The organism is Nonomuraea sp. CA-141351 (genome assembly GCF_050944675.1).
In the GTDB taxonomy this organism is placed as follows: Bacteria; Actinomycetota; Actinomycetes; order Streptosporangiales; family Streptosporangiaceae; genus Nonomuraea.
Genome location: NZ_CP191982.1, coordinates 9,041,432 through 9,097,911, shown reverse-complemented (window position 1 = coordinate 9,097,911; position 56,480 = coordinate 9,041,432). Strand labels below are relative to the sequence as shown.

Sequence of the window (56,480 nt, the reverse complement as noted above, 5' to 3'; positions counted from 1 at the left end):
GGAGGCACGACATTCCGAAGAACTACGTCTTTTCAACGTAGGGGTCCATCGTATGGCCCACGGCAGGTTCGGCCAGGCCCGTGCCTACCTCTCCAGCGCACTCGGCAAAAACCCCGGGTTGAGCGTCGCGCGCGGGGCGCTCGAGATCGTCGACAGCCTAAACCCGGGTTAAATCCGATCACAACTCTCCCGATGGATTATGAACGTGCGCCTCGAAAGGACGGCACGCATGCATTTGATGGAGATGCTGCGATTTCGGCCGGTGCCGGGATCGGCGGTTTATCTGGGGCTCACCCGGCGCTGTCCACTGACCTGCCGGCACTGTTCGACGAACTCCCTCATCAGTAGCGAGGAACACGATGCCGGGCTCTTCCTCGGCTTCGTCGACACGTTCACGGCCGAGGATCACCCGGAGATCGTCCTCATGAGTGGTGGAGAGGCCCTGCTCAGGCCGAGGCTGGTACGCGACATCGCCCGCCGGGCGAGTTCCGTCGGGACTCGGTCCTACGTCGCGTCCGGCATGTTCTTCGCCAGAACCGGGAAGATCCCCCGGCTCATCCAGGAGGCGATCGACGAGGTCGATCATTTCGCGGCGAGCCTCGATGTCTTCCACGAGGAGGAGGTGCCGCGGTCGGCGGTGCTCAAGATTCTTCGCCGGCTGGTCGACGCCGGCAAGGATGTGAGCCTTCAACTCGTGGGGATGAGCGACGACGATCCCTACCTGGCCGAGGCCACCGCCGAGGCGCGGGACGTCCTGGAAGATCGGGTCCCGATGCTGGTCGGGCTGGTCGGGGCGTCGGGCAGGGCCGCCGAGTGGATGCCCGATCGGCGTACGCTCACCCACCTGCCGCTGTCGGCCACGGCGGACCCATGCGGTGTGGCGGCCTGGCCGATCGTCACCTTCGACGGCACCGTGATCGCGTGCTGTAACCAGGCCGTCGTCGACCAGGGGCGGAACGCGCCGGCGCACCTGAAGCTCGGCCACAGCGCCACGGACACCTGGCAGACGATCCGGTCGCGTAGCCGTGCATCGGCGACACTGCGAGCCGTACGGACGATCGGTCCCAGAATGATCGCGCAGGACGCGGGGCTGTCGCCTCCCGCTGAACAGTGCGCGGCCTGCTATGCGCTGTCCGCCGAGGATCCGCAGCGGAAAGCGGTCGATCTGGTGGAACGTCCCGGCTTCGCGGCCATGGAGCTCGGCGTCCAGCAGATCCTCTCCAGCGGCGGACCGGTCGGATACGCGCGCCGCTACGGTTCGGCGCGTTACGCGGACATGGTCACCCTCGGCTACCGGCCTCAGGAGCAGCCATGCGCCGTCTGACCTACGCGGAGATCGACGAGGCCCGGCACAGCCGCGGTAAGACGGCGCTGCTCTTCCTCACCGACCGATGCCCTGTCGGATGCGCGCACTGCTCGGTCGACTCGCGCCCGGACAGCCCCAGAATCCGGGACTTCCGGCTCTTCGAGCAAGTGGTGGAGGGGCTCTGCGCCTCCTCGTACGGGCTGATCGGCATTTCGGGCGGTGAGCCGTTCATCGAACGTCGTGGACTGAGCCACGCGACGGAGCGGCTGCGTGATGCGGGAAAGGACGTGTCGATCGTCACGAGCGGCGTGTGGGCAACCTCGGCCGATCCTCCAGAGTGGATCAAAAAGGTGATCCGAAGGTGCGGCTGCCTGATCCTCAGCACCGACGTCTTCCACGCCGCAGCTCTGCCGGACCAGCGCTTCATCCAGGCGGCCAGGGCGATCGCGGGCCAGGACGTGTGGATCGTGACCCAGGTGGTCGACGACGAGAAGGCCGGGGCCCTGGCGACCGGGCTACTGGAACGCGCCCTGGGCAAGGAATGGGCAGACCATGCGGAGATCCTCCGGGTGCCGCTGTTGCCCTATGGCCGCGCGGCGGACCTGTTCCAGCCGATCGCCACGACACCTGGCCGGCGCTTCGGAGCCTGTCATCTCGTTCGCTCGCCGGTCATCCGATATGACGGCAGCACATCCGCTTGCTGCAACGAAGCCGTCATCCTGGGACGTGGGCCATCGGCGTTACGCCGGCAGTGCGACGACGCGGATGAGCTCATCACCGCGTTCGCCGAGTTCGACCGGCACGCATTGCTGCGTGCGGTCGGAGATGTCGGTCCTGGCGTGCTGACGCTGGACCCGCGCCTGCACGACCTGGCCGATCGCCGGTTCAAGTCCATCTGCGATCTGTGCTGGGAAATGGTGGACCGGCTCGGCGACAGGGCCGACGATCCGCTCATTCATTCCGTGGCGAATCTGCGGACGGGAGCCCTCGGATGATCTCCAACAGTGCTCGCCTGCGAGCGAAGATCGAACTGGCGCTGCCGGCGTTCCACGGCGTGACAAGGCGGTTGTGGTCGTCGCCGGACCTGGCCACCCTTTATCCGGAGTACCTCGTCCTGATGCACACCCTGATCAGGGCGACGGTGCCCCTGATGGAGACCGCGGTCCGACAAGCCCGTCAACTGGCCGACGGAGACCCGGTGGCAGCCGGAGTGGGCGCGTATCTCGCCAAACACATCAAAGAGGAGCGGGGGCACGACGAATGGCTGCGCCAGGACCTGGCCGCGCTCGGGTGTGATCCGGACGACCTGCTGAGAGCGATGCCCAGGCCATCGAGCGCGGTCCTGGTCGGCACCCAGTACTACTGGGTCCGCCACCACCATCCGGTGTGCCTGCTGGGGCACATCGCGGTCCTCGAAGGGTATCCGCCACACCCGGGCCTGGTGGACCACATCGTTGAGCGCACCCGCTTCCCGCGCACCGCACTGCGCACCTTGAGCAGACACGCCGCCCTCGATGTCCGGCACCGCGACGAACTCATGGCCACGATCGACGCCCTGCCGCTGACCACGGCCCACACCGTGGCCATGGGAGTGAGCGCGTTGCACACCGTGCAGTGCATGGTCACGGTGTTCGAGGATCTCGTCTCCCGGCCTGTGGCGGCAGGAGCGGTCCATGGCTAGCCCGCGGATCTTCACGCCGCTGCGCCTGCCGCAGTATCGGCGGATCTTCGCCGGCCAGATCGTGTCCGGGCTGGGTGACTGGCTCGACATGATCGCCCTGCTCACACTCGTCGCGTACGTGTGGCGGTCAGGGGCGTTCGCGCTCGCCGGGCTGACGATGGCGATGGCGATACCGGCGATAGCGGTGGCACCGTTCATGGGGGTGTGGGCGGACAGGCTGCCCCCACGTGGTCTGATGATCAAGGCCGATCTGGTGCGTGCGGCTCTTGTGCTGGGCTACCTGGTCGCTCCCAATCTCCCGGTTCTCTTACTGCTGGTCATGTGCAAGAGCGTACTGAGCACGCTTTTCGAGCCGGCAGAGCGGAAGGCGATCAGGCTTTCCAGCCCCCCGGACGAGCTGCACGCGGCGATATCCCTGACGACCCTCGCCGGTCAAGCCACCAAAGTCGTCGGACCCGCGATCGGCGGCCTGCTCGTCGCCGCGGTAGGCCCGTACTGGGCGTTCGCCGCGGACGCGGCGACCTTCGTCCTCTCGGCGATCATCCTGGCCGGCCTCCGCCTTCCGGAGCAGGCCGGTGGTCATCCCGCCCCGGAGCGGCGACAGTTCTGGGCCGAGCTCCGCGAAGGACTGGGTTTCCTCCTGGGCAGTCACCGCCTCCGCGTCGCCCTCGTGGGAATGACCGCGACGATCTTTCTGGTGTTCACCTTCGACACGTTGTCTCCGCTCACCGTGACCGCGCTGGGAGTGGACAGTTCGATGCTCGGTTTCGCGATCGCCGGAATCGGGTTCGGCGCGGTCGCCGGAACGATCATCATCGGCCAGTGGGGTGAGAGGGTTCCCGCGCCGGTACTCATGAGCTCTTCCCAGGTGGTGGCAGGCGCACTGGTCGCGTTCATCGGACTCGTCGCGTTGACGCGGGCGAACGTCGCCGCCCCTGTGCTGCTGCTGACGATGATCGTCACCGGGGTCGCCGCCGCGGGGATCCTCATGTCGTTCAGCCTGACACTGCAGAACGAGACACCGGAGAACCTGCTGGGACGTGTCTCCGGCACCGCCGAGGTCCTGCCCACCGCCATGATGCTGATCGCGCCGCCGATCGGGGCGTCGGTCGCGGCCAGCCTCGGGGTGGGCTGGGTGCTGGCCGTCGCCGGTGGGTCTCTGGCACTGCTCGGAACGGTGACCATGGTGCCGGGCCGCCGGGCCGCTCCTGGTCGTCCGAACCCCATCATCGCGGAGCCAGACCTTGTCGCGCATGCGGCTTCTCCCGCATACCCGCCGCACCTGGATATTCCTCGTCCGGGCCGGACACCCTCTGTTTTCTTCTGAGCCTCACATATGCGCCCTTAACCGGAAGGAACTGAGATGAGCGACCGAGAGCTACCGCTGGATTCGATATTCCTGACGGCTGAAGGGCGTGCCGTACTCGAGTCGCTGTCGGAGGAGGAAATCGCGGTCCTCAAGGCGGTGCAGCGGCGAATCGACGAGGCCGCAGGGGACGTGGAGGCCCATTTGATGGGCGCGTCGTTCTGGTGACTCCGACCGGCACCGCGTCAGCTCTGTCGATGAACACCATTCGGTGACGGCACCGGACCGTCAGCACACCGTTGATATCAGGAGGTGCGGCCCATGGCCGGGATAGGAATGACACGCCTTCAAGATGAAGGGCTGGCGCCCGGTGCGACACCGGCCGAGCTGGAAGCCCTCGCCGGCATGTCGGAGAAGGAGTTCGAAGTACTCAAAGAGATCAAGGCCCGTATGGACGAGGCCATCGGCATCGACGACGTGCACAGCCCCCAGGACGGCGGGCTGTTCTGGTGAGATCGCGACGGCCGCGGCCGCGCTGAACGCAAAGAAGGTACCAGGCGACTCTTCGCCCGCCCGGCCCGACACATGGAAAGGAACAATCATGTCCGAATTCGATCCTGTCCGTAGTCTCAAAGACGCGGGACTGCTCCCGGACACGCCCGAGAGTCATCTCGAAGAGGGACACAAGGGCGGCGTCGCGCTTGACGTGCTGTCCACCCTCACCGAGTCGGAAGTGGCGGTGCTCAGATCCATCCGTGAACGGATGGAAGCCGCTGCGGCCGGCCAAGAGGTCCTGGCCCACTCCAACACCACGGGCGGCGGTTTCTGGTAGGCCGGCGGCGCCGCCAGTGTTCCTCGCTTCCACCTCATAGTCCAACGACCGGGAACAAGGAAAGGAACAATCATGTCCGAATTTGATGCCGTCCAGAGCCTCAGAGACGCGGGACTGCTCCCGGACACGCCCGAGAGTCACCTCGAAGAGGGGCACAAGGGCGGCGTCGCTCTCGAGGTGCTGTCCACCCTCACCGAGTCGGAAGTGGCGGTGCTCAGATCCATCCGTGAACGGATGGACGCCTCCGCGGACAGCCAGGAGGTCATGGCCCACTCCAACGCGACTGGCAACGGGTTCTGGTAGACCGCCCGCAGCGCGCGGGATCCTCGCGGGCCGATCGTGTGGAGATCGGTGACGGGAGGAGGGCGGCCGGTGGCGACATGGCCACCGGCCGTTCACCGGATGACCCGGACAGGTCCTCTCGCGTTCCGTGTGCACCACACGGAAAGCCGCTATCGCCGAGGCGGTTATGAACTGCATTTCTTGTGGCGCCGAGATCGGGCGCTTTCGCTTCTGTCCAGACTGTGGCGCGCCGCAGGACCGTGACCGGCATGAGGTGCGGAAGGTCGTAACGGTTCTGTTCTGCGATCTGAGCGGGTCCACGGCGATGAGCCGGCGGTTCGACCCGGAATCACTGCGGGCGGTTCTCCTGCGATATTTCGAGCTGATGCGATCCTGCCTCATCCACCACGGGGGAACGGTCGAGAAGTACATCGGGGACGCCGTCATGGCCGTGTTCGGCGTCCCCACGGTGCACGAGGACGATGCGATCCGGGCCGTACGCGCGGCATGGGAGATGCGTGCGGCCATCACGAATCTCAACGCGGAGCTCATGCGCGAACTCGGGTGTGGAATCGGGATCAGAATCGGGGTGAACACCGGAGAGGTCGTGGCCGTCGACGCCGCGACCGGCGACCATACCTTCGTCTCCGGGGAGATCGTCAACATCGCGGCGAGACTGGAACAGCATGCGCCGTCCGGCGAGATCCTCCTCGGCGAATCCACTTATCGCATGGTGTCCGGCGCCGTCACCGCTGAAGCCGTGCCGCCACTCGACGTGAAGGGCGTGGCAGAGCCCCTTCCGGCCTGGCAGCTGCGCGAGGTACGCGCCCATGAACCGCCCGTGCGACGGAGATTCGACGTTCCATTGACAGGCCGCGAACGAGAGCTGAAGCAGCTCTCGTTGCTCTTGGAAGGCGTACGACAGGATCGCGCCTGTCATGTGTGCACGATCTTCGGCGATCCCGGCATGGGCAAGTCGCGCCTGGCCCAGGAGTTCATCATGGTCTCCCGGTCCTCGGGTTCGCCGGCGGTCTCCGGCGGATGCTCCCCGTACGGCGGCGGCACGCTCACCCCGTTCGACGGTGTTCTGACCGACCTGCTCAAAGCGGTGGGAACGGGAAACCTGGCCGAGGCGTTCGCCGACACGCCTCAGGTGGCGACGGCGCTTGCCGGTGTTCTGCGCGATGGCGCGTCGGGGCTCGCCGTCGAGGACACGTTCTGGGCGATCCGTGAGGCGTTCTCGACGCTTGCCGGTGATCGCAGTGTCGTGGTGGTGCTCGATGACCTGCAGTGGGCGTCATCCACCACACTGGATCTGATCACCTCCCTGGCGGAGTCCCTGCACGGAGTCGCCGTGTTCTTTCTCTGCCTGGCCAGGTTCGAACTGCTTGACGCACGCCCGCAATGGGGTGGCGGGCAGCTCGGCACCACCTCCATCGTTCTGCGGCCGCTCGGTCACGAGCACGCGCACACGCTCGCCGCCAATCTGAGCGAGGTTTCCGCGCACATGTCCAGCGACGACATGGAGCGACTGGTGGCGACCGCCGAAGGCAATCCCTTCTTTCTCGAACAGCTGATAACCATGCGCACCGAAGAACTGGCGGAGGGGATTCCGGCATCCTTGCAGGCACTTTTGGCGGCACGGCTCGACTTGCTGACGCCGGAGCAGCTGGAATGGTTGCGATGGGCCGCGTTCTTCGACGGCTTCACACCGTCGCACATCGCCGAGTTGTCGGCCGGAGTCCAAGTCACCGACAACGACATGAATCATCTCGTACGACGTCGGTTCATTGAGCCCGACGGGAAGCTCCAGGGCGAGACCCGTTACCGGTTCGGCAGTTCCCAGGTCCGTGATGTGACGTATTCGGCGTTGTCGAAGAAGACTCGCGCGGAGCGGCACATACGAATCGCCCATTGGATGAGGGACCGTTCGCAAGCGGATGCCGACGTCGGCGGGCACCTGGAGAGTGCCCTCGGTTACTGCGCCGAGCTGAGGATGCCGAACACAGCGGGCCTGGCCCAGGAGGCCGGGGCGCATCTTGACAGAGCGGGACGCACAGCCCTGTCACTCGGTGACGTGTGCCGGGCCAGATCGTTCTTCGAGCGGGCATTGGCGGTCGCGCCGGACCGGGTGGACACCATGGTGACCCTCGTGGACGTGCTCGCCGCCTCGGGCGAGACCGGAGCCGCCGACCGGTTGCTGGATGAGCTCGAAAGATCCGCCGGCGCCGGCAGGCCCGAACTCGCTGCGCACGGGCGGCTCCAACGGGCCGTCCTCCATGTGGCCGAGCTGGGAATGGACCATATGGTGGCAGTCGCCGAGGAGGCGTTGCCGATCTTCCGGCAAGCCGATGATCACGCGGGACTCACCCGGTGCTGGTTGCGTCTTGGCCAGGCCAGCCAGACACACCACCACTTCGACGAGGCCAGGCGGCGCTTCGAGCAGGCACTGACCTACGCCCATGACGCCACGACCCGGCTGGAAGTGGCGACGACCCTCGGTGGCCTCGCCTCCTGCCTGTGGCAGGGTCCTGAACCCGCCGGGGCCGCCCTGCGCAGGTGTGACGAACTGGTCGAGCAGTACGCCGGCATGTCGAAGGCCACCCGGATCGCCATCGAGTGTCCTCGTGCGCTGCTGTGCGCCATGCGGGGCAGACCCGATGACGCGCGGAGAACTCTCAACGACGCCGAGCGGACTGTCCAGGAAATGGGACACGTCACGGCTCGGGCGACCATTCCCATCTTCCTCGGCAAAGTGGAGCTGCTCGCCGGCGATCTCGTCGCCGCGGAGCGCGCGTTGCGCACGTCCCGAGCCGCCTTCGAAGACATCGGAGACGGCCTCATGCAGGACACGGCAACCGTCGACCTCGCCCGTGCCGTGTACCGGCAGGGCAGGGCGAGCGAGGCACTCGACTTGCTCGACTCGTGCGGCGACATCACCGAAGACCTGCTTCCTATGGAGACCGCGCTCCGCGCGTCGTTGCGGGCTCGTATCCGTGCGGAGTCCGGCGCCGGCATGTCCGATGAGCTGGAAAAGGCTCTGGCGCTGACCGCCGGGATGCAATCGCCGCAATGCCGCGGCATGGTCCTGCTGGACGCGGCACACGCCTTCCTGCGTTCCGGACACGAGCATGACGGACTCTCCTTCTTACGGCAGGCGCGGGATTCTTTCGCGGCGAAAGAGGACTTGGCCGACCTTGCGCTGACCGAATCCCTCCTCGCGGATATGGGGTGCGAATGACCACTGACACGGCCGGCTCGCCGCCGCGACTGAGCTGGTTCATGCAGGGTCCGCCCGAGCAGGTCAGGCTGAGCACGGGCTGGCCGGCGTTCCCGATCAGGGACTGGGCACTGTCTGGCGCGACGGGGGCCGGTGTACGGGTCTGCGTCGTGGACAGCGGGGTAGAGGCGGGACACGAGCTCGTGGGTCCGCTGTCGGGCGCTTACAGCGTGGAACCAGGACCGTCAGGAAGCTCACGGGTCGTGGCCGACGACAGAGGTGACACCAGCGGTCACGGTACGGCCTGCGCCAGTGTGATCCGTCAGTTCGCGCCTCAGTGCGAACTGACCAGCGTGCGAGTGCTGGGCGGATATTCCGGTAGCGGTGACAACCTGATCACCGCCTTGCGGTGGGTCATCGACAACGACTTCGATGTGGTCAACCTCAGCCTCTCCACGAGCAAGCGCCACTTCGGTATGGCGCTGCGGGAGCTCACCGACGACGCGTACTTCAACCGCACGTTGATCGTGGCCTCCGCGCACAACATGAAGGTCGAAAGTTTTCCGTGGCGATTTTCTTCCGTTATTTCGGTGGGCAGCCACGCGGAATCCGATCCATGGCGGTACTACTACAATCCCAATCCGCCGGTGGAGTTCTATGCGGGCGGGGTCAACGTACCCGTCGCCTGGAAGGGCGGGGCGCGGACGCTGTGCAGCGGGAACAGCTTCGCGACTCCACGGATAGCCGGGATCTGCGCGTTGATCCGCAGCGAACATCCGGACCTGACGCCTTTTCAGGTCAAGACCGTCCTCCACCTGTCCGCGGCCAACGTCAGGGAGCAAACATGAATATCAGCGGTGCATTGCCGGTCCTGGACAAGAGGAACCAGCGTTTGCTTCAGTCGATCGTAGAAGTGGCTCGCGCGATCTTCAACGCCGAGGCGAGCTCCATATTCATCTTCGACAGCGGTTCGGGCGAGCTGGTCTTCGAGGCGGTATCCGGGGCCGGCGAGGAGACCCTCATCGGGCAGCGGTTCCCGGTGGACGAAGGCATCGCGGGCTGGGTGCTCCAGTCGGGCGTGCCGTTGATCGTGGACAACGTGACGTCGAATCCACTCCACGCCCGGAAGTTCGCGGAGTCCACCGGTTACACGCCGACCTCCGTCATGGCGGCGCCGCTCATGGACGAAGGCACGAGCATCGGCGTACTCGAGGTGATGGACCGCCGACCGGATCCCACACGTGCCCTGGGAGATCTGGAGCTGCTCGGCCTGTTCGCCAGTCAGGCGACCGTGGCCCTGCAGGTCGTGATCCAGAGTCAGGAGGCGATGGCCAGGGTGATTCACGACGATACGCTTGCCGGCGTCGCGGTGGCCCTCGGCGGCCTCACCGGCACCCGCAGGGAGGCAGGCCGTCAGCTGCTCAGCAGCATCAGGGATGTCCTTGCGACGGAGGCATAGAGCAGGCTGCGTCACCCCGCGATCGCGGAGATGACGCAGCCGGTGCCCCTGGCGTTCTCACACGAAGCCGTGCCCGAAGGAACGTCCTCTCCCAGCCCAGCTGTCCTCGTCCTCCAGGATGGCCTGATGAATCTCGGGTGTGGCACGTATGACGTCGAGCGCCTCCGCAAGGGGCAGGGCGCGCTTGACGAGGAGCTCGGCGGCGGCCTTACGCTCGTGCCACTCCTCCATGGAGATGGACTGGGGGAGGAGCGATGTCCGCACGTGCTGGCCGAGCAGGATCGTGTCGACACCGGCTATGCCGTAGAACGTGGGCATGGCCTGTTCGGCGAAGTCCCGGACCACCGCATCCCGCTGACGCAATGGCGCGCCCGCGGCGTACAGGTCCAGGAGATGCTGGATCCCCGAGACATCGGTTTCGTGGTTCGCCGTCTTCCAGAAGGGGGTGTCCAATCTCGTGTTGAACCGATAGTGGATCGCGAGGAACCAGCGCAGCGCATCCCACTTGCGCGCAAGCCCGGCATTCACCACTTCCCGTGCCGCGGGTTCGCGCCAGCTGCCGGGAAGCCCGCCGAGCAGTCCCAGGATCCCCAGCGTGATCATATAGATTCCGCTGGATTCGAGTGGCTCCACGAATGCATACGAGTTGCCGATCCCCATCACATTGCCGCGCCACGCCTGCTCGTGCCTGCCTGACCTGAAGCGGACAATGCGCGGTTCGCTGATGCCGGGGAATCGCGTTGCCAGCTCGGCGGCGGCCTCCTCGTCGGACAGCGCCGACGAGGAATACACGTAGCCCAGGTGGTCGCTCTCCGGCGTCGGGATGCTCCAGCACCATCCCGCGGACATCGTCGTCGCGGTCGTGTAAGGCTTGAGGTGACCGTGATGCGGCAGGTTTCCGGTGACGGCCGAGTCGGTGAACAGGCTGTCCGCGTAGCTCAGGAAGGGAGTCTCCAGGGTTTTGCCCAGCAGCAGGGACCGGAACCCGGAGCAATCCACATAGAAGTCGAAGCGAAGCTCGCGGCCGTCCTCGGTGACGATGGAGTCGATCCAGTCGCCACTTCTCCTGATCACCTTTGCGATACGCGCGTCGATGTGACGCACTCCGCGCCGTCGCGCCAGGTCGGACAGGAAGGTGACGAACCTGGCGTTGTCCAGGTGATAGGCGTACCGAAGATGCTTCATGAGGGACTCCGGTCGTCCGCCGTTCGCGAAGATGGGAGTCCGGTCGGCACGCATGAGCAGTGCTTGCAGGGTGAAGTCGTTGATGTTGCCTCGAGATCTCAGGGAGCCGACCACCCCGATGGAGTCCGAGTCCCAGTCGAATGGCGCTACGAATCCTTCCGGATCTGGCCCCCATTCGAACTTGATGCCCAACTTCCAGGTCGGACGCACTTTGTCGTACAGCTCGTCCGGGTCAATTCCAAGATAGTGGTGCAGGAAAACGACGAGAGACGGCACGGTCGCCTCGCCGACCCCGATGATCGGAATACCGGATGACTCCACCAGCGTCACGTCCAGCCAAGGGCGTCTGGCTTTCAGCGCGAGCGCCGTGAGATAGCCGGCGGTACCGCCTCCGATGATGCCGATCCGGCGGATTCCCTCGTGATCGTCGGCGGAAGGCTCGTGAGCGTGATCGATGAACCATTCCCGTGTGTCGTCCCGACGAGCTGCGCTCATGGGTCTGCCTCCTTGGAATTCGCCTCGCGTCCATGCGGGACCGTGCGCCCGGGGAGCTCGAATGATCGGGCGACGGCTCCCTGTTCGAGAACAATCTGTCAGGAACTCATCCGGCCACGCCGGTATGGTGGTTGTAGGTCGTCGGCAGCCATTTCCCGGTGCCGTCCCCAATTCCCGCGCGAATCACCGGATCACGAGGAGACGCCGCCTCTGTCGCGAAGCGACGGGCCGCATCGAGGACCATGCCGCCCAGGCTGACGAGCCGATTCACGACCGCGCGATCCGTCGGCCTTTCATCGCTCCGGAAGACATCGTGTGCGCCGTTGACGGGGACGACGAACGGGACTACCCAGCCGCGCAGAGCACGTACTGCGAACTCCATGCTGTTGATCGCCTGAAGTGCTTGGGCGCCCGCCGCTGTCGCGATGAGACCGACGGGTTTGTCGGTGAGGAAGGGCGGATCGAGGCCGGCGAGTTCCTCGAGCCAATCCAGAGAGTTCTTGAAGGAGCCGCTGACCGTGCCGTGATACATCGGTGCGCTCCATATCATGGCGTCGGCCGAAGCAGCTGCCCGTACGAGCCGGGAAACGCCCGGGTGAAGGCCGGCGGCGTCGGTGCCCGCGGATCCGTACAGCGGCAGATCGAGCGTCCGTAAATCGAGGAGGTCGATATCGACGTCGTCGGCCGACGCGCCTTGCAATGCCATCTGCAATGCAGTAAGGCTCGTGGACGGCACCTGCAAGGATCCGCCTAACCCGACAATACGCACCCTCAATACTCCCTTGGTCTTGCGGGCCGATCATCACGGCGAAGCCCTGCGTGACGTCGGTCCGCAGTGCGGAGACGCCCAGCGGCACTCAGGCTCGGAATTCGAGATCGCCCGGCAGGAGTCGTTCTATTATCTTCCAGGATGTCCTATGAGCATATACCGGAGGTATATTAAGGATTTATCGAGGATTTTCGCACACTCGTCGGTCGGTCGGGAAAGTCCGACCGGGCTGAAAGTAGCCAGGCGCGACGATCTTCCGGAAACCGCCCCGCCCAGATGGTTCCTGGAGGCGGGGACAGATGCACTTAGCGATAACTCGTCGTAACTTCTGCCGGCTTGCCTAGGTCGTGGCAGGCGGCTCGATCAGGTTTCCACCTCAGCAAGCTACGGACTCCGGCCCACGCTCGGGCGATCATTCGGAGCCGAGGACCCGTCGGAGGCATCAGTTCCTTTGTCGCGATGCTCGGTGACGGCGCAGGTGACCCCTCGCTTATAAGGCACGCCAGCAGGGCGCGGATCCTGGGCGATCCCGGATCTCACCTCGGTGAACGTTCCGCCCAGATCCTCGGACGTCCGCACGCGTCCCGGGCCGTTGTCACTCAGGTAGTCACCCAGCGAGGCGGTGGCGGCAGCTTGGAGACGCCGGGTTGAGCACTCCAGCAAAGGATTGCCGGGACGGCTGCTCGACACCGGATCCCCCTTGAGCACACGCGGAGACTTCCCAACGAGGAAACCGCTTACGCGGCAGAGCGCCCACCCCGGTTCCGGCAGAACGCCCACACTCGGCTCATTCGACGGGCTCGTCTGGGGCCGGAGACGTACAGGATCTCAGCTGTCTAGCGTTGCTTGAGGCGGAGTGCTTCTTTGCGGGTCTCGGCCTGGATGGACCGCTCGCGCTCCAGCCACGCTGGATTCTCAGCTTTCAGCGCATCGATCTCAGCGGTGGTGAGCGGCCCGGTGATCCCGCCTCTGGTCAGGCCGGAAATGGAGACCCCGAGCTTCGCGGCGACGACCTGCTTGGGGTGCGGGCCGTTGCGGCGCAGGTCAGCGAGCCAGGCGGGCGGCGTCGACTGCAACTCGTTCAGCTCGTCCCTGGAGACGACACCCGCCTGGAACTCGGCGGGAGTGGCCGAGAGGAGGACACCCAGCTTCTTGGCCGCGGTCTCGGGCTTCATCGTCTGGATGGTCTTCGGTTTGGGCGAGGTCATGGTGCCAAGAGTAGTCAGTCGGAGCGGGTTCCCCTGACATCGGTACTCTGAGGAAGTGACCGATGGAGAGACCGGCAGGACGTTTCGGCTGGCGTACGTGCCCGGGGTGACACCCGCGAAATGGGTCAACGTCTGGACCGAGAGGATGCCCGGCGTGCCGGTTACCCTGGTCACGGCTCCCACCGCGGAGGTGGTCGGACTCCTGCGGGATGGCGGCGCCGACGCCGGATTCGTCCGGCTGCCGGTCGACCGGGACGGTCTCAGCGTGATTCCTCTCTACGTGGAGACCACGGTGGTCGTGGTGCCCAAGGACCACGCGGTGGCCGCCGCCGACGAGGTCTCCACCGCCGACCTGACCGACGACAACGTGTTCCATCCTCTGGACGACACCATCGAGTGGACGGTCCGGCCCGGGCTGCCCGCGTTCACCCGCCCGGCCACAACGGCGGACGCGGTCGAGCTGGTAGCGGCCGGCACTGGGCTTCTCGTGGTTCCGCAGTCGCTGGCACGCCTCCACCACCGCAGGGATCTCACTTACCGGCCGGTGTCGGACGCGCCGCAGTCTCAGGTCGCGCTGGCCTGGCCCACGGACGCGACCACTGACCTGGTGGAAGATTTCATCGGCATCGTCCGCGGCCGGACAGTGAACAGCTCGCGGGGCCGTACCCCCGCCTCCCCTGCGGAGAAACCGGCACAGCGACAGGCACAAAAACCCGCACAGAATGGCTCCCGTCGCCGGGCGGTGCCGGCCGGCCGTAAAAAGAAGGGCTACCGGCCTCGGTGACCTGCGGCCCCGAACCTCCGGTTCGGACCCGCTTTGGGAGTTAGTCGCTCAGGCCCCGTTTCCACGATCGGGAACGGGTCTTTTCGCAGGCGTGGGCGGTACTGGGTTCGAACCAGTGACCGCTCGCTTGTAAGGCGCATCAGGAGAAGATGGGATCTTGGGTGATACAAGGTCTCACCTGGGCAGACGTTCCGCAGAGATCCTCGGTCGTCGTCAATCACAGAGTCACTCAGTGGGAGCGGCCCGGCCGTGCTCCAGACAGACCGTCTCTCCCAGCTCACGGGCGGTGGCGGCGGCCTTGAGACGGCGGGCGAGGCGCTCGATCAGAAGGCCGTCCAGCTCTTCGCGCACCTCTCGGACGCATGCCTCGTACGGGGTCTCCACCGGCTCGACGTACCCGCCGGGGATGTCCATATAGGACTTGTACGTAGGCCGGACGAGCAGCACATGACCGCTGTCATTGAAGAGCAGCGCTCCAGCAGCGGCGCGAGCCTGGGCGAACGGTACGGTCTCCTGATCGTTCCCGGCCTCGACCATACGCGACCGGGGCCGCTCTCACACGATGTGCAATCGTCGGGCAAGCGCAGCGAGCTGGAAACTGGGCTTGCCTTTCTGCCTCCTGATTCACGACATCGTGAGCTGTGCATGCGCCACGGCGTGGCCATGCCGAGCGCGACGCTCGATCGGCAGCCGCTGGTATCGAGTCGTGGCCCCACGTCCACGGCGACCCGAATGTCTCCCAGCTCGATCGCCGTCGCCACCTCATGGATGCGGACGTCCGTCGGCCCGAACGCAGTCCAAACGTAGTTGGCGTCCTTGCCGAGCCGCACCTCGTCTGCTGTTTCACGACCTGCGCCGATCACGTCGAGTAGCGCTCTGACCAGGGAATACGGCCTTCAATTGTCCCCGCCGTGTATGTCTTCCTCTCCCAATGCCCCGCCGACATATGAGGTGTCATTCTGAGCCGGGGCTTCAGTCCAATTCGGAAGACTTCGGCTTCTTCGGAATCGTGATGTCGACGTCGACACCGCACCTCTTGGCGATCCGGGCCGCAGCCTTCGCGATGACGTGCGCGTAATTGCGCGCCTGCGGGGAGCTGAACCTCTCTTCCAGGCGACTGTCCTCCACGGCAATCCGGTAGCCCTCCACCCCGGCCAACGCCTCCTCTAGTGGTGGATGGAGTGTGCCTACGGCAATGTCCTTGACCTCCTGCAGGGTGGGCTGCCAGTCACGGACGGGGGCGTCAGGGTTGAGTGCGGCGGGGCCGGAATGCTTCTCAACCTCGTAAAGGAAGGTTCGCAGGCTCGGGCGGGCACAGATGGAGTTGTCGTCCCCGGCCGCGGTGGGTGGGGCCTCGAAGCCGCTGGAGATCGGTGCCGGGCTGGCGTGCTGCGGCGAGGTGGCGGGCACGGGATAGGAGGGCTCTTCGGCGCCATGGCAGCCGGCCGAGGCAATGAAGATGGTGATGACGAGGAGAAATCGGCGCATGGGTTCTCCTGGGACGGGGGACGGGCCCACAGGGGGACGTTAACCGTCGCCTCCGGGTTGACTACTCACGCTAGATCGCCCTTACGGGCTACCTCGGCGGGCGCGCGCCCACAGCACCATTCGCGCAGGCTGCCCCGACTCACGCCCGAGTAGTCCTTCAACGCCATCGGCGGTCTTCTCGCTTCCTCCGGATCAAGCAAGATCCAGTATCAGCGTGTCCACCAACCGGGGGAGTCCCAGTGGCTGAGCTGCAGCGTGCCATGCGCTCGCGAGCAGGCGAGGCGTGCTCTCACCTCACAGCACCAGCCGTTGTACATGCGGCTGTATGGGCGCCGGGCCGCCTCGTCTGTTCTGCCTGTACAGCCCGCCTGTGCCACGCCTGTAGGGCTCGGACCGGCATGGGAACCTCGTGAGTCGCACCTCTCTGCGGCTGGTGTTCCACAGTGCCGACGACGCATCCGTGGTCGGCTCGGCCGGCACCTGCGGCAGTGAACTCAGTGCCACCGTGGCGCAGCCCGGGGCGTTCTGGGGACGAGTCGTGCGACGTGACGTGCAACTTGATCAGTCCGAAGATGCTACTGCGCCAACCGGTCAGCGATGACGGCGAAGTCTGGGTGCGTGAGGCCACGGCGAAGAGCAACGCGATGGAGAAGGGCTTGTCCGTGATGGTGTGCGGACCCAGGCGCTATCGGCGTCGGCATTTTCATCGTCGACCCAGACGAAGGAGCGCGCAGTCGCCATTTGCTCAGAACATTCCGTGTGGGTGAAGCACCACGTCGGGTACGGATTGAACGACGTCCCAGTGCTCAACGATCATGCCACCGTCGACGCGGAAGAGATCGACGGTGGCGAGATCGCCCTGTGGGGTGGCCACGTGGGTGTGTACGGCGACCAGGTTTCCGTCGGCGAGCAGGTGCTTGGCAGCCACGGTCGCGTCCCGCAGGTGCGAGCTGCCGGGCCCGGTCAGGTAGTCCGCGAACGCCTGGCGGCCGGACTGTGCCGCGGGATCGTGCGCGACGCGCGGGTTGTGCGAAACGAAATCCTCGCCGAGCAACTCGGTGAAGCCGGTGATGTCGCCCGCGCCAAACCGAGAGACAGCCTCGAGGACGAGCGCCCGGTTCCGGTCGGTGAGTGGAGTCGATGTCATGTCACGCCTTTCGGGTCGGTAGTGCCTGTCCATCCGGTACGACGGATGCGGGTCCGTCAGCGTCACGCGTGACGTCGGTGCCCGTGGAACCGTCTTGTTGTCGAGGTCTGTACGGGAGGGTGCGATGGATATGGCCGGCGAACTGTTCGAGAGGCACCGGGCCGCGCTTTCGGCGGCGACGTATCGGGTGCTCGGTGACCGTGCGAACGCTGACGACGTTCTTCAGGAGGCCTGGCTTCGCTGGAGCCGTGTGGATCACAGCTCGGTCGCGGACCCCGGTGCGTACTTGTTCCGACTCGTGACCCGGCAGGCGATCGATGAGCTTCGCAGGATACGAGCGCGTCGGGAAGCGCACGCTGACACTGACTGGTTGGACGGGCTGGCGGTCGGCTCGCCCGTCGAGCCGCGGCCGGTCGAGGCGATGGCGGCGGCCCTCCTGGTCGTCCTGGAAACCCTGACCCCGACGGAGCGCGCGGTGTTCCTGCTGCACGATGTCTTCGGCTTCTCGCACGCGGAGATCGCAGCCATCATCGGACGCACCGAACGGGCGGTTCAGCAGATGGCGTACCGCGCCCGGCGGCACGTACGGGCGCGCCGCCCTCGGTTCCGGCCTACCCCCGGTGAGCACCGAACGGTCACCGAACGCTTCCTGGCCGCCGCGGCTCTCGGCGGCGACCTGGCCGGCTACGGCAAGGCCTGCGCCGCAGCCGTAGTCTGACCGGACGACGGCTTGCGTGAGGAGTCCGGCCCGGATGTCTGATCGATCAGGCCCCGACCCTGAAGCCGAATGGTGGACGACATCCGATGTCGCCGCCTTCCCTGGCGTGCGGGTGGCGGCAACTCGCCTGATGCCGACTCGCCTCAGCAGTTCACCGGAAGTAGGTGCCACCTTGTGAGTGCTCCGCCGAGCCTGTTCCGTAAGGGGATCCTCACCGGACCACCGAGCAGTCGGGACGGACGCTCAGACCAAGGTGTTCCGTATAGCTGTTCCGGTGGGGGCTAGTCGGAACACCAGAGGACGTGAACGCCTCTCGCGTCGGTCGCTCCACCATCCACCGCATCATCCACGGGCCAGAAACCACCAGGTAGAACGCGGGATCAACGCCTACTTTGCGGTCGCCGTAGCTTTGGGAGTGCCGGGCCTACTCGCGCAGGACCAGCCACGCCCAAAGGGCAGCCACCGTAAGCAGGGCCAGGCCGAACACGATGGTGGCACTGCGCCGCCTGGAGACGAGGGCGAGGAGTAGCCCCACCGCGGGCGCGCCGAAACCGACGAGGGCGTTTCCGCAGAGCTGCGAGAGCTGCCTGTTCCTCGGCTCCCCTCCCATGAGGGCAAAGCCATAGCTGAACCACAGCACGCCCAGCAGAGGTGTGCCCAGGATCCATAAGAGGAACAGCAGCCATGGCCAGGCGGCGTCCTTGCGCGGCCGACCCAATTCCATGATCCGAATTGTTCCCCTTCCCGCTACGGCAGGCTTGCCGGCGAAACCAGGAGGCAAGCCTATGGAACGGTTCGTCAAAGCGGGTGTTTTCCGCCGGGAGGCAGCAATGGACGCCAGGTACTCGGGACAACAGGATCTACGGCTGCCGCAGAAAGGTCGCCGGTGTCGGGAGGAATCATGGCGCAGTCACCACGGGACCGCATTCAGAGCGTCCCTCATGAGGTGAACCGCCTGGCCATCGCCGTCGGCAAACCGCTGGACGACTTCCGCGCCCAGTACGAGCAATCCGTTCCGGAGTACGACGCTGAGCGTTTCGAAAGGCTCGTCGCGGACGGAGCCACTTGGGACACCGTTCTGGAGGCGACGAAGGAGAACGCTCCTCACGGGTTCATCATCTACTGGAGCTGCGATTTCTCACCCTTGATGCAGCTGGCCGGCCACCGGTTGCGCTGCGTCGAGTACCTCATGGGCAACCACGCCGTCGCCCAGACGATGTACCGCCACAATCCGGCCATAATGCTGTACGCTCCGCTGCGCACGGCCATCTATGAGGACGTCGAGGGCGAAACGTGGTTTGCCGTCGACCAGCCGCGCACCCGGTTCGCGAGCTTCGGGGATCCGGGCATCACCCAGGGAGGTGTCGAGCTCGACCGCCGGCTCGCCGTGCTGCTCGGCCATCTAGGGCTGCCGGTCCCCGATGTACTGGCCGCCCACAGTGAATAGAGCGGTGAGGCTGTTTTCATCCTGACCAATGGTCTTCGCCGGTGACGCTTGAACAGCCCGCGGATCGTAGCGCCGGCAGCCTGGTAGCCCTGATCTAGCCGTTCATGTTCATGTACCTGAACAACAGGCCGCCGCGGCCCGCGGCCCTGGCACTACGTCGTGCGGGTGCTGAACTTCCTCTTCTTCTTCGCCGACTTCGTGGGCGATCCGCTCGTGACGTTCTGTGCCGTCAGCCCCGGCGGGTGGACCAGGCTCAGGAGGACGCCGATCTGGGCGGGCGACAGCGGCATGCCGCTGAGCAGCTCTTTCATGGGAATCACGGGTCCAGCCTGATGGAGATTGGGACGCGGGGTCCAACACCGGAAAAGCCGGGATTAACGCGGATCTGTTGTTAATGTTGCCGTGTGGATCTGCATCCCCGGCTGCTCAGGGTGTTCGTGACCGTCGCCGAGGAGCTGCACTTCGGCCGCGCCGCCGCCCGCCTGTACGTGGCACAGCAGGCGCTCAGCCGCGATGTGCGGCGGCTGGAGGAGCAGCTCGGGGCGGCGCTGTTCACCAGGTCCACTCGGCGGGTGGAGCTGACCCCGGCGGGAGCGCGGCTGCTACCCGGGGCCAGGCGGCTGCTCGCGCTGCACGACGAGCTCGTCGCGGAGATCTCCGGCGCTCGGGGGCCGCTGCTCGTGGACGTCAACATGCAGGGACACGAGCCGCCGCGGCCGCTGGTCAGGGCCAGGGAGCTGGCACCGGGAGTGGAGATACTCGCCCGCTTCCACGGCGGGCTGGCCTCCGGGGTCGCCGCAATGCGGGAGGGGCGTCTCGACGTGTCGTTCGGCCGGTTCGCCGGGCTGCCCGCTCACGTGCGCAAGGGACTGGCCCAGGTGCCCGTGCGGCTGGATCCGCTCGCCCTGCTGATGCCCGACGATCATCCGCTGGCCGCTCTGGAGGAGGTGCCGCTCGGTGTGCTGGTCGACTTCCCGCTGGACGCCATGGCGGGCAACCCTGCCACCACCGAGTGGACCGACCTGGGGGAGCTCCTGGCAGAAGAGTTCGGGCTCACCTTGGCCACGCCACACGTGCCGCCGGTCGGATCCCATGAGATGGGCCTCTACCTGCAACGGCACCGAGAGCCGGTGCTGGCCACGGCGAAGGTCGGCGGGATCCCCGGCGCCGTGGTGCGGCCCCTGGTCGATCCCGTGCCGCTCGCTCTGGAGAACCTCGTCTTCCCCGAGGGCCTGCGGCATCCGGGTCTGGACGCGCTGCTCCAGGCCGTGACGGAGTTCTGGAGGGTCGGGCGCCGGCTGCGCCGGCCGTCGCACTCCTGGCTGCCCGAGGCCGACGAAGCGCTGCTGAGACGGTCGGGACATGGCCACGGGGATGACCGTCTCCAGGGTGGGCTCTTGCCAGTCAGAGGTAGGAGCGCGCAGCGTTGACCAGCTCCACGCCGGCGTGGGAGGTATCTACCGGGACGGCCGTCTACGGCGTGCACTCCCTGACGTCGCCGTTGCGGACATCGCGAGAGCCACGCCCACCTCGCCATACATCCCCCACACGGCCGCGCCCTCCGGACCGTGCCGTTCTGAGCAGGACCCTACCCGCCTGCCCGCTGATGGTTGACGCCCACCCACCCCACACCATCGGCGCTCCAGCCCGTGGTATGTCATCCCCAAGACATACCGAAGATCATCTAGCCGGAGTGTCGCGCACCTCTAGAGCCGGATCTGTCGCGCAGGTCCTGAGACCTGTCAGGCAGGCGCCACAAAGCTGGAGGTCGGATCAGGGCTTTATCGCTGGGGCATGCCGACGGCGCTTGCAAGATGCATCTCACTCAGTTTGTCACTCACGCCCCGTTTCCAAGATCGGAGACGGGCGTTTTCTCTGGTGGGCGGTACTGGGTTCGAACCAGTGACCCCTCGCTTGTAAGGCGCGCCAGGAGAAGCCGGGATCTTGGGTGATTCAAGGTTTCACCTCGCTCGTCCCTGGCCGTTGTCACTCAGATAGTCACTCGGCAGCACGACTAGAAATGTGCTGAAGATCTTGTGTGCAAGCGCGCGGTTATCGAAGGACGGGCATGGCCGGGCGGATCGTCTGCTGAGTGGGTGGAAGGCGTCCGAGGGCGGTACGCGAAAGGACCGCCTCCGTCGGTGGTCAGGTGCCGGTGATAGCCCAGGTGCCGTGGGTGTGGGTCAAACCTAGGTTGATCAAGGTGCGGAGGTTGAGGGCGGCGGCGCGGGTGTGGAGCCAGGCGTTGTTCTTGATCGTGCCCAGGTAGCGCAGGCGTCGGTTGCCGCGGGCGACCAGCCAGGCGATGGCGCGTTCGACCGGTGGCCGCCAGCGCCGGTAGTCGGCTTGCCAGTCGGGGTCGGTGGCGGCCTGACGACGGGCTGCGGCCAGCAGGGCGTGGTGGGGGTGCACGTTGAGATTGCGGCCGGTCTTGGCGGTGGTGCAGCGCGCTCGCAGCGGGCAGGCGGCGCACCGGTGCTTGAACTGGGCGACTCGGTTGCCGTCGGCCTGCGGTTTTCCCAGGGCGACGGTGTGCCCGGCCGGGCAGGTGACGGCGCCGGCGGCCTCATCGACGGTGAAGTCGTCGATGGTGAAGCCGCCCGCAACGGCCTGACGCAGCGTGGCCGGTTTGATGATCAGAGTATGTCCAGCGGCCTGCAGGGTGTGGCGGGCCTGGCCGGTGCCGTAGGCGGCATCGCCCAGCACGCTGACCGGCTCGCGCTCGGCAGCCAGCAACTCTTCGGCGACCAGGGCCTCGTGATGCTCGGCACCGCTGCCCAGCGTTAAACCCACAGCGGTGAACAAGCCGGTCTCAGGCTCAACAGACACATGCGCCTTGTAGCCGTCCAGGCGCTGGGTGCGGTTCTTGTGGATGTGGCGGGCCTCGGGATCGACGGTGGAGACGATCCGGTCACGAGCTGTTCGCCGGGCAATCCGCCAGCGGCCGTCGCCGCCGTCGCTGCCGGGCGCGGGCTCGACGTCCTGGTAGGCCACCAGCGCCAGCAGCCCGACCGCGGTGGCGGCTTTGTCGTCCAGGGCCTGCTCGGGCAGGTCGGCCAGCAGCCGCAGCGCGTCAGTGACCAGCGCATCCACCAGGTTCTCGCGCGCTTGGGCATCGTCCCACGCGATACGGGGCTTGCCCGGATCGTCGTAGTCATGAGCGGTGCAACAGCCCGCTGCGACCGCTGCCGCGCCGGGCACCTCGCGGATCACCCGCCGGATCGCGGCGATCAGCTGAGTGACCGTGTCCTGCGTGGCCACCGCGTCTTCCAGCACGGTGGAATCCAGCGCCCGCCGCTGCCGGCCCCGCAACGCCCCGGTGATCGCGATCAGCTCCCGCACCCGCACAAACAGCCGATGCGGCTCGGCCGAGCGAGCCAGCCGCCGCCGGAAGTAGGTCAGCAACGACGGGTGGAAGGCGCGATCATAAAGCCCGAGCCCACAGGCGGCCTTCCACCGCAGATCGCACCGCAACTGCTGGACCGCGTCAAAGTCCGACACCCCGAACAACGCCTGTAATACCACCGCCGAGGCCAGCACCTGCGGCGGCATACTCGGCCGCCCATTCGGCGAGGGGTACATGTCGGCGAACATCGCCTCAGGGAACAACGCCTGACGATGCTCGGCCAAGAACGCGAACACGCTGCCAGCGGGGATTAACTCCCGGCAGGTCTGCCACACATCCGGCCCGACCGGTGCCCCGGCCGCTTTGCCCTGCATACCACCGAGTCTGACCCCAAGCCAGCCTAAGTGGAACCAGCACCCAACATCTTCAGCACACTTCTAGATGATTGATTCCAAGGGCTGAGATTCGCTGATCGCCTGCGGACATGCAGCGAGGGTGTCCAAGATCGATTTGTGACGAAAGACCTGAACACCCTCGCTACCGCACTGTACGTGAAGATCGACGATCAGCTGATCACATTCCCGGACCTGGCACCTGAACGTCCCCGGGTAGGCATCCAGCCCACCTTGAGCGACGCCGAACTCGTGACCCTGGCGGTGATGTCGGCGCTGCTCGGCTTCACCTCCGAGCGGCGCTGGCTGCGCTATGCCCGCGCCCACCTGGCCGGCATGTTCCCCTACCTGCCCGGCCAAAGCGGCTACAACAAACGCCTGCGCGCCGCCACCAGCCTGGTGCTGAGCATGATCCGCATCCTTGGCCGGGACACCTCGCTGTGGAGCGATGATGTGTGGGTGGTCGACTCCACCCCGGTCGAGTGCGGCCGCTCCCGTCAAACAGCCCAGCGCAGCGACCTGGCCGGCTGGGCCGAGTACGGCTACTGCCCCTCGCACTCCCGCTTCTTCTGGGGATTACGGTTGCACCTGTTGTGCACGCTGGGTGGGCTACCGATCGCCTTCGCCCTGACCGGAGCCAAGGCCGACGAGCGAACCACTCTGCTCGGCATGTTCCAGGCCGACCCCGACCTGCTGGCCCGTCACCGCGGCCAGGACCTCATCGCGGACATGCAGTACTACGGCCGCGACTTCGAAGACACCCTGGCCGGTGCGGGCGTGCGCCTGCTGCGCAAGGCCCGCAAGGGCGAGCCCCCACGCCCGGGAGCGCACCTGTTCAAACCGCTGCGCCAGACCATCGAATCGATCAACCAGACCTTCAAAGGTCAGCTCGACCTGGAACGCCACGGCGCACGCACCGCCGCCGGGGTGGCCATCCGTGTGATCACCCGTGTCCTGGCTCTGACCGCCGTGATCTGGCACAACGACAAGACTGATCAGCCCATCGCGCGATCCCTCACCGCCTACGACCACTGATCCCATCCGAACGGCTTGGAATCAGTCGTCTAGAAGTGTGCTGAAGATGTTGGGTGCTGGTTCCACTTAGGCTGGCTTGGGGTCAGACTCGGTGGTATGCAGGGCAAAGCGGCCGGGGCACCGGTCGGGCCGGATGTGTGGCAGACCTGCCGGGAGTTAATCCCCGCTGGCAGCGTGTTCGCGTTCTTGGCCGAGCATCGTCAGGCGTTGTTCCCTGAGGCGATGTTCGCCGACATGTACCCCTCGCCGAATGGGCGGCCGAGTATGCCGCCGCAGGTGCTGGCCTCGGCGGTGGTATTACAGGCGTTGTTCGGGGTGTCGGACTTTGACGCGGTCCAGCAGTTGCGGTGCGATCTGCGGTGGAAGGCCGCCTGTGGGCTCGGGCTTTATGATCGCGCCTTCCACCCGTCGTTGCTGACCTACTTCCGGCGGCGGCTGGCTCGCTCGGCCGAGCCGCATCGGCTGTTTGTGCGGGTGCGGGAGCTGATCGCGATCACCGGGGCGTTGCGGGGCCGGCAGCGGCGGGCGCTGGATTCCACCGTGCTGGAAGACGCGGTGGCCACGCAGGACACGGTCACTCAGCTGATCGCCGCGATCCGGCGGGTGATCCGCGAGGTGCCCGGCGCGGCAGCGGTCGCAGCGGGCTGTTGCACCGCTCATGACTACGACGATCCGGGCAAGCCCCGTATCGCGTGGGACGATGCCCAAGCGCGCGAGAACCTGGTGGATGCGCTGGTCACTGACGCGCTGCGGCTGCTGGCCGACCTGCCCGAGCAGGCCCTGGACGACAAAGCCGCCACCGCGGTCGGGCTGCTGGCGCTGGTGGCCTACCAGGACGTCGAGCCCGCGCCCGGCAGCGACGGCGGCGACGGCCGCTGGCGGATTGCCCGGCGAACAGCTCGTGACCGGATCGTCTCCACCGTCGATCCCGAGGCCCGCCACATCCACAAGAACCGCACCCAGCGCCTGGACGGCTACAAGGCGCATGTGTCTGTTGAGCCTGAGACCGGCTTGTTCACCGCTGTGGGTTTAACGCTGGGCAGCGGTGCCGAGCATCACGAGGCCCTGGTCGCCGAAGAGTTGCTGGCTGCCGAGCGCGAGCCGGTCAGCGTGCTGGGCGATGCCGCCTACGGCACCGGCCAGGCCCGCCACACCCTGCAGGCCGCTGGACATACTCTGATCATCAAACCGGCCACGCTGCGTCAGGCCGTTGCGGGCGGCTTCACCATCGACGACTTCACCGTCGATGAGGCCGCCGGCGCCGTCACCTGCCCGGCCGGGCACACCGTCGCCCTGGGAAAACCGCAGGCCGACGGCAACCGAGTCGCCCAGTTCAAGCACCGGTGCGCCGCCTGCCCGCTGCGAGCGCGCTGCACCACCGCCAAGACCGGCCGCAATCTCAACGTGCACCCCCACCACGCCCTGCTGGCCGCAGCCCGTCGTCAGGCCGCCACCGACCCCGACTGGCAAGCCGACTACCGGCGCTGGCGGCCACCGGTCGAACGCGCCATCGCCTGGCTGGTCGCCCGCGGCAACCGACGCCTGCGCTACCTGGGCACGATCAAGAACAACGCCTGGCTCCACACCCGCGCCGCCGCCCTCAACCTCCGCACCTTGATCAACCTAGGTTTGACCCACACCCACGGCACCTGGGCTATCACCGGCACCTGACCACCGACGGAGGCGGTCCTTTCGCGTACCGCCCTCGGACGCCTTCCACCCACTCAGCAGACGATCCGCCCGGCCATGCCCGTCCTTCGATAACCGCGCGCTTGCACACAAGATCTTCAGCACATTTCTAGTGTCCTGAGTCAGTAATTCGTCTATGGTTCTTGGCTATGGGACGTCCGGGACCGAAGGTCGAGCCGCTGCATCTGACCGATGGCGAGCGGGCTGAGCTTGAGCGGTGGGTACGGCGGCGCAAGGGCGCCCAGGACATGGCGTTGCGGGCCCGGCTGATCCTGGCGTGTGATGCGATCGGTGAGGACGGCTTGCCCGTGTCCACCAAAGTGGTGGCGGAGGAGGTCGGGGTATCGCGCGAGACGGTCTCGAAGTGGCGTCGGCGCTTCCTGGCGGAGCGGCTGGCGGGCTTGGCCGACGAGCCGCGTCCGGGGCGGCCGCGGACGGTGAGCGATGAGCAGGTGGCGGAGCTGATCGCGCGCACCTTGGAGACCAAGCCCGCCAACGCCACGCACTGGTCGACGCGGTCCATGGCCAAGCAGGTGGGCCTGTCGCAGTCGACGGTGTCGCGTGTCTGGCGGGCCTTTGGCCTGCAGCCGCATCGGTCGGAGACGTTCAAGCTGTCAGCCGATCCGTTCTTTGTGGAGAAGGTGCATGACGTGGTCGGTCTGTACCTAGATCCGCCGGAGCGGGCGCTGGTCTTATGCGTGGATGAGAAGTCGCAGATCCAGGCGCTGGATCGATCTCAGCCGGTGCTGCCGATGATGCCCGGCGTGCCCGAGCGAGCCACCCATGACTATGTCCGGGCTGGCACCACCACGTTGTTCGCGGCTCTGGACGTGATCTCCGGCAAGGTGATCGGCTCCCTGCACCGCAGGCATCGCGCAGTGGAGTTCAAGAAGTTCCTGATCAAGGTGGACAAGGAGGTCCCGACCGAGCTTGAGGTCCACCTGATCTGCGACAACTACGCCACGCACAAGACGCCCGCGATCAAACGCTGGTTGCTGGCACACCCGCGCTTCCACCTGCACTTCACCCCGACCGGCTCATCCTGGCTGAACCTGGTGGAACGCTGGTTCGCCGAACTGACGACCAAGCAGCTACGACGCGGCGTCCACAAGACGGTCCAAGCGCTGGAGAAAGACATCCGCACCTGGATCGCCTCCTGGAATGACGACCCCAAGCCTTTCGTCTGGGCCAAGACCGCCGAAGAGATCCTCGACGCCCTCGCCTCATATTGTCGGCGAATTACTGACTCAGGACACTAGAAGTGTGCTGAAGATGTTGGGTGCTGGTTCCACTTAGGCTGGCTTGGGGTCAGACTCGGTGGTATGCAGGGCAAAGCGGCCGGGGCACCGGTCGGGCCGGATGTGTGGCAGACCTGCCGGGAGTTAATCCCCGCTGGCAGCGTGTTCGCGTTCTTGGCCGAGCATCGTCAGGCGTTGTTCCCTGAGGCGATGTTCGCCGACATGTACCCCTCGCCGAATGGGCGGCCGAGTATGCCGCCGCAGGTGCTGGCCTCGGCGGTGGTATTACAGGCGTTGTTCGGGGTGTCGGACTTTGACGCGGTCCAGCAGTTGCGGTGCGATCTGCGGTGGAAGGCCGCCTGTGGGCTCGGGCTTTATGATCGCGCCTTCCACCCGTCGTTGCTGACCTACTTCCGGCGGCGGCTGGCTCGCTCGGCCGAGCCGCATCGGCTGTTTGTGCGGGTGCGGGAGCTGATCGCGATCACCGGGGCGTTGCGGGGCCGGCAGCGGCGGGCGCTGGATTCCACCGTGCTGGAAGACGCGGTGGCCACGCAGGACACGGTCACTCAGCTGATCGCCGCGATCCGGCGGGTGATCCGCGAGGTGCCCGGCGCGGCAGCGGTCGCAGCGGGCTGTTGCACCGCTCATGACTACGACGATCCGGGCAAGCCCCGTATCGCGTGGGACGATGCCCAAGCGCGCGAGAACCTGGTGGATGCGCTGGTCACTGACGCGCTGCGGCTGCTGGCCGACCTGCCCGAGCAGGCCCTGGACGACAAGGCCGCCACCGCGGTCGGGCTGCTGGCGCTGGTGGCCTACCAGGACGTCGAGCCCGCGCCCGGCAGCGACGGCGGCGACGGCCGCTGGCGGATTGCCCGGCGAACAGCTCGTGACCGGATCGTCTCCACCGTCGATCCCGAGGCCCGCCACATCCACAAGAACCGCACCCAGCGCCTGGACGGCTACAAGGCGCATGTGTCTGTTGAGCCTGAGACCGGCTTGTTCACCGCTGTGGGTTTAACGCTGGGCAGCGGTGCCGAGCATCACGAGGCCCTGGTCGCCGAAGAGTTGCTGGCTGCCGAGCGCGAGCCGGTCAGCGTGCTGGGCGATGCCGCCTACGGCACCGGCCAGGCCCGCCACACCCTGCAGGCCGCTGGACATACTCTGATCATCAAACCGGCCACGCTGCGTCAGGCCGTTGCGGGCGGCTTCACCATCGACGACTTCACCGTCGATGAGGCCGCCGGCGCCGTCACCTGCCCGGCCGGGCACACCGTCGCCCTGGGAAAACCGCAGGCCGACGGCAACCGAGTCGCCCAGTTCAAGCACCGGTGCGCCGCCTGCCCGCTGCGAGCGCGCTGCACCACCGCCAAGACCGGCCGCAATCTCAACGTGCACCCCCACCACGCCCTGCTGGCCGCAGCCCGTCGTCAGGCCGCCACCGACCCCGACTGGCAAGCCGACTACCGGCGCTGGCGGCCACCGGTCGAACGCGCCATCGCCTGGCTGGTCGCCCGCGGCAACCGACGCCTGCGCTACCTGGGCACGATCAAGAACAACGCCTGGCTCCACACCCGCGCCGCCGCCCTCAACCTCCGCACCTTGATCAACCTAGGTTTGACCCACACCCACGGCACCTGGGCTATCACCGGCACCTGACCACCGACGGAGGCGGTCCTTTCGCGTACCGCCCTCGGACGCCTTCCACCCACTCAGCAGACGATCCGCCCGGCCATGCCCGTCCTTCGATAACCGCGCGCTTGCACACAAGATCTTCAGCACATTTCTAGTCACTCGGCAGCACGACGTGGCCGTGCTCCAGATAGGCCGTCTCCTGGTGAACGGGCGGTGGCGGCGGCTTTGAGACGACTGGCAAGGCGCTCGAACAGGAGGCTGGTGACGTCGGCGGCGCCGGATGGGGAGCGCCTCGGCATCATGTCGATCGGGAACTCGTCAGGCCGCGCGATGCTCGGACAGTCGGCTCCGGGGTGCCGGGCTCTCGGTGGCGACGCGTCTGGAGGTGCCGAATCGGAACAGGACGAAATGTAACCAGAGCACGAGTAAATGTAACCGGCGCCTGGTTATATTTACCTATGAGCCACAGCGTGAACGAGTTGGTCGCATGTCTCCGCACGGCCGGAGGCGACTACGACGATGTCGAGGTCAAGTCGGCGGCAGGAGGGCTGCCGCAGTCGCTCGCCTCAACTCTGAGCGCGCTGGCAAACCATCCAGGCGGCGGGACGATCATCCTCGGCCTCGACGAGGCCACCGGCTTCCGTCCGGTACAGCTTGCAGATCCGCAAGCTCTCAAGCAGGGCCTCGCTCACAAGGCTCGCTCGTTCTCGCCGCCTGTCCAGCTTACGATCAGTGACGCGGAAGTGGATGGGGCACCGGTCATCGTCGCCAGAGTGCACGAATGCGATCCGTCGGCCAAGCCGTGTCGGATCACGGCGTAAGGTACGGCATACATGCGGGGGTACGACGGGAACTTCCCACTGTCGGATCTGGAAGAGCAGGCATTCCTTGCCGCCCGGAAGCCGCCGCTCTTCGACCGGCAGCCCGTGACAGGCGCCACCCGCGAGGACCTGGACGGCGACCTTGTCGCAGCGTTCCTACGTTCGGTCCGCGAACGGGATCCCCACGGCCTGGGCCGTTTCCCTGACGATGCCGAGTTGCTCCGGCGTGCTGGAGTGACTCGGCCCGACGGCACTCCGACCGTCGCAGGGCTGTTGGCTTTGGGAGTTCATCCACAGGAGTGGTTTCCGCGCTTCGTCATCCAGGCTTCGGCGGAGCCGTTGCCGACCGATCCCGCAGGATCGCGGGCTCGGAACCAGACGACGATCACTGGGGCCATCCCACGGATGCTTGAAGAGGCCCTGGACTGGGCACGGCGAACCTTTGACACCAGCGTCGTGTCAGCGCCGGACGGGACTGTTCGTGATCGGCCCGCCTATCCGTATATCGCGTTTCGCGAGATCATCGCGAACGCTCTTCTCCACCGCGACCTCGATCATTGGTCGGCCGGCATGGCCGTGGAGGTTCGGCTCCGCCGTGACCGGCTGATCGTCTCCAACCCGGGCGGCCTGTATGGCATCACGGTCGACCGGCTCGGCCAGGATGCCATCACTTCCGCACGCAATGCGCGACTTGTTGCGATCTGCCAATACGCTCGCACACCAGAAACAGGCGCGCGAGTGATCGAGGCTCTGGCAACCGGCATCCCGATCGTGGCCAATGCCCTGGCAGAGGCCGGGCTTCCACCTGCGCATTACATCGATGCCGCCATCCGATTCACCGTCGTCCTAAAGCAGCAGGCAGTTCCCGTCATACGCCCGGGCGACGACCTGAACGAGACGGAGCTACGTGTCTACGACGCCTTGGCGGCCGGGACACGCACTGTCGCCGATCTGAAGCAGGAATTGAACCTGTCCGCGCCCAATATCCGCAAGGCACTACGCGAACTGAGATCGAGAGGGCTCGTTGAGCAACTGGGGGGCCAAGGGCGGCCGACGACCTACCGGAAGCTCTCGGACTAGGGGCGATGCCGATGTCCTTGTGCGCCGGTTCGCCCAGCGAGACGAGATAGCCGCAAGTGCTCGCTTGCACGAGCCAAGGTCACGGTATCCCCGTAGCATGATCGCTGCAGGGCTTCTTGATGCAGGTGGGCGGTACTGGGTTCGAACCAGTGACCCCTCGCTTGTAAGGCGAGTGCTCTACCGCTGAGCTAACCGCCCCTGATCGGCACTACACCTTACGACACCACGGGGCCCGATCGCACATCCACCACCCACCCGGGGCCCAGTTCGGGGCGGCCTGCGGCGCGCCAGCCCAGGAGGGCCGCGCCGAGCATGCTCGCGTCCACCCCAAGCGCCGCCGGGATCAAGGGGGGTGCCGAGCGGAAGGCCAGGCGCTTGACGAGGCGGGTGCGTACCGGGTCGAAGAGGGCCGGGCCCGCTTCGGCCAGGCCGCCGCCGAGGACGATCACCGAGGGGTCCAGCAGGAGCGTGTACGTGGCCAGGGCCAGTGACAGGGCCTCCACGGCCTCGTCCCAGACCTCTATGGCGATCGGGTCGTCGGAGGAGACCACCTGCTCCGCCTTGACGCCCTCCACGCCGGTTCGCTGGCTGTAGCGGCGTCCTACCGAGGCCGCCGAGGCGTACGTCTCCAGGCAGCCGAACTGCCCGCACGCGCACTGTTCCCCGTCCGGGAAGACCGGGGTGTGGCCGATCTCGCCGGCCCAGCCCGAGGAGCCGCCGTACGGCTCGCCGCGGATGATCGAGGCGCCGGCGATTCCCGTGCCGATGGGGAGGAAGAGGAAATCGGAAAGGCCACGGCCTGCGCCCAGGATGCTCTCCGCGAGGCCGCCGGTGCGTACGTCGTGGCCGAGCAGGACCGGGATGTCCAGACTGGTGAAGCTCGCGGCGGGGACGTCGCGCCAGCCCAGGTTCGCCGCGTAGAGGGCGGAGTTGTCGGACACCAGTCCGGGTACGGCCAGGCCGACGCCCGCCGGGATGCCGTCGCCCGAGGCGGCCAGGTGGCTGATGAAGTCGGAGATGGCGGCCACGACCGCCTCCGGGCCCTCCGCTCGGGGGGTCGGGCGCCGCTCGCTCAGCAGCACCGCGCCGGACTCGCTGACCAGGCCGCCCTTCATGGACGTGCCACCGACGTCGAGCGCGACGACGAACGAACTCATTGCGGACACGGAAGGAGACGATAGCGCAGCTCAGCAAATGTCTGGAAAGAGTGTCTCCCGGACTTCTCGGGATCCGGGTCCGTCCCGAGCCTCCTCACGGCCTTCCAGAGGACTCCCGAGGCGTCTCTCAGCGGTCCCTCTGGTCACGGAGGGGCCCTCTCGGCACGAGAGCGATCGAGCCGAGGTGGGTCTGTGCTGGAAGCTGAGCGACCGAGGCAGGCACGTCCCGGCACCAAGTGCCCCGAGGCCGGCCCGTAGCGGTCAGGCGCGTCCGAGCACGCGGTTGAGCGCTGCCTCCACCTCCGCCGACAGCCCCGGCGGCGGCGTCATGGCGGAGGGCGTGAGCGTGTCCGAGCAGGCCAGCCGTACGGCCCCGCAGGACCGGCACTCCACCTCGCCCAGCCGGCAGATCAGCGCGGTCGACCCGCACGTCGAGCACGTGGCCAGGTCGAGGTCATGCAGCCGTTGACAGTCCGGGCAGATCAACACCTGGGTCTCGTTGCGCACCCCGCGCTGCCATGGGCTGGCGCCGCGCACCGGGTCGGTCTGCCGGGCCCCGCATCGGTAGCAGGGCATGGTTCCCTCCGAAGTCAAGAAATGTCGGCGAGTGCCTTCACGTAGTCGGCGACGTCACGTGCCGAGGAGATCGGATTGACCACCGACCACCGGATCACGCCGTCGCCGTCGATGACGAAGGTCCCCCGAAGAGCCAACCCCTTCGTCTCATCGAACACACCGTACGCCCGCGCGACCTGTCCGTGTGGCCAGAAATCGGAGAGCAGCGGAAACGTGTAACCTTCGCGATCCGCCCACGCACGGTGCGTGAACAGGGAGTCGACCGAGACGGTCAGCAGTTGTGCGCCCTCGAGGGGCTGGTCGCGCAGTGTCGACAGCTCGCTGTGACAGATCCCGCTGAAGGCAAGCGGGTAGAAGACCAGCACGACCTTGGAGCCCCGGAACTGAGACAGGCTCACCGGGGTGCCGTGCTGGTCCTGCAGCTCGAAATCTGGAGCCAGGGCGCCGACCTCGGCAGGATGTGCGTTCACAGGCATCATCCTGCCGCACGGAAGGCGCTCGGGCTCCCTACCGTTTGCCCTTGGGCGTGACGAGCCTGGTCCCGGACCAGTCGGATGCGGCGGAGATGCTGCTGGTCTGCGAGAGACCCGCGGTGGCGGCATCCTCCCCGATGTCGCTCGGCTCCACGTGGCCCTCGCGCCCGGCCTTGGGAGTCAGCAGCCAGATCTGGCCGCCGTCGGCGAGTGCTCGCATGGCGTCGCTGAGGACGTCGAAGAGGTCCCCATCACCGTCGCGCCACCACAGCAGCACCACGTCGACGACGTCGTCGCTCTCCTCGTCCAGCAGCTCGTTACCGGTCAGGTTCTCGATGGACTGGCGAAGCTCGTCGTCGACGTCCTCGTCCCAACCGATCTCCTGCACCACCTGACCCGGCTTGAGGCCGAGCCTTTCGGCCAGGCCGCGCTCGCCCTGCGCCTGACCCGCGGTCGCGCTCACGTTTATCCCTCCTGCTTGAGTGGCCCCGCTTATGCGGTTTATCGCTTCGGCACAGTCCACACGCTGTGACCCTCAGTCGTCAACGGTCGCCACGGGTACGGCGGTAGTCGGCCGGAATCAATCAGACAAAAACGACAGGCGAACCTGGCGTTGCGGGTTGTCGACGTTCAGGTCGACGAGTGCGATCGACTGCCACGTGCCGAGCGCCAATCGCCCGCCCAGCACGGGGACCGTGGCGTACGGCGGGATCAGCGCCGGCATGACGTGCGACCTTCCGTGACCCGGCGAGCCGTGGGCATGGCGCCAGCGGTCGTCGGGCGGCAGCAGGTCCCGCAGCGCGGCGAGCAGGTCGTCGTCGCTCCGCGAGCCCAGCTCGAGCAGGGCGACGCCGGCGGTCGCGTGGGGCACGAAAATGTGCAGCAACCCGTCCTCGCCCTGCGCGCGCACGAAATCAGCGCATGCATCCGTGATGTCGTGCACCGTCTCTCTTGACCCCGTGGCCACAGAGATGATTTCAGATCTCACGGGGAAATCTTACGTATGCACCACGACGGCGTCTGGACCCGGAAACACCAGCCCGGTGTGCCCGTCGTCGAAGCGCACCATGTAGGGAGGTTCGCCGTTGAGGCCCTGGACCTCCATGATCACACCACTCCGGTCCCTTTCGCCGACGATATGCCCGTGCACCAGGAGCCGGTCTCCTACCGCAGCATTCATACATCCCACATTGGTACGCGGAAAGCCGTACGAAAAGAGTGATTCGCAAGTTTTGCTCCCTCTGCAGGGGGAGGAAGAAAGATGACCGAAACGTTACGCTGCGCTGATGTGGCGTTTCGGGCTCCGCGGCCGGATGGCGGCGTCGTACGTGCTGGTCACGGCCACCGCGGTGCTGCTGGTCGAGGCCGTGATCGTGGCCGTTTACGTGGTGCCGCAGGCCAACGTCAGCGATCTGGCCTCGGTGCTGCGGGACCTGGCGGGAAGGGAGGCCAAGGCGCTCAGCCAGGAGGCGGCCAAACTGCCACCACCGCTGCCTGGCGCCTCCGGCCACGAACTCCTGCAGAAGGCGATGGCGCTGGGGAAGCCGCGAACCCTCATGGCCGACGCCAGGCCGCCCGACCAGGGCTTCACCACGCTGGAGGTGCTCGTCGACACCGAATGCTCGATCGTCGCCAGCTCCGCCCCCAAGCTCTACGAGCTGGACACCGTCCTGGGCGTTCGCCTGCCAGGCCGCGAGGGAGGCGGCGGCAACACCAAGACCGTGGTGGGCCCGGCGGTCTGGCACTTCAGCCCCGTGACCGTGAAGACGCCGGTGGGCCTGCAGATCATCGGGTACGTCTACGTCCAGGCCCCGGCCGAGGCCGTGCCCGCCGCGCCGTCCGTCGACTCGCTCACGCCCTTGCTGGCGCCCGGCCTGCTGGCGCTGGTGCTGGTGGTGCCGGTCGGGCTGCTGTTCGGCCTGCTCAGCACGCGCCGGCTGACCAGCAGGGTACGCAGGCTCGCCGGCCTCACCACGGCCGTGGCCTCGGGCGACTTCCGGCCACGGGTGGCGGTCAGCGGGAGCGATGAGGTGAGCACGCTCGAGCATTCGTTCAACATCATGACCGACCGGCTCGGCGCATCGGTGGAGGCGGCCAGGCTGACCGCGCGCGCGGAGGCCCGCCAGGCCGAGCGCGGCAGGATCGCCAGGGAACTGCACGACTCGATCTCGCAGGATCTGTTCTCGCTGAGCCTGCTGGCCGGGGGCATGCGCAGGGCCGCGCCTGACGCCCTGCGCGAACAGGCCGAGGCGATGGAGCGCACCGCCGCCCGCGCGATGCGCGAGATGCAGGCCCTGCTGCTGGAGCTGCGGCCGGTGGCGCTGGAGGACGCGGGCCTGGTGCCCGCGCTGGAGGAGCTGTGCCACGCGTACGAGACGCGGCTCGGCGTCAGGGTCGAGGCCCACCTGGCGGAGGTCGCGCTGTCGCCCCCGGCCGAGCACGCGGTGCTGCGCCTCGTCCAGGAGGCGCTCGGCAACGCGATCAAGCACGCGGACCCGACCAAGATCACGGTACGGCTGAGCGGCGACGACGGCCCGGTCACCGTGGAGGTGTCGGACGACGGCCAGGGCTTCGACCCCTCCAGCGTGGCCACCAAGCACGGAATGGGCCTGGCGTTGATGCGCGAGCGAGTGGAGGAACTCGGCGGCAGCTGGAAGATCCACAGCGATGGGAGCGGCACCACTGTGAGAGCGAGCCTGCCATGACGATCCGCGTCCTCATCGTCGACGATCACGAGGTGGTGCGTCAGGGGCTGCGGTTCGTCCTGGAGCAGGAGGAGGGGATCGAGGTCGCGGGCGAGAGCGGCGACGGGGCGGCGGCGCTGCCCGCCATCCGGGGGCTGCGGCCCGATGTGGTGCTGCTCGACCTGGTCATGCCCGTCATGGACGGGCTCGCGGTGCTGGAGAGACTGCGCGGGGAGGACGGGCGGCCCGCGGTGATCGTGCTGACCTCGTTCCAGGAAGAGGACAGGGTCGTGGAGGCGGTCCGGCTCGGCGCACTGTCGTATCTGTCCAAGACGACCGCGGTCGACCGGGTGGTCGAGGCGGTGCGCGCCGCGGCCCGCGGCGGCAGCGTGCTGGAGCCGGGGATCGCCGCGCTGCTGCTCAGACAGGTACGGCAGGGCGGGCGCCCGCGGCCTCTCGACCTGCTGACCCCCAGAGAGCGTCAGGTGCTGTCGGCCGTGGCGAGGGGGCGGTCGAACTCGGAGATCGCCAGGGACCTGCGCATGGGCAGGGAGACCGTCAAGACGCACGTCTCCAGCATCCTGGCCAAGCTCGGCGTGGCCGACCGCACCCAGGCCGCGATCTTCGCGCTCCAGCAGGGCCTCGTCCCGCTGGACGAGGCCCTGGGGTAACGCGAGGGGGGCTGGATGCGGCCCTCGGGTAACCGGCTCACATGGCCCCGCGGAGCCGTACTGAGAGGGTGGCCGTTAGACTCCCTCGGTCACATCGCGCTGTGCGGGGTGAGAACCTCCCCTCTTCGGGGGAGAGTGGAGAGTACGGGCAGCGGGCTAGAGGACATTCGAGCGAAATTTCGTCCGTTTTCCTGTCTTGTTAAATTGCTCCCGCGATGTAACCTTTGGGGGCGATTCGTCCTACCATCGGTGGTCTAGGCCATCTGATCTGTCTCTGCCAGCAGAGACACCTCTGGTTACCGGCCAGTAGAGATGCGTTTTCTACGGCTAGCGACCAGGATGGAAGACGACCCAGACCAGACATCAGTCATCCTCGGAAGGCGAGACCCAGTGGCTTCCGGACGCCAGCGATTCTCGATCATCAGCGACGGCCTACCCAGCCAACTGCCTGATGTCGACCCCAGCGAGACCAACGAGTGGCTCGAGTCCCTCGACAACGTCGTCAAGACCGAAGGCCGTGCGAGAGCCCGCTACCTCATGCTGCGCATGCTGGAGCGGGCCCGCGAGCACCAGGTCGGCGTGCCGGGTTTGCGGAGCACCGACTACATCAACACGATCCCGCCGGAACGTGAGCCCTGGTTCCCGGGTGACGAGCACGTCGAACGCCGCATCCGCGCCTACATCCGCTGGAATGCGGCCATCATGGTGTCCAGGGCCAACGCCCGCACCAACGTCGGCGGCCACATCGCCACCTACGCATCCGCCGCCTCTCTCTACGAAGTGGGCTTCAACCACTTCTTCCGCGGCAAGGACCACGGCGAGTCGGGCGACCAGGTCTTCTTCCAGGGGCACGCGGCGCCCGGCATCTACGCTCGCGCCTTCCTCGAGGGCCGGCTCAACGAGGCCCAGCTCGACGCGTTCCGCCAGGAGCTGTCGCAGGGCTTCCACGGCCTGCCCTCCTATCCCCACCCGCGCCTCATGCCCGACTTCTGGGAGTTCCCGACGGTCTCCATGGGCCTCGGCCCGATCGGCGCGATCTACCAGGCGCGGTTCAACCGCTACCTGCTCAACCGGCAGATCAAGGACACCAGCCGCAGCCACGTGTGGGCGTTCCTGGGCGACGGCGAGATGGACGAGCCCGAGTCGCTCGGCGCGATCGGCCTGGCGGCCCGCGAGGAGCTCGACAACCTCACGTTCGTGATCAACTGCAACCTGCAGCGGCTCGACGGTCCGGTACGCGGCAACGGCAAGATCATCCAGGAGCTGGAGTCGTACTTCCGCGGCGCCGGCTGGAACGTGATCAAGGTTGTGTGGGGCCGCGACTGGGACCCGCTGCTTGCGGCGGACGTCGACGGCGTGCTGGTCAACCAGATGAACACCACGCCCGACGGCCAGTTCCAGACGTACTCGGTCGAGTCGGGCGCCTACATCCGCGACAACTTCTTCGGCTCCGACCCGCGCCTGCGCAAGATGGTCGAGCACCTGAACGACGACCAGATCCGCAAGCTGTCGCGCGGCGGCCACGACTACCACAAGGTCTACGCGGCGTTCAAGGCGGCCCGCGAGCACGTGGGCCAGCCGACCGTGATCCTCGCCCAGACCATCAAGGGCTGGACCCTGGGCAAGGACTTCGAGGCGCGCAACGCCACCCACCAGATGAAGAAGCTCACCAAGGCCGAGCTGAAGGAGTTCCGCGACCGGCTCTTCCTGCCGATCCCGGACTCGGCGCTGGAGGGCGACCTGCCGCCGTACTTCCACCCGGGCGAGAACGACCCCGAGATCCAGTACATGAAGGAGCGCCGCGCGGCGCTCGGTGGCGTGCTGCCCAAGCGGGTCATGCGCGCCAAGCCGGTCAAGCTGCCCGGCGACGAGGTCTACGGCGGCTTCGCCAAGGGCTCGGGCAAGCAGCAGGTGGCCACCACGATGGCGTTCGTGCGGCTGCTGAAGGACCTCATGCGCGACAAGGAGATCGGCCACAGGTTCGTGCCGATCATTCCTGACGAGGCCCGCACCTTCGGCCTCGACGCCATGTTCCCGACGGCGAAGATCTACTCGCCGCACGGCCAGACGTACGAGGCCGTCGACAGGGAGCTGCTGCTGTCGTACAAGGAGGCCGTGCAGGGGCAGATCCTGCACGAGGGCATCAGCGAGTCGGGCTCGATGGCCTCGGCCATCGCGGCCGGCAGCGCCTACGCCACGCACGGCGAGCACATGATCCCGATCTACATCTTCTACTCGATGTTCGGGTGGCAGCGCACCGGCGACCAGATGTGGCAGATGGGCGACCAGATGGGCCGCGGCTTCCTGCTCGGCGCCACCGCCGGCCGCACCACGCTCAACGGCGAGGGCCTGCAGCACGAGGACGGCCACACGCCGCTCATCGCCTCCACCAACCCGGCCGCGGTCTCCTACGACCCGTCCTGGGCGTTCGAGGTGGCGCACATCGTCAAGGACGGCCTGCGGAGGATGTACGGCGACCAGCCGGAAGACGTCTTCTACTACCTGACCGTCTACAACGAGCCCTACCTGCAGCCCGCCCAGCCCGCGAACCTCGACGTGCAGGGCCTGCTCAAGGGCCTGTACAAGTTCGCCGAAGGGCCGCAGACCCAGGGGCCGAAGGCCAACATCCTGTCCTCTGGTGTGGCGGGCCCCTGGGCGATGGAGGCGCAGCGGCTGCTGGCCGAGGACTGGGGCGTGTCGGCCGACGTGTGGTCGGCCACGTCGTGGTCCGAGCTGCGCCGCGAGGCCCTGGCCTGCGAGGAGCACAACCTGCTCAACCCCGACGCCGAGCAGCGCGTCCCCTACGTGACCCAGGCGCTCTCCCAGGCGCAGGGCCCGTTCGTGGGCGTCAGCGACTACATGAAGGCCGTGCAGGACCAGATCGCGCAGTGGGTGCCGGGTGACTGGTCCTCGCTGGGCACCGACGGGTTCGGCCTGTCCGACACGCGCTCGGCGCTGCGGCGCCACTTCCACGTGGACGCCGCCTCCATCACGCTGGCCGTGCTGACCAGCCTGGTCAAGCGGGGCGAGCTCGACGGCGAGGTGCTGCGCGAGGCGATCGCCCGCTACCACCTCAAGAACGGCGTCACCGAGGCAGGCGGCGCTGAGAGCAACGACACCCAGTCGATGGGCGTCTGAGTCATCCGCGAGCGGCGCTCCCGCGAAGTTCTTTCGCGGGAGCGCCGTCATTTCCGGCGCCCGCGCCGTCCGGCCTGTGAGGCGGCACGTCAGGAGGGGTACGTGCCGCCTCACCCGGGTATGGTGCAGCGTCACGTATTGTGGGCACTACTTCCCCCTGAGAGACGAGGGGAAATTGTCTTATGCGACGCGTCCTAGCCGCCGCCCTGCTTGTGACGGCCGCCGCCGGCTGCTCCACCGTGCCGGCTGCCGAGCCCGCCACACAGTCCACGGCGGACACCAATGCGATCAACTGGGGACCGTGCACCGACATCAAGCGTCCTAACGGCGAGCCGCCGGCCCGCCAGGACCCGTCCGTACGGTGTGGGAAGCTCGCGGTGCCCCTGGACTACGCCAAGCCCGACGGGGAGAAGATCGACCTGGCGCTCATCAAGCTGGCGGCGACGGGCAAGGGCAACAAGCTGGGCTCGGTGGTGTTCAACTTCGGCGGGCCCGGCGCCTCGGGCGTCGACACGCTCGACCAGGCCGGCAAGGCGCTCTCCACGCTGCGCGCCCGCTACGACCTGGTCAGCTTCGACCCGCGCGGTGTCGAGCGCAGCTCCGGGGTGCGCTGTGGCAACGGTGCCGAGATGGACAGGTTCACCGCCCTGGACACACTGCCGGACGACAACCAGACACGCCAGGAGACCGCGCAGGCCAACAAACAGTTCGCCTCGCTCTGCGAGCAGAACTCCGGCAAGATCCTTCCGTACGTCGGCACCGTGAACGCCGCCCGTGACATGGACAAGATCCGCGCCGCGGTGGGCGATCCCAAGCTCAACTACATCGGCATGTCGTACGGCACGCAGCTCGGCGCCGTGTACGCCACCGAGTTCCCGAAGAACGTGGGCCGCATGGTGCTCGACGCGCCGCTGGACCCGACGGTGACGTTCGAGCAGCGGACGCTGGTGCAGACGCGCGGGTTCCAGCGGGCGTACGAGAGCTTCCTGCGGGCGTGCGTCAAGAACAAGTGCGACATCGGCAAGGACCAGGCCACCGCCGACGCGAACGTCGAGAAGCTGATGACCCAGCTCACCGGGAAGCCGCTGAACGTCGGCGGGCGCGAGCTCACCCAGGGGCTGGCCTCCACGGGCGTGGCGGCGGCGCTGTACTCGGAGCTGACCTGGCCGTTCCTGGAGCAGGCGCTCTCGGAGGCGCTCAAGGGCCATGGCGAGGCGCTGATGTACCTGGCCGACTCCTACACGGGCCGCTCCGAGAACGGCTCGTACTCGACGCAGATGACCAGCTTCCCGGCCATCACCTGCGTGGACACCAGCGAACGGCCCAGTGAGGAGCAGATACGGCGCACCGCGGCGGCCGCCATGAAGATCTCGCCGCTGTTCGGCAGCGAGGGCTCGGGCGGGCTCTGCCGGGTCTGGCCGGTCAAGGGCAACGACGAGGCGCGGCACGTGAACGCCACAGGGTCGGCGCCGATCGTCGTGGTCGGTGGCAGGGGCGACCCCGCCACGCCGTACGAGTGGGCGCCCAGGCTGACGGCCCAGCTCAAGACCGCCACCCTGGTCACGTATGAGGGCGAGGGGCACGGGGCCTACCTGTCGGGGAGCAAGTGTGTGCAGGGGCTCGTGGACGGGTTCATGCTCGACGGCAAGCTCCCGTCGAAGGGTGCCACCTGCCCGGGGACCTGATGTGGTCTCGTCTAATGTGGCCCCGTCTAATGTGGCGCTGTGACATATGACTCGCTTATCACCACAGAGGCCGCGCGCCTCGGTGCCTTGGCCACGGATCCGTCCATCCCGGTGCCCACGTGCCCGGGATGGACGTTCGCGGAGCTGATCACGCATGTCGGCCAGACGCATCGCTGGGCTGTCCACGTCCTGCGTAACCAGGTCCAGGAGCGGATCTGGTCGCGCCAGGTGCCCAGCGGTCTGGCCGAGGGGCAGAGCGGCGACGCGGCGTGGCTGGCCGCGGGGGCGGCCGAGCTGCTCGACACGCTCCGCACCACCGACCCGTCGCTGGCCGTGTGGACGTGGGGCCCTGACAAGCAGGCGTCCTGGTGGACCCGCCGGATGGTCTTCGAGCTGGTGATCCACCGGGTCGACGCGGAGCTGGCGCTCGGCATCGACCCGGTCATCGCCGCGGAGGTCGCGATCGACGGCGTCGAGGAGTTTCTGCACAACCTGCCGTACGCCCGCTGGATCACCCCGCGGCTGGCGGAGCTCGGCGTGGAGGGGGCCACGATCCACCTCCACGCGACCGACGCCGAGGGCGAGTGGACCGTCACCCAGGGGCCGGACGGGAAGATCTCCTGGGACCGCGGGCACGCCAAGGGCGACAGCGCGGTCCAGGGAACGGCCCAGGACCTGCTGCTCCTGCTCTACGGCCGGCGCTCGTCCGAGGCCCTCAAGGTGTACGGCGACCCGGACCTCCTCGGCCGCTGGCTGACCACGGCCGCTTTCTGACCCGCCGCCTCCTCGGGCCGCGCCTGGCCCTGGGCTTGCTTGGCCCTGGACGCGCCGCCGCTCGGCGATCGGCAGCGTGCCCAGGGCCGGGTGAACCGCTCTCTGCGAAGCGACCCGTCCGCATGCCGGAGTCGGCGGGGAAGGTGCTCTCTCCGGCTCTCGAACGGGTGATCACCCAGGTATCGTGACGCCGCCGATCACCTTCGGTGGAAGATCCCGAAAACGCTGCCGGACGTGTCACGCAAGTAGGCGAAGTCGGTGCCGGCGCCGTCGTCGATCACCTTCGTGATCACCTTGCCGCCCAGCGACTCGCTCTTGGCGCAGGCCGCCTCGACGTCGGCAACCTGCACGTGGAAGACCGCGTGTGCGGGGAACTCGCCCTTGGTGTTGAACAGCCCGCCGGCGGGCTGCTCACCGCCCGGATAGTTGATCATCCGGTAGTCGAGCGGCCCCTCGTCGTCGCGGGCGAACGTCCAGCCGAACAGCCCGCCGTAGAACGCCTGCGCGCCCTCGGGGTCGTCCGTCGCCACCTCGAACCAGGTCACCGTGTTGTCCATCGTCATCTCCTTGAATTCTCGAACAAGACAACGATCTAACGGGTGAGCGACAACCCTATGTCGGTGTTTTCGATTGACTAATCGAGCACAGTGCCGTGCACGATCATCTCGGGCACGTCGGGGGCGAAGCCTTCGAGCGGCCGGTCGGGGCAGCGCTCGGCGGTCACGGTCGCGGCGGCGATCCGATCGAGCCGGAAGACCCGCACGTCATCGCGCAGCCGGCACCACGCCACGAGATACCAGAACCCGCCCCGGCCGCCCAGGAACACGCCCGGCTCGACGTCACGCGTGGTCAGCATGCCCTTGGCGTCCGCGTAGTCGAGCCTGAGCACGCGCCGCCGCAGCAGCGCCTCCTCGATGGCCCGGGAGACCCCCTCGGCGCCGAGCGGCTGGGTCTCCGCACCTGGCTCGGGCGGCAGGTGGACGAGCTGCACCCGCCGCGCCAGCTCCCTGGCGAGCTCGCCCTCGGACCCCGGCATGGCGGCCACCACCTTGCGTAACGCACTGCGCGCCTGCCTGCCGAACGGCTGGTCGCCGGCCCGGCTGAGCGCCACCGCGATGGCCACCGCCTCGGCCGGGGTGAAGTTGAGCGGGGGGAGGGTCATCTTCTTGTCGATGGCGTAACCGCCCTTGCGGCCCGGCTCGGCGTAGATCGGCACACCTGACTCTTGCAGGGCGGTGATGTCGCGCTCTATTGTGCGCACGCTCACCTCGAACCGCTTGGCCAGCTCACGTGCGGAGCGGCAGCGGGGCGCGATGGCGCGCAGGTCTTCGACGAGCGCGTAGAGCCGGTCGGTACGATTCACAGCCGCGACGCTACGCGCCACCACCGACAATCGCGGCGTGTCGGCCCGCCTGGCAACCTCTGACTCACCGCACGGGCACAGGGATCTCACGTCCCGGAGGCGCCCCATTAATCAGATGTGATCCGCCGCACTGATCGCTACCGTTGAAGACAGTTCAAGGGGCCGAGGGAGGTGCGGGTCGAAATGGTGTCGGTTATCTTTCTCGAACAAAGAACACATCCGGTGCCGGGCACAAATCCGCGCCATTCCCGGGTCGCCTGAGCTGGTCAGGTCCGGTGCCGGCACGGGTCGAATCTCGTCGGTTATCGCCTTCCAAGCGGGTGGTCGCGGGTTCGAATCCCGTCGCGGACCTCGGTTCGCGTAGCTCAGTGGCAGAGCGCCTTAACGGCCGATGAGTCCACCATATCCGTGCCGGCTCCAGATCTGATCGCCCGTCATTTCGGGGCCACCACATCCGTGCTGCCCGCATGGCAGACAAGGAGCGCGAGCAATGGCTCATGATCCCCTCGCGGCGGTCTCGGCGATCGCCACCCCGCAGACACATCCCATCCCCGGCCGTGCCGACCAGGTGAGGAACGCCGCAGGCGGCTACGTCTTCGGCAAGGACCTGTGGAGCAAGCTGGAGGACTTCCTGATCCTCGGCACCACGGGCGGCACCTACTACGTCACCGAGGACAGGCTGACCGCCGACAACGCCGGCGTGCTGTTCCAGGCGATCGCCGAGAACGGCCCGCGCGTGGTCGAGCTGCTCAGCGCCATCTCGACAGCCCGGCCGCCGCGGGCGCCGAAGCAGCGCCCGGCCCTCTTCGCCCTCGCCGCCTGCTACGCGAAGGGCGACGCGGACACCCGCCAGGCCGCCAAGCACGCGCTGGCGAAGGTGGCGCGCACCACGGACCATCTCGCCCAGTTCTTCGGCTACTACAAGAACCTGGGCGGCAAGGCGACGGCCCGGGGTACGGCTCCCGTCGTCGGCCGATCGCTGCGTACGGCGCTCGGCTCCTGGCTCCTGACCGGCAGCCCGGACGATGTGGCGTTCAAGGCGTGCAAGGCCCGCCGGCGCAAGACGCCCCAGGGCGAGGCGTTCGACCTGCGTGACGTTCTGCGCATCGCCCACCCGGCCGCGGACGGCGAGCAGCGGAAGGCGCTGTTCGGGTGGCTCGCGGGGAACGTGACGGACGAGCAGGCTCGCGAGGCGCTGCCGGCCGTCCACCGGTTCCTCACGGCGAAGGCCGTCACCAGCGCGGACGAGGCCGTGCGCGCGGTGAAGGAGCTGCGGGTGCCCTGGGAGTTCCTGCCTGACGCGATGCTGCGCGAGCCGGAGGTGTGGCACGCGCTCGTCGGCACGGTCGGCATGACGGCGCTCCTGCGCAACCTCGCCCGGATGACCCGCATCGGCGCCCTCACACCGATGGGCGACGCCACCCGGCGTGTGGTCGACCGGCTCACCGACCGCGAGGCGCTGCTGAAGGCCCGCGTCCACCCCATGGACGCCTGGCTGGCCATGCGCGTCTACGCGTCCGGGCAGGCCCAGCCGAGCCCGCGCGCCGCCCGCCAGACCTGGCAGCCCGTGCCGGCCGTCCTGGACGCGCTGGAGGAGACGTACGAGCTCTCCTTCGGCTCGGTCGAGCCGTCCGGCAAGCGGCTGCTGGTCGCGGTGGACTCGTCCGGCTCGATGTCGTACGGCCACGTCTACGCGGGCGGCTCGCCGCTCGGCACCGCGTACGAGGTCGGCTGCGCGATGGCCGTCATGCTGTCCCGCATCGAGAAGGGCAACGTGCACGTCATCGACGTCGACACGACGGTCCATGCCTCGAAGGTGACCCCTCGCACCAACCTGCGCGAGATCGCCTCCTGGCAGCCCTCAGGCGGCGGCACCGACCTGTCGCTGCCGTTCACGTGGGCGTCCGAGAAGCGGCTGGACGCGGACGGGATCGTGATGTTCACCGACAGCGAGACCTGGGCGGGTCGCTCCCACCCGGCGCAGGCCATCGAGGCCTACCGGCGCAAGATCAACCCGCTGGCCCGCGTCGTCGTCGCCGCGATGACCGCCGCCGGCTACTCGATCGGCGACCCCGGGGACGACGGGGTGCTCAACGTCGCCGGGCTCGACGCGTCGCTGCCCCTCGTCGTCAACGGGTTCGTCCGCTCCTGACCCTTACCAGCGGTGGTGGACCTGAGGGCGGACCAGGTCGTCGTAGATCTCCTGGACCGCCTTCAGGGTCGCGGCGTCGAGCGAGGGCAGGGACGCCGCGGAAGCGTTGGCGGTGGCCTGGGCCGGGTTGCGGGCGCCCGGGATGACCACCGAGACGCCCTGCTGGTCCAGGATCCAGCGCAGGGCGAACTGGGCCATCGTCGCACCCGAGGGCACCAGCGGGGCCAGGCGGCGGACCGCCTCCAGGCCCGTGCCGAAGTCCACGCCCGAGAAGGTCTCCCCGACGTCGAACGCCTCCCCGCGCCGGTTGTAGTTTCTGTGGTCGTCCGGGCTGAAGGTCGTGTGCTCGTCGTACCGGCCGGACAGCAGGCCGCTGGCCAGCGGGACCCGGGCGATGATGCCCACCCCGGCGGCGCGGGCGGCGGGCAGGACCTGCTCCAGAGGCTTGAGCCTGAACGCGTTGAGGATGATCTGCACGCTCGCCACCCCCGGGCGGGCGATCGCGGTCAGCGCCTCCTCGCACGTCTCCACGCTGACCCCGTACGCCGCGATCTTCTGCTCGGCCACCAGCGTGTCCAGGGCGTCGAAGACCGCGTCCGTCGAATACACCGGGGTCGGCGGGCAGTGGAGCTGGACCAGGTCGATGGTGTCCACGCCCAGGTTCTGGCGGGAGCGCTCGTTCCAGGCGCGGAAGTTGGACATCACATAGTTCGAGGGGATCTGCTCCAGCCGGCGGCCCATCTTGGTGGCGACGGTCAGCTCCGGGCGACCCTTGGTGAAGCGGCCGACGATCTGCTCACTGCGTCCGTCGCCATAGACGTCGGCCGTGTCGATGAAGGTGACGCCCGCGTCCACGGCGGCGCTCAGGGTGGCGACGGCGTCGTCTTCCGTCACCTGCCCCCAGTCGGCGCCGAGCTGCCACGCGCCGAGGCCCACGGTGCCCACCTGGCGTCCTGTCCGTCCCAACGTGCGTTGTTCCATGCGTAATAGTGTCCAGGATGGTCGAGTGGGCTCCAGTCGAGGGGTGCGACGGCGCTCACCGTGGTGCCCGCCCCCAGCACGCTGTTGATCCGCAATGTGCCGGAGATCTTCGCCATGCCGGCCTTCATGGCCCGCGGTCCCCGCCCTTCCGTCTCCAGCGGGAAGCCGACCCCGTCGTCGCTGACGGTCAGTCGCAGCCCGCGGGCCCCCGCGGTGACCGCGGGCGACACGGTACGGGCCCCGTTGTGCCGCTCCACGTTGTCGAACGCCTCCCGCACGGTGGCCAGGACCGCCTCCGCGACCGGAGGTGGCACGTCGCCGCCCGGCCCCCCGTTTCGATCTTTCCCCTCTTTGGTTCGCCTAACTGGCGAAAGGTTCCATCCAGTTCCCAGCGGATGACGGATAGTCACTGGGGCTGGGCCGTTTTGCACACTCGGTGGGGTCCACTCCAGACTGAACGGCATGATTCGTCCCGCCACACCCGCCGATGTGCCCGAGATCGTCAACATGATTCGTGAGCTCGCCGAGTACGAGAAGGCCGCACACGAGGCGCGGGTGACCGAGCAGCAGCTCCACACCGCCCTCTTCTCCGACCACCCCGCCGCGTTCGCCCACATCGCCGAGCAGGACGGGGAGGTGGCCGGCTTCACGCTGTGGTTCCTCACCTTCTCGACGTGGCGAGGAGTGCACGGCATCTACATGGAGGACCTCTACGTACGCCCCCAGCACCGCGGCGGCGGCCACGGCTTCGCGCTCATGAGGGAGCTGGCCGGGATCTGCGCCGAGCGCGGCTACCAGCGGCTCGAATGGTCCGTCCTCGACTGGAACGAGCCCAGCATCGGCTTCTACGACAAGCTCGGCGCGGTGCGCCAGGACGAGTGGCTGAAGTACCGGCTGACCGACGAGCCGCTCCAGCACCTGGGCGCCCGCCGGGACTGACGTGCACGTACGGTGACGTATCGCGGTGCGACGTTTCCCCGGACGACAGTGGATCATTACGAACGTGTTTCGTCCGTGACGCTTGTGCGTGGCTTGTTACAGCGGTGAATCACACGTAACGAACGCACAGCCACGGATTGTCAAAGTGCGTAACGAGCGCTTCCTACCTTGGAGATCCCCCGGACGCCGAGTGTAGGAGAGATCGATGGCGCGCTGGATCGCCGAGTGGCACCCCGATGACCCAGCCTTCTGGGAGAGTTCAGGCAAGCGTGTCGCACGGCGCAACCTGATCTTCTCGATCCTGGCCGAGCACCTCGGTTTCACCGTGTGGACGTTGTGGAGCATCGTCGCCACCAAGATGGGGGCCTACGAGTTCTCCACCGACCAGCTCTTCTGGCTGGTCGCGCTGCCGAACCTGGTCGGCTCGGTGCTACGCGTGCCCTACACGTTCGGCCCCGCCAGGTTCGGCGGTCGCAACTTCACGGTGGCCAGCGCGATGCTGCTGCTCATCCCCGCCGTGCTGCTCGGGGTGGCGGTCAACAACCCGGCCACGCCGTACTGGCTCTTCCTGGTGATCGCGGCCCTGGCCGGCGTCGGAGGTGGCAACTTCGCCTCCAGCATGGCCAACATCACCTACTTCTACCCCCGCAACAAGCAGGGGGTCGCGCTGGGCCTGAACGCGGCCGGCGGCAACATCGGCGTCAGCTCCGTACAGCTCGTCATGCCGCTGGTGATCGGCGCGTTCGGCCTCGCCGCCGCCGGATGGTTCTGGATCCCGTTCGTCGTCGTGGCCGGCGCCTGCGCCTGGTTCTTCATGGACAACCTCACCAGCGCCAAGGCCGACCCGCGCCAGCAGCTCGCGGTGGCGGGCAAGGCCCAGACGTGGATCATGTCGTTCCTGTACATCGGGACGTTCGGCTCGTTCATCGGCTACTCGACGGCCTTCCCGCTGCTCAGCAAGAGCATCTTCCCCGAGGCCCCGTTCGCCGCGGTGGCGTTCGTCGGGCCGCTGCTGGGCTCGCTGATCAGGCCGGTGGGCGGCTGGCTGGCCGACAAGCTCGGCGGCGCCCCCGTGACGCTGTGGAACTTCGCCGGCATGGGCGGCGGTGTGCTCCTGGTCTGGCTGGCCAGCGGCTCCGGCAACTTCTGGATGTTCTTCCTGGCCTTCCAGCTGCTCTTCGTGACCGCCGGCATCGGCAACGGCTCCACGTACCGCATGATCCCGGCCATCTTCCAGGCCAAGGCGATCGCCGAGCGTGGCGAGAGCGAGGAGTCCCTGATGTACGGCAAGCGCCAGGCGGCCGCCGCCATCGGCATCATCTCGGCGGTCGGAGCACTGGGCGGGTTCCTCATCAACCGGGCGTTCGGGATGGCGTTCGCCGCCGCCGGTACCCCGGCACCCGCCTTCCTCGCCTTCGGGGTCTTCTACGTGTCCTGTTTCGCCCTGACCTGGTGGTGCTACACCCGCAAGGTCGGCGCCTCGGTCGTGGCCAGCCTCGCCTATGCCCGGGTCTGAAGTGACGAAGACTCACTGCCCGTACTGCGCGCTGCAGTGCGGCATGGAGATCGGGCCCGGGCTGGCCATCAGCCCCAGGACCGACATCCCCGCCAACTCCTCGGGCGCGCTGTGCCAGAAGGGCTGGACGGCGGGTGAGCTGCTCACCAACGGCGAGCGCCTGACCGCCCCGCTCCTGCACGGCGAGCCCGTGGAATGGGACGTCGCCCTCGACTACGTGGCGGAGCGGCTGGCCGCCATCCGCGCCGAACACGGCCCCGACGGCGTGGCCGTGTTCGGCGGCGGCGGGCTCACGAACGAGAAGGCGTACCAGCTCGGCAAGTTCGCCAGGGTCGCGCTGGGCACGAGCCAGATCGACTACAACGGCCGCTTCTGCATGTCCTCGGCCGCGGCCGCGTCGATCAGGGCGTTCGGGATGGACCGCGGCATGCCGTTCCCCATCACCGACCTGGCCGAGGCCGACGTCGTGCTCCTGGCCGGCGGGAACGTCGCCGAGACCATGCCGCCGTTCGTACGCCACCTGAGCGGCCCGCGCGTGATCGTCATCGACCCGCGGCGCACGCAGACGGCCAAGCTGGCCTGGCTGCACCTGCAGCCCACGCCCGGCACCGACCTGGCCCTGGCGCTCGGGATGCTGCACCTGGCCATCGCGGACGAACTCGTGGACGAGGCGTACGTGGCCGAGCGCACCACCGGCTTCGAGGAGGTGCGCACGGCGCTGGCCTCCTGGTGGCCGGAGCGGGTCGAGCGGATCACCGGGGTGCCCGTCTACCGGATGCGGCAGGCGGTCAGGGCGCTGGCCGCGGCGGGGAACGCGTACATCCTGACCGGGCGCGGCGCCGAGCAGCACGCGAAGGGCACGGACACGGTCACCGCGTTCATCAACCTGGCCCTGGCGCTGGGCCTGCCCGGCAGGCACGGCTCCGGGTACGGGTGCGTGACCGGGCAGGGCAACGGGCAGGGCGGCAGGGAGCACGGGCAGAAGGCCGACCAGCTCCCCGGCTACCGCAAGATCGACGACCCGGCGGCCCGGGAGCACGTGGCGGGCGTGTGGGGGGTACGGCCCGAGGACCTGCCTGGGCCCGGGCGGTCGGCGTACGAGCTGCTCGACGCTCTCGGGACCCCGGGCGGGCCCCGGGCGCTGCTGCTGTTCGGGTCCAACCCGGTGATCTCCGCGCCGGCCTCCGAGCACGTGGCCGAGCGCATCGCCTCCCTCGATCTGCTCGTGACCTGCGACTTCGTGATGTCCGAGACCGCCGCGCTGGCCGACGTGGTGTTCCCGGTGACGCAGTGGGCCGAGGAGAGCGGCACCATGACCAACCTCGAGGGGCGCGTCCTGCTCCGCAGTCAGGCCGTCGCGCCGCCCGAGGGCGTCAGGAGCGACCTCGACGTGATCGCGGGGCTCGCGGAACGGCTCGGGCACCGCTTCGACACCGAGCCGGTCAAGATCTTCGACGAGCTGCGCCGGGCGAGCAAGGGCGGGCTCGCCGACTACTCCGGCATCACCTACGAGCGCATCGCCGCCGAGAAGGGCGTCTTCTGGCCCTGCCCGGAGCCAGGCCACCCCGGCACGCCGCGCCCGTTCCTCGACTCCTTCGCCACCCCGGACGGCCGGGCCAGGTTCGTGCCCGTCCAGCACCGGCCCGCGGCGGAGGAGACCGACGAGGACTACCCGGTCCACCTGAGCACCGGCCGGGTGCTCGCCCACTACCAGAGCGGCGCCCAGACCCGCAGGATCGCGCCGCTCGTCCAGGCCGCACCCGAGCCGTACGTCGAGCTGCACCCGGACCTCGCCGAGCAGCTCGACATCTCGCCGGGGGACGTCGTGCGGGTCAGCAGCAGAAGGGGTGAGGCCAAGGCCGTGGCCAGGATCAGCGACGCCATCAGGCGCGACACCGTTTTCATGCCCTTCCACTGGGAGGGCGCCAACCGGCTCACCAACCCGGCGCTTGACCCGACATCGAGGATGCCGGAGTTCAAGGTCTGCGCGGTCAGGGTGGAGAGGGACTCATGATGAGGCTCGTCGTCGTAGGCAACGGGATGGCCGGGTCGCGGCTGGTCAGCGAGGTACGCGACAGGGACCCGCACATCAGGATCACTGTTTTCGGCGCGGAGTCGCGCCGGCCGTACAACCGGGTGCTGCTGTCCAACGTGCTGGCCGGCAGCTCGCGCGCCGAGCAGGTGCGGCTGGTCGACTCCACGTGGTACGACGCCCACCGCGTCGAGGCCGCGTTCGGCGACGCGGTCGCCCACATCGACAGGGAGACCAGGCACGTCGTGACCGAGGGCGGGCGGCGCGAGCCGTACGACCTGCTGGTCCTGGCCACCGGCAGCGACGCGATCGTGCCGCCGATCCCCGGCGTGGAGCGGGCCATCCCGTTCCGCACGCTCGACGACTGCGAGCGCATCATCGACGCCGCCCAGCAGGCCCGCAACGCCGTGGTCGTCGGCGGCGGCCTGCTCGGCATCGAGGCGGCCCGCGGACTGGCCGGGCGCGGCCTGCCCGTGACGCTGCTGCACCTGGCCGGGCATCTCATGGAGCGCCAGCTCGACGTCGAGGCAGGCGTGGTGCTCGGCGAGACGCTGGCCGGGCTCGGCGTGGAGATCCGCACCGGCGTCAGCGCCGAGTCCATCGAGGAGGGCGGTGTCCGGCTGGCCGGCGGCGAGCTGGTCGAGGCGGACCTCGTGGTCCTGGCCTGCGGTGTCCGCCCCGTCACGGGGCTGGCCGCCGACGCGGGGCTGGAGGTGCGGCGCGGGATCGTGGTGGACGACGAGCTGCGTACCGACGACCCGTCGATCTTCGCCATCGGCGAGTGCGCCGAGCACGAGGGCACCGTGTACGGCCTGGTCGCACCCGCCTGGGAGCAGGCCACGGTGGCCGCCGACGTCATCACCGGCGGCAAGGCGCTCTACCGGGGCTCCAGGCTGGTCACCAGGCTCAAGGCCAGGAGCGTCGAGCTGGCCGCGATGGGGGAGACCCAGCTCACCGAGGAGCACGCGGAAGTCGTGCGCTTCAGCCACCGGGCCCGCGGCACGTACCGCAAGCTCGTCATCCGCGACGGGCGGCTGGTCGGTGCGATCGTGCTGGGCGAGAGCGACGCCGTGGGCACGCTCACCCAGCTCTTCGACCGCGGCGCCCCGGTGCCGGGGGACCGGGCGGGGCTGCTGTTCCCCGGGCTGTCGTCGGCGCCGGTGGCCGACAGTCCGACGCTGATGCCGGACGCGGCCAAGGTCTGCCAGTGCAACAACGTGACCAAGGGCCAGATCAGGGCGTGCTGGGAGGCCGGGGCACGCGACGTGGCCGGAGTCGCGGCCGCGACCAGGGCCACGACCGGATGCGGGACCTGCCGCGACGCCGTGGAGGGCATCGTCGGCTGGCTGTGCGAGCAGGAAGGGATTTCAGTATGAGCAGGATCGTCGTCGTGGGTTACGGGCCGACGGCCCACCGGCTCGTCGAAACCCTCGTGGACAGGGGCTTCGACGGCCGGATCACCGTGATCGGGGAGGAGCCGCGCCCGGCGTACGACCGGGTCGCCCTCACCTCCTACCTGTCGGGGATCACCGCGGAGGACCTCACCTACGAGGTGCCCTCGGGGGTCGTGACGAGGCTGAACAGCCGCGTCACCGGGATCGACAGGGACGCCCGTCTCGTCACCCTGGCGGACGGAGACACCGAGCCCTATGACGTGCTCGTGCTGGCCACCGGGTCGTCGCCGTTCGTGCCGCCGGTACCCGGCCACGAGCACGCCTTCGTCTACCGGACCATCGAGGACCTGGACGCGATCAGGGTGGCCGCCAAGGACGCGGTCGAGGGCGTCGTGGTCGGCGGGGGGCTGCTCGGCCTGGAGGCCGCCGACGCGCTGCGGGCGCTCGGGCTGAAGGCGCACATCGTCGAGATGAGCCCCTGGCTGATGCCGCGGCAGGTGGACGAGGGCGGCGGCTCGGTGCTGAAGTCGCACATCGAGGGGCTCGGCCTGAGCGTGCACGCAGGGTCCGGCGTGCAGGAGATCGTCACCGACGACGACGGCCAGGTCACCGGGCTGCGCAAGCCGGACGGGACGCTGGTGGACGCGCAGGTCGTGGTCTTCTCGGCGGGCATCAGGCCGCGTGACGAGCTGGCCAGGTCGTCCGGGCTCGAGGTGGGCGAGCGGGGCGGCATCGTGGTGGACTCCTCGATGCTCACCTCCGACCCCTCGATCTACGCGATCGGCGAGTGCGCGCTGGTCGGCGGCATGATCTACGGGCTCGTCGGGCCGTGCAACACGATGGCCGAGGTGGCGGCCGACGGGATCATGGGCGGTGTCTCGGTTTTCGAGGGCGCCGACATGTCCACGAAGCTCAAGCTGCTGGGCGTCGAGGTGGCGCAGTTCGGGGCGATGTCGGGAGCGCTCGACGTCACGTACATGGACCCCGTGGGCGGCGTCTACAAGAGGCTGTTCATCAGTGACGACGCGAAGACGCTGCTCGGCGGCATCTGCGTGGGCGACGCCTCCCCGTACACCTCGCTGCGGCCCTTCGTGGGCAAGGCGCTGCCCGCGGCGCCGTCCGACCTGCTGTTCAGCGGCGCCGGGGCGAGCCTCGACCTGCCCGACGACGCGCAGGTGTGCTCCTGCAACAACGTGTGCGCGGGCGACATCCGCACGGCCATCGCCGACAAGGGCGTCACCGACGTGCCCGGCATCAAGGCCTGCACCCGCGCCGGCACGACGTGCGGGAGCTGCGTGCCGATGCTCAAGCAGCTGCTGGAGAAGTCGGGCGTCGAGGTCAGCAAGGCGCTGTGCGAGCACTTCACGTACTCGCGGGCCGAGCTGTTCGACATCGTACGGGTCCGCAAGATCACGACGTTCTCCCAGCTCATCACCGAGCACGGGCAGGGCAGGGGCTGCGACATCTGCAAGCCGGCCGTGGCCTCGATCCTGGCCTCGCTGCACAACGGCCACGTGCTCGAAGGCGAGCGGGCCGCGCTGCAGGACACCAACGACCAGTTCCTCGCCAACATGCAGAAGAACGGCACGTACTCGGTCGTCCCGCGCATTCCCGGCGGCGAGATCACCCCAGACAAGCTCATCGTGATCGGCGAGGTGGCCCGCGACTTCGGCCTCTACACGAAGATCACCGGCGGGCAGCGCATCGACCTGTTCGGGGCCCGGGTCGACCAGCTCCCGGAGATCTGGCGGCGGCTGGTGGACGCCGGCTTCGAGTCGGGCCACGCCTACGGCAAGGCCCTGCGCACGGTGAAGTCGTGCGTGGGCTCGACCTGGTGCCGCTACGGCGTGCAGGACTCGGTGGGCCTGGCCATCGCGCTGGAGCTGCGCTACCGCGGCCTGCGCTCGCCGCACAAGCTCAAGTCGGCCGTCTCCGGCTGCGCCCGCGAGTGCGCAGAGGCCCGGTCCAAGGACTTCGGGATCATCGCCACCGAGCAGGGCTGGAACCTGTACGTCGGCGGCAACGGCGGCTTCAAGCCCCGCCACGCCGACCTGCTGGCCACGGACCTGAGCACGGACGAGCTGATCAGGACCATCGACAGATTCCTCATGTTCTACATCCGCACGGCCGACCGCCTGCAGCGCACCGCAGCCTGGCTCGAGTCGCTGGACGGCGGTCTCGACTACCTCCGCGAGGTGATCATGGAAGACTCGCTCGGCATCTGCGCCGACCTGGACGCGCAGATGGAGCACCACATCGCCACGTACGCCGACGAGTGGGCGGCCACCCTGGACGACCCCGAGAAGCTGGGCAGGTTCGTCAGCTTCGTCAACGCCCCCGGCGTGCCCGACCCGTCGATCGTGTTCGCCAGCGAGCGCGGCCAGATCAAGCCGGTGATGGCCCGATGAGCAGCTGGACGCGGATCTGCGACTACGACGCCATGCTGCCGGAACGCGGCGTCTGCGCCCTGGTGGAGGGCGTGCAGGTGGCCGTCTTCCGCACCCACGACGGCACGCTGCACGCGCTGGACAACCTCGACCCGTTCAGCGGCGCGTACGTCCTCTCACGCGGCATCGTCGGCACGAGGAAGGACGAGCCGACCGTGGCGTCGCCTCTGCACAAGCAGGTGTTCTCGCTGGTGTCGGGGCGGTGCCTGGACGAGGACGCGGTGTCCGTCCCGGTCTATCCGGTACGGCTGTCGGACGGCGCCGTGGAGGTCGCCCTCTAGTCGCCCGCCAGGACCATGCCCAGGTCGTACGCCCGCACGACGGCCTGGGTACGGTCCCTCGCGCCGAGTTTGTCCAGGACGTTGCCGACGTGCGTCTTGACCGTCTCCCTGGTGACGTACAGGGCGGCGGCGATCTCGGCGTTGCTCAGCCCGCGGGCCAGGTGGCGCAGGACGTCCAGCTCCCTCGGGGTGAGGTCGTGGGCGGCGCGCGGGCGCGGGGCGGCGATGCGGCGCAGCGCGTCGGGGAAGAGCACGCCGTCCCGCAACCGGATCGCGGTGACCAGGTCCGCGGCGGGGGAGCGCTTGAGCACGTAGCCGGCCGCGCCCGCGCGTAGCGCGCCCCATACGAGCTGGTCGTTCTCGAACGTCGTGACCACGACCACCCTGGTCCGTGGCGAGAGGCGGGCCAGCTCCCGGGTGGCGCGCAGGCCGTCCATGCCGGGCATGCGGATGTCCATGAGCACCACGTCGGCCTCGCGGCCCAGCTCGACGGCGGCTCGGCCGTCGGCCGCCTCCCCGGCCACCTCGATGTCGTCGTACAGGGAGAGCATGGTGGCCCAGCCGGAGCGGATGAGCGGCTCGTCGTCGGCCAGCACCACGCGGATCACCCGGCCGCCGCCCGCCACGTGCCGGTCTCCTCCGCTCACCCGGGCAGCGTCGCCTTCACCCGCCACGTGCCGTCCACCGCCTCCCGCTCGAACGCGCCGCCCGCCAGACGCGCCCGCATCCGCATCCCCACCAGGCCGCGCCCTTCCCCCGCAGGCGCGGTCGCGGCCACCTCGTTCTCCACGACGAGCACGACCGCCTTCCCCTTGGGACCTCCGCCGACCGCGGTCCCGCCGGGGTCGGCGCGGTTACGTACGGCCAGGTCCAGCCGGACGGGCCCACGCCCGTGCCTGAGCGCGTTGGTGACGGCCTCCCTGGCGATCGCGTACGCCGCCCGCGACGTCCCCTCCGGCAGCCGGTCCACCGGGTCGGCACGGCACTCCACGTCCAGCCCGTGGACGAGCGCACCGAGGGCCGCCAGCGTGGGCGCCCGCGCCGTGCTGCCCTCGTCGAGCACCCGCAGCAGCACGTCCAGCTCCTGCTGCGCGTCACGCGCGGTGCTCACCAGGTGGTCGAGCGAGCGCTCGGCCGCCGGCACGGTCTCCGGCCGCCCCAGAGCCGCCTGGGCCGCCATGGCCTGCACCAGGACCACGCTGAGCGCGTGCCCCACCGAGTCGTGCAGCTCCAGCGCGAGGCTCTGGCGGCGGCCGAGCTCCTCGATCACCAGCGACGGGTCGGAGCGCAACAGCCTGCGCGCCACGCGCTGCTGCCCGGCCCCCACGAGCACCATCGCCGCCAGCACGACCACGATCATGACGGACACCTGCGCCAGGTCCCCATGAGCGGCCTGCGGGCGGGTGAGCGCGGGCGCGAGCGCCAGCGCCCCGGCACTCAGCGTGGCCCCCACGAACAGGTGCAGCGCCGTCAGCACCCGCAGGTAGACCGGATCGGTGCGCTCCGGCACGGCCACGCCGAGCAGCTCCGACAGGGCGATGACCTCCAGACGCGGCACCGGGGGCAGGCACGCCACGAGCGCCGACGCGGGCAGGCACGCCGCCCACAACAGCAGCACTCGGCCCGGCGACACCTCCGTCACCAGCACCAGCGC

At 68.1% G+C, this 56,480-nt stretch carries 55 protein-coding genes and 1 tRNA gene (2 of these 56 running past the window's edge); 34 read left to right on the top strand and 22 right to left on the bottom strand.

Annotated features, from left to right (window positions below):
* The 12 genes from ACQPWU_RS42830 to ACQPWU_RS42775 form a co-directional block, all read left to right on the top strand.
* Positions 1–172: the end of a B12-binding domain-containing radical SAM protein gene (locus tag ACQPWU_RS42830; protein WP_433431388.1), read on the top strand. Its footprint begins 1,436 nt before the window's first position; only the last 172 of its 1,608 coding nucleotides appear in the window; its start codon lies beyond the left edge, outside the window; it ends in the stop codon at positions 170–172.
* A gap of 57 nt (positions 173–229) precedes the next feature.
* The gene (locus ACQPWU_RS42825; RefSeq protein ID WP_433431387.1) at positions 230–1,324 is read left to right on the top strand and encodes a radical SAM protein; all 1,095 of its coding nucleotides are present in this window, start codon (positions 230–232) and stop codon (positions 1,322–1,324) included.
* On the top strand, positions 1,312–2,301 hold the full coding sequence (locus ACQPWU_RS42820) for a radical SAM protein (protein WP_433431386.1): 990 nt from the start codon (positions 1,312–1,314) through the stop codon (positions 2,299–2,301). The genes ACQPWU_RS42825 and ACQPWU_RS42820 overlap by 13 nt, the downstream gene beginning before the upstream one ends.
* Entirely contained in the window at positions 2,298–2,987 is a 690-nt protein-coding gene (locus tag ACQPWU_RS42815) for an iron-containing redox enzyme family protein (protein WP_433431385.1), read from the top strand. The genes ACQPWU_RS42820 and ACQPWU_RS42815 overlap by 4 nt, the downstream gene beginning before the upstream one ends.
* Positions 2,980–4,314 (top strand): MFS transporter, encoded by a 1,335-nt coding sequence (locus tag ACQPWU_RS42810; protein ID WP_433431384.1) that lies wholly within the window; start codon positions 2,980–2,982, stop codon positions 4,312–4,314. Before ACQPWU_RS42815 ends, ACQPWU_RS42810 begins: the two co-directional genes overlap by 8 nt.
* 36 nt (positions 4,315–4,350) lie before the next feature.
* Complete coding sequence (locus ACQPWU_RS42805) at positions 4,351–4,521, top strand: aroma-sacti cluster domain-containing protein (protein WP_433431383.1); 171 nt, start codon at positions 4,351–4,353, stop codon at positions 4,519–4,521.
* Positions 4,522–4,614: 93 nt separating this feature from the next.
* Positions 4,615–4,806, top strand: a complete 192-nt coding sequence (locus ACQPWU_RS42800; protein WP_433431382.1) for an aroma-sacti cluster domain-containing protein — start codon at positions 4,615–4,617, stop codon at positions 4,804–4,806.
* Positions 4,807–4,894: 88 nt separating this feature from the next.
* Positions 4,895–5,125 carry an aroma-sacti cluster domain-containing protein gene (locus tag ACQPWU_RS42795; RefSeq protein WP_433431381.1) on the top strand — a complete coding sequence of 77 codons (231 nt, stop codon included), beginning with the start codon at positions 4,895–4,897 and terminating at the stop codon, positions 5,123–5,125.
* 72 nt (positions 5,126–5,197) lie between these two features.
* The gene (locus tag ACQPWU_RS42790; protein ID WP_433431380.1) at positions 5,198–5,428 is read left to right on the top strand and encodes an aroma-sacti cluster domain-containing protein; all 231 of its coding nucleotides are present in this window, start codon (positions 5,198–5,200) and stop codon (positions 5,426–5,428) included.
* 127 nt (positions 5,429–5,555) lie between these two features.
* Positions 5,556–8,648 carry an adenylate/guanylate cyclase domain-containing protein gene (locus ACQPWU_RS42785; RefSeq protein WP_433431379.1) on the top strand — a complete coding sequence of 1,031 codons (3,093 nt, stop codon included), beginning with the start codon at positions 5,556–5,558 and terminating at the stop codon, positions 8,646–8,648.
* On the top strand, positions 8,645–9,475 hold the full coding sequence (locus ACQPWU_RS42780; RefSeq protein ID WP_360690588.1) for a S8 family peptidase: 831 nt from the start codon (positions 8,645–8,647) through the stop codon (positions 9,473–9,475). The genes ACQPWU_RS42785 and ACQPWU_RS42780 overlap by 4 nt, the downstream gene beginning before the upstream one ends.
* A gap of 14 nt (positions 9,476–9,489) precedes the next feature.
* Positions 9,490–10,086, top strand: coding sequence for a GAF domain-containing protein (locus ACQPWU_RS42775; protein WP_433431378.1), 597 nt, complete (start codon positions 9,490–9,492; stop codon positions 10,084–10,086).
* Between the two features lie 57 nt (positions 10,087–10,143).
* On the opposite strand, the gene ACQPWU_RS42770 is transcribed toward ACQPWU_RS42775, so the two are convergent.
* The 3 genes from ACQPWU_RS42770 to ACQPWU_RS42760 form a co-directional block, all read right to left on the bottom strand.
* Positions 10,144–11,766 (bottom strand): tryptophan halogenase family protein, encoded by a 1,623-nt coding sequence (locus tag ACQPWU_RS42770; RefSeq protein WP_433431377.1) that lies wholly within the window; start codon positions 11,764–11,766, stop codon positions 10,144–10,146.
* A 106-nt stretch (positions 11,767–11,872) separates the two neighbouring features.
* On the bottom strand, positions 11,873–12,535 hold the full coding sequence (locus ACQPWU_RS42765) for an NADPH-dependent FMN reductase (RefSeq protein WP_433431376.1): 663 nt from the start codon (positions 12,533–12,535) through the stop codon (positions 11,873–11,875).
* 836 nt (positions 12,536–13,371) lie between these two features.
* Positions 13,372–13,743, bottom strand: a complete 372-nt coding sequence (locus tag ACQPWU_RS42760) for a DUF5997 family protein (protein WP_433431375.1) — start codon at positions 13,741–13,743, stop codon at positions 13,372–13,374.
* A gap of 55 nt (positions 13,744–13,798) precedes the next feature.
* Here ACQPWU_RS42760 and ACQPWU_RS42755 point away from each other — a divergent pair, with 55 nt between their 5' ends.
* A complete protein-coding gene (locus ACQPWU_RS42755; protein ID WP_433431374.1) occupies positions 13,799–14,527 on the top strand; it encodes a LysR family substrate-binding domain-containing protein in 729 nt (242 codons plus the stop codon).
* Positions 14,528–14,752: 225 nt separating this feature from the next.
* Here ACQPWU_RS42755 and ACQPWU_RS42750 read toward each other — a convergent pair whose 3' ends face one another.
* The 3 genes from ACQPWU_RS42750 to ACQPWU_RS42740 all read right to left on the bottom strand — a co-directional run bounded on the left by ACQPWU_RS42750 (position 14,753) and on the right by ACQPWU_RS42740 (position 17,162).
* Positions 14,753–15,064, bottom strand: a complete 312-nt coding sequence (locus ACQPWU_RS42750) for an NUDIX domain-containing protein (RefSeq protein ID WP_433431373.1) — start codon at positions 15,062–15,064, stop codon at positions 14,753–14,755.
* A 435-nt stretch (positions 15,065–15,499) separates the two neighbouring features.
* A complete protein-coding gene (locus ACQPWU_RS42745; RefSeq protein WP_433431372.1) occupies positions 15,500–16,015 on the bottom strand; it encodes a hypothetical protein in 516 nt (171 codons plus the stop codon).
* Positions 16,016–16,760: 745 nt separating this feature from the next.
* On the bottom strand, positions 16,761–17,162 hold the full coding sequence (locus tag ACQPWU_RS42740; protein WP_433431371.1) for a nuclear transport factor 2 family protein: 402 nt from the start codon (positions 17,160–17,162) through the stop codon (positions 16,761–16,763).
* Between the two features lie 130 nt (positions 17,163–17,292).
* Between ACQPWU_RS42740 and ACQPWU_RS42735 the strand changes: the two genes are divergently transcribed.
* On the top strand, positions 17,293–17,880 hold the full coding sequence (locus tag ACQPWU_RS42735; RefSeq protein WP_433431370.1) for a sigma-70 family RNA polymerase sigma factor: 588 nt from the start codon (positions 17,293–17,295) through the stop codon (positions 17,878–17,880).
* A gap of 424 nt (positions 17,881–18,304) precedes the next feature.
* Here the strand turns inward: ACQPWU_RS42735 and ACQPWU_RS42730 are convergent, their stop codons facing one another.
* Entirely contained in the window at positions 18,305–18,604 is a 300-nt protein-coding gene (locus ACQPWU_RS42730) for a hypothetical protein (protein ID WP_433431369.1), read from the bottom strand.
* A gap of 222 nt (positions 18,605–18,826) precedes the next feature.
* Between ACQPWU_RS42730 and ACQPWU_RS42725 the strand changes: the two genes are divergently transcribed.
* Complete coding sequence (locus ACQPWU_RS42725) at positions 18,827–19,327, top strand: DUF302 domain-containing protein (RefSeq protein WP_433431368.1); 501 nt, start codon at positions 18,827–18,829, stop codon at positions 19,325–19,327.
* A gap of 152 nt (positions 19,328–19,479) precedes the next feature.
* Here the strand turns inward: ACQPWU_RS42725 and ACQPWU_RS42720 are convergent, their stop codons facing one another.
* On the bottom strand, positions 19,480–19,647 hold the full coding sequence (locus tag ACQPWU_RS42720) for a hypothetical protein (protein ID WP_433431367.1): 168 nt from the start codon (positions 19,645–19,647) through the stop codon (positions 19,480–19,482).
* An 84-nt stretch (positions 19,648–19,731) separates the two neighbouring features.
* On the opposite strand from ACQPWU_RS42720, the gene ACQPWU_RS42715 reads away from it, so the two are divergent.
* Positions 19,732–20,757: a LysR family transcriptional regulator gene (locus tag ACQPWU_RS42715; protein ID WP_433431366.1), complete on the top strand. Its 1,026-nt coding sequence runs from the start codon at positions 19,732–19,734 to the stop codon at positions 20,755–20,757.
* A 715-nt stretch (positions 20,758–21,472) separates the two neighbouring features.
* Here ACQPWU_RS42715 and ACQPWU_RS42710 read toward each other — a convergent pair.
* A complete protein-coding gene (locus tag ACQPWU_RS42710) occupies positions 21,473–23,047 on the bottom strand; it encodes an IS1182 family transposase (protein ID WP_433431363.1) in 1,575 nt (524 codons plus the stop codon).
* A 138-nt stretch (positions 23,048–23,185) separates the two neighbouring features.
* On the opposite strand from ACQPWU_RS42710, the gene ACQPWU_RS42705 reads away from it, so the two are divergent.
* The 6 genes from ACQPWU_RS42705 (at position 23,186) to ACQPWU_RS42680 (ending at position 30,563) form a co-directional block, all read left to right on the top strand.
* Positions 23,186–24,100: an IS982 family transposase gene (locus tag ACQPWU_RS42705; protein WP_433431365.1), complete on the top strand. Its 915-nt coding sequence runs from the start codon at positions 23,186–23,188 to the stop codon at positions 24,098–24,100.
* Between the two features lie 96 nt (positions 24,101–24,196).
* Positions 24,197–25,771 carry an IS1182 family transposase gene (locus ACQPWU_RS42700; RefSeq protein WP_433431363.1) on the top strand — a complete coding sequence of 525 codons (1,575 nt, stop codon included), beginning with the start codon at positions 24,197–24,199 and terminating at the stop codon, positions 25,769–25,771.
* Positions 25,772–25,938: 167 nt separating this feature from the next.
* Positions 25,939–27,048 (top strand): IS630 family transposase, encoded by a 1,110-nt coding sequence (locus ACQPWU_RS42695; protein ID WP_433431364.1) that lies wholly within the window; start codon positions 25,939–25,941, stop codon positions 27,046–27,048.
* Positions 27,049–27,111: 63 nt separating this feature from the next.
* Positions 27,112–28,686, top strand: a complete 1,575-nt coding sequence (locus ACQPWU_RS42690) for an IS1182 family transposase (RefSeq protein ID WP_433431363.1) — start codon at positions 27,112–27,114, stop codon at positions 28,684–28,686.
* A gap of 446 nt (positions 28,687–29,132) precedes the next feature.
* Positions 29,133–29,483, top strand: a complete 351-nt coding sequence (locus tag ACQPWU_RS42685; protein WP_433431362.1) for an AlbA family DNA-binding domain-containing protein — start codon at positions 29,133–29,135, stop codon at positions 29,481–29,483.
* 12 nt (positions 29,484–29,495) lie between these two features.
* Positions 29,496–30,563: an ATP-binding protein gene (locus tag ACQPWU_RS42680; protein ID WP_433431361.1), complete on the top strand. Its 1,068-nt coding sequence runs from the start codon at positions 29,496–29,498 to the stop codon at positions 30,561–30,563.
* Between the two features lie 126 nt (positions 30,564–30,689).
* On the opposite strand, the gene ACQPWU_RS42675 is transcribed toward ACQPWU_RS42680, so the two are convergent.
* The 7 genes from ACQPWU_RS42675 to ACQPWU_RS42645 form a co-directional block, all read right to left on the bottom strand.
* Positions 30,690–30,761 (bottom strand) — tRNA-Val (locus ACQPWU_RS42675).
* 17 nt (positions 30,762–30,778) lie between these two features.
* The gene (locus ACQPWU_RS42670) at positions 30,779–31,720 is read right to left on the bottom strand and encodes an ROK family protein (protein ID WP_433445425.1); all 942 of its coding nucleotides are present in this window, start codon (positions 31,718–31,720) and stop codon (positions 30,779–30,781) included.
* Positions 31,721–31,981: 261 nt separating this feature from the next.
* Complete coding sequence (locus tag ACQPWU_RS42665; protein ID WP_433431360.1) at positions 31,982–32,296, bottom strand: hypothetical protein; 315 nt, start codon at positions 32,294–32,296, stop codon at positions 31,982–31,984.
* Positions 32,297–32,310: 14 nt separating this feature from the next.
* Positions 32,311–32,772 (bottom strand): peroxiredoxin, encoded by a 462-nt coding sequence (locus ACQPWU_RS42660; RefSeq protein WP_433445424.1) that lies wholly within the window; start codon positions 32,770–32,772, stop codon positions 32,311–32,313.
* A gap of 31 nt (positions 32,773–32,803) precedes the next feature.
* Positions 32,804–33,232 (bottom strand): DUF3052 domain-containing protein, encoded by a 429-nt coding sequence (locus tag ACQPWU_RS42655; protein ID WP_433431359.1) that lies wholly within the window; start codon positions 33,230–33,232, stop codon positions 32,804–32,806.
* Positions 33,233–33,349: 117 nt separating this feature from the next.
* The gene (locus tag ACQPWU_RS42650) at positions 33,350–33,757 is read right to left on the bottom strand and encodes a secondary thiamine-phosphate synthase enzyme YjbQ (protein ID WP_433431358.1); all 408 of its coding nucleotides are present in this window, start codon (positions 33,755–33,757) and stop codon (positions 33,350–33,352) included.
* A 9-nt stretch (positions 33,758–33,766) separates the two neighbouring features.
* Positions 33,767–33,949: a DUF1918 domain-containing protein gene (locus ACQPWU_RS42645; RefSeq protein ID WP_360708144.1), complete on the bottom strand. Its 183-nt coding sequence runs from the start codon at positions 33,947–33,949 to the stop codon at positions 33,767–33,769.
* Between the two features lie 106 nt (positions 33,950–34,055).
* Here ACQPWU_RS42645 and ACQPWU_RS42640 point away from each other — a divergent pair, with 106 nt between their 5' ends.
* The 5 genes from ACQPWU_RS42640 to ACQPWU_RS42620 all read left to right on the top strand — a co-directional run bounded on the left by ACQPWU_RS42640 (position 34,056) and on the right by ACQPWU_RS42620 (position 41,721).
* Positions 34,056–35,474 (top strand): HAMP domain-containing sensor histidine kinase, encoded by a 1,419-nt coding sequence (locus ACQPWU_RS42640; protein ID WP_433431357.1) that lies wholly within the window; start codon positions 34,056–34,058, stop codon positions 35,472–35,474.
* Positions 35,471–36,124 carry a response regulator gene (locus ACQPWU_RS42635; protein ID WP_433431356.1) on the top strand — a complete coding sequence of 218 codons (654 nt, stop codon included), beginning with the start codon at positions 35,471–35,473 and terminating at the stop codon, positions 36,122–36,124. Before ACQPWU_RS42640 ends, ACQPWU_RS42635 begins: the two co-directional genes overlap by 4 nt.
* A 390-nt stretch (positions 36,125–36,514) precedes the next feature.
* Complete coding sequence (gene aceE, locus ACQPWU_RS42630) at positions 36,515–39,262, top strand: pyruvate dehydrogenase (acetyl-transferring), homodimeric type (RefSeq protein ID WP_433431355.1); 2,748 nt, start codon at positions 36,515–36,517, stop codon at positions 39,260–39,262.
* Between the two features lie 182 nt (positions 39,263–39,444).
* A complete protein-coding gene (locus ACQPWU_RS42625; protein WP_433431354.1) occupies positions 39,445–40,947 on the top strand; it encodes an alpha/beta hydrolase in 1,503 nt (500 codons plus the stop codon).
* Positions 40,948–40,986: 39 nt separating this feature from the next.
* A complete protein-coding gene (locus ACQPWU_RS42620; protein WP_433431353.1) occupies positions 40,987–41,721 on the top strand; it encodes a maleylpyruvate isomerase family mycothiol-dependent enzyme in 735 nt (244 codons plus the stop codon).
* A 197-nt stretch (positions 41,722–41,918) separates the two neighbouring features.
* Here the strand turns inward: ACQPWU_RS42620 and ACQPWU_RS42615 are convergent, their stop codons facing one another.
* Together ACQPWU_RS42615 and ACQPWU_RS42610 are read right to left on the bottom strand one after the other, a co-directional pair.
* On the bottom strand, positions 41,919–42,278 hold the full coding sequence (locus ACQPWU_RS42615; protein ID WP_360700322.1) for a VOC family protein: 360 nt from the start codon (positions 42,276–42,278) through the stop codon (positions 41,919–41,921).
* 77 nt (positions 42,279–42,355) lie between these two features.
* Positions 42,356–43,084, bottom strand: coding sequence for a helix-turn-helix transcriptional regulator (locus tag ACQPWU_RS42610; protein ID WP_433431352.1), 729 nt, complete (start codon positions 43,082–43,084; stop codon positions 42,356–42,358).
* A 490-nt stretch (positions 43,085–43,574) separates the two neighbouring features.
* Between ACQPWU_RS42610 and ACQPWU_RS42605 the strand changes: the two genes are divergently transcribed.
* Positions 43,575–45,236 carry a TROVE domain-containing protein gene (locus tag ACQPWU_RS42605; protein ID WP_433431351.1) on the top strand — a complete coding sequence of 554 codons (1,662 nt, stop codon included), beginning with the start codon at positions 43,575–43,577 and terminating at the stop codon, positions 45,234–45,236.
* Between the two features lie 3 nt (positions 45,237–45,239).
* Here the strand turns inward: ACQPWU_RS42605 and ACQPWU_RS42600 are convergent, their stop codons facing one another.
* Together ACQPWU_RS42600 and ACQPWU_RS42595 are read right to left on the bottom strand one after the other, a co-directional pair.
* Positions 45,240–46,217: an aldo/keto reductase gene (locus ACQPWU_RS42600; protein WP_433431350.1), complete on the bottom strand. Its 978-nt coding sequence runs from the start codon at positions 46,215–46,217 to the stop codon at positions 45,240–45,242.
* Positions 46,127–46,531: a sensor histidine kinase gene (locus ACQPWU_RS42595; RefSeq protein ID WP_433431349.1), complete on the bottom strand. Its 405-nt coding sequence runs from the start codon at positions 46,529–46,531 to the stop codon at positions 46,127–46,129. Before ACQPWU_RS42595 ends, ACQPWU_RS42600 begins: the two co-directional genes overlap by 91 nt.
* A 148-nt stretch (positions 46,532–46,679) precedes the next feature.
* On the opposite strand from ACQPWU_RS42595, the gene ACQPWU_RS42590 reads away from it, so the two are divergent.
* The 6 genes from ACQPWU_RS42590 (at position 46,680) to nirD (ending at position 54,826) form a co-directional block, all read left to right on the top strand.
* Positions 46,680–47,156, top strand: a complete 477-nt coding sequence (locus ACQPWU_RS42590; protein ID WP_433431348.1) for an N-acetyltransferase family protein — start codon at positions 46,680–46,682, stop codon at positions 47,154–47,156.
* A 205-nt stretch (positions 47,157–47,361) separates the two neighbouring features.
* On the top strand, positions 47,362–48,672 hold the full coding sequence (locus tag ACQPWU_RS42585) for an MFS transporter (protein ID WP_433431347.1): 1,311 nt from the start codon (positions 47,362–47,364) through the stop codon (positions 48,670–48,672).
* Between the two features lies 1 nt (position 48,673).
* Positions 48,674–50,686 (top strand): molybdopterin oxidoreductase family protein, encoded by a 2,013-nt coding sequence (locus tag ACQPWU_RS42580; protein WP_433431346.1) that lies wholly within the window; start codon positions 48,674–48,676, stop codon positions 50,684–50,686.
* Positions 50,683–52,080, top strand: coding sequence for an FAD-dependent oxidoreductase (locus ACQPWU_RS42575; protein ID WP_433431345.1), 1,398 nt, complete (start codon positions 50,683–50,685; stop codon positions 52,078–52,080). Before ACQPWU_RS42580 ends, ACQPWU_RS42575 begins: the two co-directional genes overlap by 4 nt.
* The gene (nirB, locus tag ACQPWU_RS42570; RefSeq protein WP_433431344.1) at positions 52,077–54,506 is read left to right on the top strand and encodes a nitrite reductase large subunit NirB; all 2,430 of its coding nucleotides are present in this window, start codon (positions 52,077–52,079) and stop codon (positions 54,504–54,506) included. Before ACQPWU_RS42575 ends, nirB begins: the two co-directional genes overlap by 4 nt.
* On the top strand, positions 54,503–54,826 hold the full coding sequence (nirD, locus tag ACQPWU_RS42565) for a nitrite reductase small subunit NirD (protein ID WP_433431343.1): 324 nt from the start codon (positions 54,503–54,505) through the stop codon (positions 54,824–54,826). The genes nirB and nirD overlap by 4 nt, the downstream gene beginning before the upstream one ends.
* On the opposite strand, the gene ACQPWU_RS42560 is transcribed toward nirD, so the two are convergent.
* Together ACQPWU_RS42560 and ACQPWU_RS42555 are read right to left on the bottom strand one after the other, a co-directional pair.
* Positions 54,823–55,473: a response regulator gene (locus ACQPWU_RS42560; protein WP_433431342.1), complete on the bottom strand. Its 651-nt coding sequence runs from the start codon at positions 55,471–55,473 to the stop codon at positions 54,823–54,825. The genes nirD and ACQPWU_RS42560 overlap by 4 nt on opposite strands.
* Positions 55,470–56,480, bottom strand: partial view of a sensor histidine kinase gene (locus ACQPWU_RS42555; protein ID WP_433431341.1) — the 3' portion only. Its footprint extends 75 nt past the window's final position; only the last 1,011 of its 1,086 coding nucleotides appear in the window; its start codon lies off the right edge, out of view; its stop codon occupies positions 55,470–55,472. The genes ACQPWU_RS42560 and ACQPWU_RS42555 overlap by 4 nt, the downstream gene beginning before the upstream one ends.

Coding starts and splice junctions, on each gene's coding strand:
- ACQPWU_RS42825 (WP_433431387.1), top strand. CDS start 230: ATGCATTTGATGGAGATGCTGCGATTTCGGCCGGTGCCGGGATCGGCG.
- ACQPWU_RS42820 (WP_433431386.1), top strand. CDS start 1,312: ATGCGCCGTCTGACCTACGCGGAGATCGACGAGGCCCGGCACAGCCGC.
- ACQPWU_RS42815 (WP_433431385.1), top strand. CDS start 2,298: ATGATCTCCAACAGTGCTCGCCTGCGAGCGAAGATCGAACTGGCGCTG.
- ACQPWU_RS42810 (WP_433431384.1), top strand. CDS start 2,980: ATGGCTAGCCCGCGGATCTTCACGCCGCTGCGCCTGCCGCAGTATCGG.
- ACQPWU_RS42805 (WP_433431383.1), top strand. CDS start 4,351: ATGAGCGACCGAGAGCTACCGCTGGATTCGATATTCCTGACGGCTGAA.
- ACQPWU_RS42800 (WP_433431382.1), top strand. CDS start 4,615: ATGGCCGGGATAGGAATGACACGCCTTCAAGATGAAGGGCTGGCGCCC.
- ACQPWU_RS42795 (WP_433431381.1), top strand. CDS start 4,895: ATGTCCGAATTCGATCCTGTCCGTAGTCTCAAAGACGCGGGACTGCTC.
- ACQPWU_RS42790 (WP_433431380.1), top strand. CDS start 5,198: ATGTCCGAATTTGATGCCGTCCAGAGCCTCAGAGACGCGGGACTGCTC.
- ACQPWU_RS42780 (WP_360690588.1), top strand. CDS start 8,645: ATGACCACTGACACGGCCGGCTCGCCGCCGCGACTGAGCTGGTTCATG.
- ACQPWU_RS42770 (WP_433431377.1), bottom strand. CDS start 11,766: ATGAGCGCAGCTCGTCGGGACGACACACGGGAATGGTTCATCGATCAC.
- ACQPWU_RS42760 (WP_433431375.1), bottom strand. CDS start 13,743: ATGACCTCGCCCAAACCGAAGACCATCCAGACGATGAAGCCCGAGACC.
- ACQPWU_RS42750 (WP_433431373.1), bottom strand. CDS start 15,064: ATGGTCGAGGCCGGGAACGATCAGGAGACCGTACCGTTCGCCCAGGCT.
- ACQPWU_RS42745 (WP_433431372.1), bottom strand. CDS start 16,015: ATGCGCCGATTTCTCCTCGTCATCACCATCTTCATTGCCTCGGCCGGC.
- ACQPWU_RS42740 (WP_433431371.1), bottom strand. CDS start 17,162: ATGACATCGACTCCACTCACCGACCGGAACCGGGCGCTCGTCCTCGAG.
- ACQPWU_RS42735 (WP_433431370.1), top strand. CDS start 17,293: ATGGCCGGCGAACTGTTCGAGAGGCACCGGGCCGCGCTTTCGGCGGCG.
- ACQPWU_RS42730 (WP_433431369.1), bottom strand. CDS start 18,604: ATGGAATTGGGTCGGCCGCGCAAGGACGCCGCCTGGCCATGGCTGCTG.
- ACQPWU_RS42710 (WP_433431363.1), bottom strand. CDS start 23,047: ATGCAGGGCAAAGCGGCCGGGGCACCGGTCGGGCCGGATGTGTGGCAG.
- ACQPWU_RS42700 (WP_433431363.1), top strand. CDS start 24,197: ATGCAGGGCAAAGCGGCCGGGGCACCGGTCGGGCCGGATGTGTGGCAG.
- ACQPWU_RS42695 (WP_433431364.1), top strand. CDS start 25,939: ATGGGACGTCCGGGACCGAAGGTCGAGCCGCTGCATCTGACCGATGGC.
- ACQPWU_RS42690 (WP_433431363.1), top strand. CDS start 27,112: ATGCAGGGCAAAGCGGCCGGGGCACCGGTCGGGCCGGATGTGTGGCAG.
- ACQPWU_RS42680 (WP_433431361.1), top strand. CDS start 29,496: ATGCGGGGGTACGACGGGAACTTCCCACTGTCGGATCTGGAAGAGCAG.
- ACQPWU_RS42670 (WP_433445425.1), bottom strand. CDS start 31,720: ATGAGTTCGTTCGTCGTCGCGCTCGACGTCGGTGGCACGTCCATGAAG.
- ACQPWU_RS42665 (WP_433431360.1), bottom strand. CDS start 32,296: ATGCCCTGCTACCGATGCGGGGCCCGGCAGACCGACCCGGTGCGCGGC.
- ACQPWU_RS42660 (WP_433445424.1), bottom strand. CDS start 32,772: ATGCCTGTGAACGCACATCCTGCCGAGGTCGGCGCCCTGGCTCCAGAT.
- ACQPWU_RS42645 (WP_360708144.1), bottom strand. CDS start 33,949: ATGAATGCTGCGGTAGGAGACCGGCTCCTGGTGCACGGGCATATCGTC.
- ACQPWU_RS42640 (WP_433431357.1), top strand. CDS start 34,056: ATGTGGCGTTTCGGGCTCCGCGGCCGGATGGCGGCGTCGTACGTGCTG.
- ACQPWU_RS42635 (WP_433431356.1), top strand. CDS start 35,471: ATGACGATCCGCGTCCTCATCGTCGACGATCACGAGGTGGTGCGTCAG.
- ACQPWU_RS42625 (WP_433431354.1), top strand. CDS start 39,445: ATGCGACGCGTCCTAGCCGCCGCCCTGCTTGTGACGGCCGCCGCCGGC.
- ACQPWU_RS42615 (WP_360700322.1), bottom strand. CDS start 42,278: ATGGACAACACGGTGACCTGGTTCGAGGTGGCGACGGACGACCCCGAG.
- ACQPWU_RS42605 (WP_433431351.1), top strand. CDS start 43,575: ATGGCTCATGATCCCCTCGCGGCGGTCTCGGCGATCGCCACCCCGCAG.
- ACQPWU_RS42600 (WP_433431350.1), bottom strand. CDS start 46,217: ATGGAACAACGCACGTTGGGACGGACAGGACGCCAGGTGGGCACCGTG.
- ACQPWU_RS42590 (WP_433431348.1), top strand. CDS start 46,680: ATGATTCGTCCCGCCACACCCGCCGATGTGCCCGAGATCGTCAACATG.
- ACQPWU_RS42585 (WP_433431347.1), top strand. CDS start 47,362: ATGGCGCGCTGGATCGCCGAGTGGCACCCCGATGACCCAGCCTTCTGG.
- ACQPWU_RS42575 (WP_433431345.1), top strand. CDS start 50,683: ATGATGAGGCTCGTCGTCGTAGGCAACGGGATGGCCGGGTCGCGGCTG.
- nirB (WP_433431344.1), top strand. CDS start 52,077: ATGAGCAGGATCGTCGTCGTGGGTTACGGGCCGACGGCCCACCGGCTC.
- nirD (WP_433431343.1), top strand. CDS start 54,503: ATGAGCAGCTGGACGCGGATCTGCGACTACGACGCCATGCTGCCGGAA.